At 61.9% G+C, this 54301-nt stretch carries 62 protein-coding genes (2 of these 62 only partly in view); 42 read left to right on the forward strand and 20 right to left on the reverse strand.

Annotation, left to right across the window (positions count from 1 at the left end; all coding sequences use genetic code 11):
* Both C5L10_RS25445 and C5L10_RS25450 read left to right on the forward strand, forming a co-directional pair.
* Positions 1 to 198: the final stretch of a ribonuclease gene (locus C5L10_RS25445; RefSeq protein WP_105431980.1), read on the forward strand. Its footprint begins 468 nt before the window's first position; 198 of the gene's 666 nt are visible here — the last part of the coding sequence; its start codon lies beyond the left edge, outside the window; it ends in the stop codon at positions 196 to 198.
* Positions 199 to 221: 23 nt separating this feature from the next.
* Positions 222 to 818 carry a glutathione S-transferase gene (locus C5L10_RS25450; protein ID WP_105431981.1) on the forward strand — a complete coding sequence of 199 codons (597 nt, stop codon included), beginning with the start codon at positions 222 to 224 and terminating at the stop codon, positions 816 to 818.
* A gap of 57 nt (positions 819 to 875) precedes the next feature.
* Here the strand turns inward: C5L10_RS25450 and C5L10_RS25455 are convergent, their stop codons facing one another.
* Positions 876 to 1511, reverse strand: a complete 636-nt coding sequence (locus tag C5L10_RS25455; RefSeq protein WP_105431937.1) for an outer membrane protein — start codon at positions 1509 to 1511, stop codon at positions 876 to 878.
* 682 nt (positions 1512 to 2193) lie between these two features.
* On the opposite strand from C5L10_RS25455, the gene uvrC reads away from it, so the two are divergent.
* From uvrC to C5L10_RS25475, 4 genes are all read left to right on the forward strand, one after another.
* Positions 2194 to 4233, forward strand: coding sequence for an excinuclease ABC subunit UvrC (gene uvrC / locus C5L10_RS25460; RefSeq protein ID WP_172717169.1), 2040 nt, complete (start codon positions 2194 to 2196; stop codon positions 4231 to 4233).
* A 97-nt stretch (positions 4234 to 4330) separates the two neighbouring features.
* Positions 4331 to 4918: a CDP-diacylglycerol--glycerol-3-phosphate 3-phosphatidyltransferase gene (gene pgsA, locus C5L10_RS25465; protein ID WP_046605600.1), complete on the forward strand. Its 588-nt coding sequence runs from the start codon at positions 4331 to 4333 to the stop codon at positions 4916 to 4918.
* Positions 4915 to 5172 (forward strand): molybdopterin converting factor subunit 1, encoded by a 258-nt coding sequence (gene moaD, locus C5L10_RS25470; RefSeq protein WP_105431938.1) that lies wholly within the window; start codon positions 4915 to 4917, stop codon positions 5170 to 5172. Before pgsA ends, moaD begins: the two co-directional genes overlap by 4 nt.
* Before the next feature lie 70 nt (positions 5173 to 5242).
* Positions 5243 to 5701, forward strand: a complete 459-nt coding sequence (locus C5L10_RS25475; protein WP_105431939.1) for a molybdenum cofactor biosynthesis protein MoaE — start codon at positions 5243 to 5245, stop codon at positions 5699 to 5701.
* A 57-nt stretch (positions 5702 to 5758) separates the two neighbouring features.
* Here the strand turns inward: C5L10_RS25475 and C5L10_RS25480 are convergent, their stop codons facing one another.
* Positions 5759 to 5947: a type II toxin-antitoxin system Phd/YefM family antitoxin gene (locus C5L10_RS25480; protein WP_105431940.1), complete on the reverse strand. Its 189-nt coding sequence runs from the start codon at positions 5945 to 5947 to the stop codon at positions 5759 to 5761.
* A 69-nt stretch (positions 5948 to 6016) separates the two neighbouring features.
* The gene (locus C5L10_RS25485; RefSeq protein WP_105431941.1) at positions 6017 to 6913 is read right to left on the reverse strand and encodes a branched-chain amino acid ABC transporter permease; all 897 of its coding nucleotides are present in this window, start codon (positions 6911 to 6913) and stop codon (positions 6017 to 6019) included.
* Between the two features lie 63 nt (positions 6914 to 6976).
* Here C5L10_RS25485 and C5L10_RS25490 point away from each other — a divergent pair, with 63 nt between their 5' ends.
* Both C5L10_RS25490 and C5L10_RS25495 read left to right on the forward strand, forming a co-directional pair.
* The gene (locus tag C5L10_RS25490; protein ID WP_105431942.1) at positions 6977 to 7525 is read left to right on the forward strand and encodes a CGNR zinc finger domain-containing protein; all 549 of its coding nucleotides are present in this window, start codon (positions 6977 to 6979) and stop codon (positions 7523 to 7525) included.
* A complete protein-coding gene (locus C5L10_RS25495) occupies positions 7525 to 8022 on the forward strand; it encodes a hypothetical protein (RefSeq protein WP_105431983.1) in 498 nt (165 codons plus the stop codon). The genes C5L10_RS25490 and C5L10_RS25495 overlap by 1 nt, the downstream gene beginning before the upstream one ends.
* 86 nt (positions 8023 to 8108) lie before the next feature.
* Here the strand turns inward: C5L10_RS25495 and ndk are convergent, their stop codons facing one another.
* Together ndk and C5L10_RS25505 are read right to left on the reverse strand one after the other, a co-directional pair.
* On the reverse strand, positions 8109 to 8531 hold the full coding sequence (ndk, locus tag C5L10_RS25500) for a nucleoside-diphosphate kinase (RefSeq protein WP_007769585.1): 423 nt from the start codon (positions 8529 to 8531) through the stop codon (positions 8109 to 8111).
* Between the two features lie 96 nt (positions 8532 to 8627).
* Positions 8628 to 9317, reverse strand: a complete 690-nt coding sequence (locus tag C5L10_RS25505) for a glutathione S-transferase family protein (RefSeq protein ID WP_105431984.1) — start codon at positions 9315 to 9317, stop codon at positions 8628 to 8630.
* A 206-nt stretch (positions 9318 to 9523) separates the two neighbouring features.
* Between C5L10_RS25505 and C5L10_RS25510 the strand changes: the two genes are divergently transcribed.
* Positions 9524 to 10558 (forward strand): diguanylate cyclase, encoded by a 1035-nt coding sequence (locus C5L10_RS25510; protein ID WP_105431943.1) that lies wholly within the window; start codon positions 9524 to 9526, stop codon positions 10556 to 10558.
* 130 nt (positions 10559 to 10688) lie between these two features.
* Here the strand turns inward: C5L10_RS25510 and C5L10_RS25515 are convergent, their stop codons facing one another.
* Positions 10689 to 11408, reverse strand: coding sequence for a hypothetical protein (locus tag C5L10_RS25515; RefSeq protein ID WP_046605606.1), 720 nt, complete (start codon positions 11406 to 11408; stop codon positions 10689 to 10691).
* A 219-nt stretch (positions 11409 to 11627) separates the two neighbouring features.
* Between C5L10_RS25515 and C5L10_RS25520 the strand changes: the two genes are divergently transcribed.
* Entirely contained in the window at positions 11628 to 11870 is a 243-nt protein-coding gene (locus C5L10_RS25520; protein ID WP_172717170.1) for a cyclic nucleotide-binding domain-containing protein, read from the forward strand.
* 147 nt (positions 11871 to 12017) lie between these two features.
* On the forward strand, positions 12018 to 12341 hold the full coding sequence (locus C5L10_RS25525) for a Crp/Fnr family transcriptional regulator (protein ID WP_172717171.1): 324 nt from the start codon (positions 12018 to 12020) through the stop codon (positions 12339 to 12341).
* A 76-nt stretch (positions 12342 to 12417) separates the two neighbouring features.
* Here C5L10_RS25525 and C5L10_RS25530 read toward each other — a convergent pair whose 3' ends face one another.
* Positions 12418 to 13302 (reverse strand): hypothetical protein, encoded by an 885-nt coding sequence (locus C5L10_RS25530; RefSeq protein WP_172717172.1) that lies wholly within the window; start codon positions 13300 to 13302, stop codon positions 12418 to 12420.
* 168 nt (positions 13303 to 13470) lie between these two features.
* On the opposite strand from C5L10_RS25530, the gene C5L10_RS25535 reads away from it, so the two are divergent.
* The 5 genes from C5L10_RS25535 to C5L10_RS25555 all read left to right on the forward strand — a co-directional run bounded on the left by C5L10_RS25535 (position 13471) and on the right by C5L10_RS25555 (position 19003).
* Complete coding sequence (locus C5L10_RS25535; protein WP_105431947.1) at positions 13471 to 15354, forward strand: ATP-binding cassette domain-containing protein; 1884 nt, start codon at positions 13471 to 13473, stop codon at positions 15352 to 15354.
* Positions 15355 to 15521: 167 nt separating this feature from the next.
* Entirely contained in the window at positions 15522 to 16880 is a 1359-nt protein-coding gene (locus tag C5L10_RS25540; RefSeq protein ID WP_105431948.1) for a TadE/TadG family type IV pilus assembly protein, read from the forward strand.
* 9 nt (positions 16881 to 16889) lie between these two features.
* Positions 16890 to 17399, forward strand: a complete 510-nt coding sequence (locus C5L10_RS25545) for a TadE/TadG family type IV pilus assembly protein (RefSeq protein WP_172717173.1) — start codon at positions 16890 to 16892, stop codon at positions 17397 to 17399.
* 65 nt (positions 17400 to 17464) lie between these two features.
* A complete protein-coding gene (locus C5L10_RS25550; RefSeq protein ID WP_172717174.1) occupies positions 17465 to 18001 on the forward strand; it encodes a TadE/TadG family type IV pilus assembly protein in 537 nt (178 codons plus the stop codon).
* Between the two features lie 150 nt (positions 18002 to 18151).
* Positions 18152 to 19003: a polysaccharide deacetylase family protein gene (locus C5L10_RS25555; RefSeq protein WP_105431951.1), complete on the forward strand. Its 852-nt coding sequence runs from the start codon at positions 18152 to 18154 to the stop codon at positions 19001 to 19003.
* Between the two features lie 18 nt (positions 19004 to 19021).
* Here C5L10_RS25555 and C5L10_RS25560 read toward each other — a convergent pair whose 3' ends face one another.
* Complete coding sequence (locus tag C5L10_RS25560; RefSeq protein WP_105431952.1) at positions 19022 to 19471, reverse strand: DNA polymerase III subunit chi; 450 nt, start codon at positions 19469 to 19471, stop codon at positions 19022 to 19024.
* A complete protein-coding gene (locus tag C5L10_RS25565) occupies positions 19471 to 20961 on the reverse strand; it encodes a leucyl aminopeptidase (protein WP_105431953.1) in 1491 nt (496 codons plus the stop codon). Before C5L10_RS25565 ends, C5L10_RS25560 begins: the two co-directional genes overlap by 1 nt.
* Before the next feature lie 229 nt (positions 20962 to 21190).
* Between C5L10_RS25565 and C5L10_RS25570 the strand changes: the two genes are divergently transcribed.
* The 7 genes from C5L10_RS25570 (at position 21191) to rsmA (ending at position 29643) form a co-directional block, all read left to right on the forward strand.
* Complete coding sequence (locus C5L10_RS25570; RefSeq protein WP_105431954.1) at positions 21191 to 21982, forward strand: phosphatase PAP2 family protein; 792 nt, start codon at positions 21191 to 21193, stop codon at positions 21980 to 21982.
* A gap of 114 nt (positions 21983 to 22096) precedes the next feature.
* The gene (lptF, locus tag C5L10_RS25575) at positions 22097 to 23272 is read left to right on the forward strand and encodes an LPS export ABC transporter permease LptF (protein WP_105431955.1); all 1176 of its coding nucleotides are present in this window, start codon (positions 22097 to 22099) and stop codon (positions 23270 to 23272) included.
* Entirely contained in the window at positions 23269 to 24357 is a 1089-nt protein-coding gene (gene lptG / locus C5L10_RS25580; protein WP_105431956.1) for an LPS export ABC transporter permease LptG, read from the forward strand. Before lptF ends, lptG begins: the two co-directional genes overlap by 4 nt.
* Entirely contained in the window at positions 24357 to 26684 is a 2328-nt protein-coding gene (locus tag C5L10_RS25585; protein ID WP_105431957.1) for an LPS-assembly protein LptD, read from the forward strand. Before lptG ends, C5L10_RS25585 begins: the two co-directional genes overlap by 1 nt.
* 133 nt (positions 26685 to 26817) lie before the next feature.
* Positions 26818 to 27762, forward strand: a complete 945-nt coding sequence (locus C5L10_RS25590) for a molecular chaperone SurA (RefSeq protein ID WP_105431958.1) — start codon at positions 26818 to 26820, stop codon at positions 27760 to 27762.
* Positions 27763 to 27793: 31 nt separating this feature from the next.
* Positions 27794 to 28810, forward strand: coding sequence for a 4-hydroxythreonine-4-phosphate dehydrogenase PdxA (gene pdxA / locus C5L10_RS25595; RefSeq protein WP_105431959.1), 1017 nt, complete (start codon positions 27794 to 27796; stop codon positions 28808 to 28810).
* A complete protein-coding gene (gene rsmA / locus C5L10_RS25600) occupies positions 28810 to 29643 on the forward strand; it encodes a 16S rRNA (adenine(1518)-N(6)/adenine(1519)-N(6))-dimethyltransferase RsmA (protein ID WP_105431960.1) in 834 nt (277 codons plus the stop codon). Before pdxA ends, rsmA begins: the two co-directional genes overlap by 1 nt.
* A gap of 163 nt (positions 29644 to 29806) precedes the next feature.
* Here rsmA and C5L10_RS25605 read toward each other — a convergent pair whose 3' ends face one another.
* From C5L10_RS25605 to C5L10_RS25635, 7 genes are all read right to left on the reverse strand, one after another.
* Positions 29807 to 30445: a hypothetical protein gene (locus C5L10_RS25605; RefSeq protein WP_172717175.1), complete on the reverse strand. Its 639-nt coding sequence runs from the start codon at positions 30443 to 30445 to the stop codon at positions 29807 to 29809.
* Positions 30446 to 30639: 194 nt separating this feature from the next.
* Positions 30640 to 31032 carry a hypothetical protein gene (locus C5L10_RS25610; RefSeq protein ID WP_172717176.1) on the reverse strand — a complete coding sequence of 131 codons (393 nt, stop codon included), beginning with the start codon at positions 31030 to 31032 and terminating at the stop codon, positions 30640 to 30642.
* Positions 31033 to 31237: 205 nt separating this feature from the next.
* Positions 31238 to 31918, reverse strand: a complete 681-nt coding sequence (gene gmk, locus C5L10_RS25615) for a guanylate kinase (protein WP_046636472.1) — start codon at positions 31916 to 31918, stop codon at positions 31238 to 31240.
* A gap of 3 nt (positions 31919 to 31921) precedes the next feature.
* A complete protein-coding gene (locus C5L10_RS25620) occupies positions 31922 to 32809 on the reverse strand; it encodes a YicC/YloC family endoribonuclease (protein ID WP_105431962.1) in 888 nt (295 codons plus the stop codon).
* A gap of 32 nt (positions 32810 to 32841) precedes the next feature.
* Positions 32842 to 34035: an endolytic transglycosylase MltG gene (mltG, locus tag C5L10_RS25625; protein ID WP_046667866.1), complete on the reverse strand. Its 1194-nt coding sequence runs from the start codon at positions 34033 to 34035 to the stop codon at positions 32842 to 32844.
* Between the two features lie 190 nt (positions 34036 to 34225).
* Positions 34226 to 35488 (reverse strand): beta-ketoacyl-ACP synthase II, encoded by a 1263-nt coding sequence (gene fabF, locus C5L10_RS25630; RefSeq protein WP_046636469.1) that lies wholly within the window; start codon positions 35486 to 35488, stop codon positions 34226 to 34228.
* 129 nt (positions 35489 to 35617) lie between these two features.
* Positions 35618 to 35854 carry an acyl carrier protein gene (locus tag C5L10_RS25635; RefSeq protein WP_003502080.1) on the reverse strand — a complete coding sequence of 79 codons (237 nt, stop codon included), beginning with the start codon at positions 35852 to 35854 and terminating at the stop codon, positions 35618 to 35620.
* Between C5L10_RS25635 and C5L10_RS33810 the strand changes: the two genes are divergently transcribed.
* A complete protein-coding gene (locus C5L10_RS33810) occupies positions 35853 to 36128 on the forward strand; it encodes a hypothetical protein (RefSeq protein ID WP_172717177.1) in 276 nt (91 codons plus the stop codon). The genes C5L10_RS25635 and C5L10_RS33810 overlap by 2 nt on opposite strands.
* A gap of 13 nt (positions 36129 to 36141) precedes the next feature.
* Here the strand turns inward: C5L10_RS33810 and fabG are convergent, their stop codons facing one another.
* Both fabG and fabD read right to left on the reverse strand, forming a co-directional pair.
* Positions 36142 to 36879 (reverse strand): 3-oxoacyl-[acyl-carrier-protein] reductase, encoded by a 738-nt coding sequence (gene fabG / locus C5L10_RS25640; protein WP_046636468.1) that lies wholly within the window; start codon positions 36877 to 36879, stop codon positions 36142 to 36144.
* A 112-nt stretch (positions 36880 to 36991) separates the two neighbouring features.
* Positions 36992 to 37939 carry an ACP S-malonyltransferase gene (gene fabD, locus C5L10_RS25645; protein WP_105431963.1) on the reverse strand — a complete coding sequence of 316 codons (948 nt, stop codon included), beginning with the start codon at positions 37937 to 37939 and terminating at the stop codon, positions 36992 to 36994.
* 164 nt (positions 37940 to 38103) lie between these two features.
* On the opposite strand from fabD, the gene C5L10_RS25650 reads away from it, so the two are divergent.
* Together C5L10_RS25650 and C5L10_RS25655 are read left to right on the forward strand one after the other, a co-directional pair.
* Entirely contained in the window at positions 38104 to 39150 is a 1047-nt protein-coding gene (locus C5L10_RS25650) for an aldo/keto reductase (RefSeq protein ID WP_105431964.1), read from the forward strand.
* 107 nt (positions 39151 to 39257) lie between these two features.
* Complete coding sequence (locus C5L10_RS25655; protein WP_105431965.1) at positions 39258 to 39533, forward strand: helix-turn-helix domain-containing protein; 276 nt, start codon at positions 39258 to 39260, stop codon at positions 39531 to 39533.
* Positions 39534 to 39604: 71 nt separating this feature from the next.
* On the opposite strand, the gene C5L10_RS25660 is transcribed toward C5L10_RS25655, so the two are convergent.
* A complete protein-coding gene (locus C5L10_RS25660) occupies positions 39605 to 41152 on the reverse strand; it encodes a peroxidase family protein (RefSeq protein ID WP_172717178.1) in 1548 nt (515 codons plus the stop codon).
* Positions 41153 to 41630: 478 nt separating this feature from the next.
* Here C5L10_RS25660 and rpsF point away from each other — a divergent pair, with 478 nt between their 5' ends.
* The 15 genes from rpsF (at position 41631) to C5L10_RS25735 (ending at position 53468) form a co-directional block, all read left to right on the forward strand.
* Entirely contained in the window at positions 41631 to 42110 is a 480-nt protein-coding gene (gene rpsF / locus C5L10_RS25665) for a 30S ribosomal protein S6 (RefSeq protein ID WP_046636463.1), read from the forward strand.
* Positions 42111 to 42132: 22 nt separating this feature from the next.
* Positions 42133 to 42387, forward strand: a complete 255-nt coding sequence (rpsR, locus tag C5L10_RS25670) for a 30S ribosomal protein S18 (RefSeq protein WP_007771634.1) — start codon at positions 42133 to 42135, stop codon at positions 42385 to 42387.
* Positions 42388 to 42545: 158 nt separating this feature from the next.
* Positions 42546 to 43535: a DUF2232 domain-containing protein gene (locus C5L10_RS25675; protein WP_105431967.1), complete on the forward strand. Its 990-nt coding sequence runs from the start codon at positions 42546 to 42548 to the stop codon at positions 43533 to 43535.
* Positions 43536 to 43554: 19 nt separating this feature from the next.
* On the forward strand, positions 43555 to 44130 hold the full coding sequence (gene rplI, locus C5L10_RS25680) for a 50S ribosomal protein L9 (RefSeq protein WP_046667873.1): 576 nt from the start codon (positions 43555 to 43557) through the stop codon (positions 44128 to 44130).
* Positions 44131 to 44396: 266 nt separating this feature from the next.
* Positions 44397 to 45893: a replicative DNA helicase gene (locus C5L10_RS25685; protein WP_046667874.1), complete on the forward strand. Its 1497-nt coding sequence runs from the start codon at positions 44397 to 44399 to the stop codon at positions 45891 to 45893.
* Positions 45894 to 45899: 6 nt separating this feature from the next.
* On the forward strand, positions 45900 to 46223 hold the full coding sequence (locus C5L10_RS25690) for a DUF6516 family protein (protein ID WP_371411988.1): 324 nt from the start codon (positions 45900 to 45902) through the stop codon (positions 46221 to 46223).
* Positions 46220 to 46582, forward strand: a complete 363-nt coding sequence (locus C5L10_RS25695; RefSeq protein ID WP_105431968.1) for a transcriptional regulator — start codon at positions 46220 to 46222, stop codon at positions 46580 to 46582. Before C5L10_RS25690 ends, C5L10_RS25695 begins: the two co-directional genes overlap by 4 nt.
* A 112-nt stretch (positions 46583 to 46694) precedes the next feature.
* Positions 46695 to 47861 (forward strand): alanine racemase, encoded by a 1167-nt coding sequence (alr, locus tag C5L10_RS25700; RefSeq protein WP_105431969.1) that lies wholly within the window; start codon positions 46695 to 46697, stop codon positions 47859 to 47861.
* A 65-nt stretch (positions 47862 to 47926) separates the two neighbouring features.
* Positions 47927 to 48232 (forward strand): type II toxin-antitoxin system ParD family antitoxin, encoded by a 306-nt coding sequence (locus tag C5L10_RS25705; RefSeq protein WP_105431970.1) that lies wholly within the window; start codon positions 47927 to 47929, stop codon positions 48230 to 48232.
* Positions 48171 to 48479 carry a type II toxin-antitoxin system RelE/ParE family toxin gene (locus tag C5L10_RS25710; protein ID WP_105431971.1) on the forward strand — a complete coding sequence of 103 codons (309 nt, stop codon included), beginning with the start codon at positions 48171 to 48173 and terminating at the stop codon, positions 48477 to 48479. The genes C5L10_RS25705 and C5L10_RS25710 overlap by 62 nt, the downstream gene beginning before the upstream one ends.
* A 7-nt stretch (positions 48480 to 48486) precedes the next feature.
* Positions 48487 to 49890: a DNA repair protein RadA gene (gene radA / locus C5L10_RS25715; RefSeq protein WP_105426720.1), complete on the forward strand. Its 1404-nt coding sequence runs from the start codon at positions 48487 to 48489 to the stop codon at positions 49888 to 49890.
* A 104-nt stretch (positions 49891 to 49994) separates the two neighbouring features.
* Positions 49995 to 50582 (forward strand): CvpA family protein, encoded by a 588-nt coding sequence (locus C5L10_RS25720; RefSeq protein WP_046636456.1) that lies wholly within the window; start codon positions 49995 to 49997, stop codon positions 50580 to 50582.
* Between the two features lie 154 nt (positions 50583 to 50736).
* Positions 50737 to 52239, forward strand: a complete 1503-nt coding sequence (gene purF / locus C5L10_RS25725) for an amidophosphoribosyltransferase (RefSeq protein WP_105431972.1) — start codon at positions 50737 to 50739, stop codon at positions 52237 to 52239.
* Between the two features lie 238 nt (positions 52240 to 52477).
* Positions 52478 to 53218: an SDR family NAD(P)-dependent oxidoreductase gene (locus C5L10_RS25730; protein WP_105431973.1), complete on the forward strand. Its 741-nt coding sequence runs from the start codon at positions 52478 to 52480 to the stop codon at positions 53216 to 53218.
* Between the two features lie 28 nt (positions 53219 to 53246).
* Complete coding sequence (locus C5L10_RS25735; RefSeq protein ID WP_105431974.1) at positions 53247 to 53468, forward strand: hypothetical protein; 222 nt, start codon at positions 53247 to 53249, stop codon at positions 53466 to 53468.
* Positions 53469 to 53474: 6 nt separating this feature from the next.
* Here the strand turns inward: C5L10_RS25735 and C5L10_RS25740 are convergent, their stop codons facing one another.
* Positions 53475 to 53867 (reverse strand): low affinity iron permease family protein, encoded by a 393-nt coding sequence (locus tag C5L10_RS25740; protein ID WP_105431987.1) that lies wholly within the window; start codon positions 53865 to 53867, stop codon positions 53475 to 53477.
* 168 nt (positions 53868 to 54035) lie between these two features.
* Here C5L10_RS25740 and C5L10_RS25745 point away from each other — a divergent pair, with 168 nt between their 5' ends.
* Positions 54036 to 54301, forward strand: the 5' portion of a protein-coding gene (locus C5L10_RS25745) for a hypothetical protein (protein WP_046667881.1). The gene runs 115 nt beyond the window's last position; only the first 266 of its 381 coding nucleotides appear in the window; the start codon lies at positions 54036 to 54038; its stop codon lies off the right edge, out of view.

Raw genomic sequence — 54301 nt, forward strand, 5'->3', positions numbered from 1 at the left:
TCGGCCGACCAGATCGAAGAGAAGTTCCTCGCCGCCAATCCGGGCATGAGCCGGCGCGGCATTTCGACGAGTTGCGAAGGGCGGCAGCTGGAGGAAGTGCGCATCTGCCTCAGCAAGGACCTGCAATTCCGCGATTGCGCCGAGGTCGATCGCGACGGCTGCCGGATCAGCCAGATCACCCTGCCGCCGGCAAGATGACATCTATCGAGAAGGACAAGACCATGAAGCTGCTGTATTCCCCGGCCTCGCCCTATTCGGCCAAGGTGCGCATGGCGGCGCGCCATCTCGGCATCGAGATCACTGAAGTGAAGACCGACACCACCGCGGCCCCGCCGGAGCTCGTGAGCAACAACCCGCTCGGCAAGATCCCGGTCCTGATCCGTGATGGCGAACCGCCGATCTACGACAGCATCGCGATCATGCACTGGCTCGATCGCCAGTCGGGCGGCAAGCTCTATCCGAAGAAGGACGCGAAGCGCACCGAGGCGGAAGTGCTGGAAGCGCTTTGCGACGGCATGATGGATTGCCTGCTGGCGATCGTCTACGAGCGTCGCTCGCGCGACGAGGACAAGGTCCACCAGCCGTGGATCGACAAACAATGGGCCAAGGTGGTGCGCGGACTCGATCACCTGGAGAACAACCTGCCGAAAACCGGCAAGAAGCTGCATGGCGGCCATTTCGCGCTGGCCGCGTTGATCGGTTACCTCGATCTGCGCTTCAACGGGCAATGGGCCGAAGGCCGGCCGGAGCTCGCCTCCTGGCCGGACGTCTTCACCAAGCGCTTCGCTTCCTATACCGCCATGAAATCGGCTGCCTGAAACAAAAAAGCCCGGGCCGAAGCCCGGGCTTTCCCCAGCCTGTTAAGGCTATCGAAATTAGAACTTCACGCCGATACCTACCTTGACGCTGTGATCGTCGAAGCCCTTCGAAACCGAACCGGAATCGAGCGAGTAGCTGTCCGAACCGAAATCCGTGTAACGGTATTCGACACGAGCGGTGATGTTGTTGGTGACGAAGGCTTCGGCACCCGCACCGACCGTGTAACCGACGGCGGTCTTGTTGTCGGACGAAGTCGCGTCGCGCAGTTCGTTGTCCTGCAGGGCGACACCGGCCGTACCGTAGATCAGGAAGGGGTTGAGGTCGTAACCGACGCGGCCGCGAACCGAGCCGTTCCAGCCGGCCTTGCCTTCAAAGCCGTCATCCGTGGTGCTCTTCGTGCCGTTGTAACCAACGTCTGCTTCGAGACCGTAGACGATCGAACCGCTCTGGAAGTTGTAGCCGGTATAAGCACCGCCGCCGAACTGGCCGTCACGGTCGCCGCTGCCGAAGCGACCCCAGTCATACTGACCATAACCACCGAGATAGAAACCCTGCCAGCTGGCGGCCGGGGCCGGCTCTTCGACTGCAACCGGGGCCTGCGGAACTTGTTCGACGGCATCAGCGGCATTGGCCGCAGAGATGGCGATGAAGCTGGCTGCCGAGGCCATCAGAGTTGCGATGAGAGTACGCATACATTTTCTCCTTTTACTGCTGCGCCGGGAATTCGCCGCGACAACATGGTTGGCGACACATTTGTTCCCTGCCCGCTGAAACCGAATGTGGAGGTCAATTGAGGAATAGAAAGAGCCGAAATGTGAATTGATTGTGGCACACAGAAGGCCAAAATTTGATGTTGCTGTATCGCAACACACGTTTGATTAACCTTAAGCAATGCTTACTTTGAATATAGATACTTTTACATTTATAAATTACTTCTTAAATCCAAAGCACAACTCAGTCAATACACCTACCGGCGCTAACCGGCGCGAGCGCCACTCGCCAAGTTCGACTTGTATTCGCAGCAAAACCGGATCGGGCGCTTGTAGAAACCGAAGTCTGAGCTGAAATACGCACGTATTTCTCCTCTCCGCAGGAAGGCGGCCGGAACCGGCGGCGCCTGCCGCCGGATTTCTGCCTTAAATATTCCACCGCCGGAATGGCCATTTGGGCCTTAGTCAAGAGCACGGGGCGGAATTCTCGCCAGCGCTTTCAAAATCTGCCCCGACACACTATTTCTCCGGCAGCGGCCTTCGTGCAGGGAATCGGGCCGCTTCAGCGCAATATTTTGACAAGCTGCCGGTCTCCGGCACATGTCATGGGCGCACGGTTCGAATCGGTGATGGCCGGATGTCGATATCCGGCGGAGACTATGGAATGAACGGAACGAAGCTGCCCGACGGCGGCGTTCTCTATGACGAGACGGAAGAAGACGACGACGATGTGCTCGTGGCAGAACCGAGCCAAGGCCCCGCTGCGTCGATCGACTGGAACGAGGGCTGGAAGAACGAGACCGGGCTGAAGGGCGCCGACCTGATCGCCGAATTCGTCAAGCACCTGCCGAATGCGCCAGGCGTCTACCGGATGTTCAACGACACGCAGGATGTGCTTTACGTCGGCAAGGCGCGCAGCCTCAAGAAGCGCGTTGGCAATTATGCCCAAGGCCGCGTCCATTCCAACCGCATCGCCAAGATGGTGCGCGAAACCACCCACATGGAATTCGTCACGACGCGGACGGAAACCGAGGCGCTGCTGCTCGAAGCCAATCTCATCAAGCGCCTGCGGCCACGTTTCAACGTTCTTCTGCGCGACGACAAGTCGTTTCCCTATATCATGATCACCGGCGACCACCGGGCTCCGGCGATCTTCAAGCATCGCGGCGCGCGGGCGCGCAAGGGCGATTATTTCGGACCCTTCGCCTCGGCTGCTGCCGTCGGCCGCACCATCAATTCGCTGCAGCGCGCCTTCCTGCTGCGCACCTGCACCGACAGCGTGTTCGAGACCCGCACCCGCCCCTGTCTGCTCTTTCAGATCAAGCGCTGTTCGGGGCCTTGCACCCACGAGATCAGCGACGAGGGTTATGCGGCGCTGGTTGGCGAAGCCAAGGATTTCCTCTCCGGCAAGAGCCAGAACGTCAAGTCGGCGATCGCCCGCCAGATGGCGGAAGCTTCCGAGGACCTCGATTTCGAGCGCGCCGCGGTCTATCGCGACCGCTTGGCGGCGCTCAGCCACGTCCAGAGCCATCAGGGCATCAATCCGGCCGGCGTCGAGGAGGCGGATGTCTTCGCCATCTACAACGAGGGCGGCCTCTCCTGCATCCAGGTGTTCTTCTTCAGGACCGGCCAGAACTGGGGCAACCGGGCCTATTTCCCGAAGGCCGATCCGCAGCTTTCCGGCCCGGAAGTGCTCAACGCCTTCCTGGCGCAGTTCTATGACGACAAGCCGGTGCCGAAGCAGATCCTGCTGTCCGAGACCGTCGAGGAACAGGAATTGCTTGCCCAGGCCTTCTGCGAAAAAGCCGGCCACAAGGTGACGATCTCGGTGCCGCAGCGGGGCGAGAAAAAGGACCTGACGGACCACGTTCTGGCGAACGCCCGCGAGGCGCATGGCCGCCGGCTTGCCGAAACCTCGTCGCAGGCGCGCCTGTTGCAGGGGCTTGCCGAGACTTTCGGGCTTTCCTTCGTACCGCGCCGGATCGAGATCTACGACAACTCGCATATCATGGGCACCAATGCGGTCGGCGGCATGGTCGTCGCCGGGCCGGAAGGTTTCGTGAAGAGCCAGTACCGCAAGTTCAACATCAAATCGACCGACATCACCCCCGGCGACGACTTTGGCATGATGCGCGAGGTGATGACCCGCCGTTTCTCGCGCCTGCTCAAGGAAGAGGGCATTCCGGACCGTACCGCCGCGGCGGCCGCCAGCGCCGAGGATGCGGCCGACGCCGCCTTCCCGGCCTGGCCGGACGTGATCCTGATCGACGGCGGCCAGGGGCAGATGAGCGCGGTACGCGCCATTCTCGACGAACTCGGCATCCGCGACGTGGTGACCGCGATCGGCGTCGCCAAGGGCGTCGACCGCGACGCCGGCCGCGAGCGGTTCTTCGCCGACGGACGGTCAGACTTCTCGCTGCCGCCGCGCGATCCGGTCCTCTACTTCATCCAGCGCATGCGCGACGAGGCCCATCGTTTCGCGATCGGCTCCCACCGGGCGCGGCGCAAGAAGGAGATGGTCAAGAACCCGCTCGACGAGATTTCCGGTATCGGGCCTGGCCGCAAGCGCAAGCTCCTGCAGCATTTCGGCACGGCGAAGGCGGTGTCGCGCGCCGGCCTGACCGACCTCATGGCGGTCGAGGGAATTTCGGAAGCCGTCGCCAAGCAGATCTACAATCATTTTCACGAGAACCGGGCCGGCTAAATCGGCATGACGCCATCGGCTGCAAAAAAGCCGCGAACCCCTGTTGACGCCTTCCTCCTGAGGCATCAACTAGGAGCAAACATCCGGAAGGCTCCCCATGGCGTCGCGCGCATACAATATTCCCAATCTTCTGACCTATGCGCGCATCGTGGCGGTGCCGATCATCGTCGGCTGCTTCTTCATCGAGGGGCAGCTTGAAAGCTCGGATGTCGCGCGCTGGACAGCGCTGGTGCTTTTCGCCGTCGCGTCGATCACAGACTATCTTGACGGTTATCTCGCCCGCATCTGGAACCAGACGTCGAATATCGGCCGAATGCTCGATCCGATCGCCGACAAGCTGCTGGTCGCCGCCGTGCTGCTGTTGCTCGCCGCCGACCAGACGATCGCCGGCTGGTCGCTCTGGGCGGCAATCACCATCCTCTGCCGCGAAATCCTGGTGTCGGGCCTGCGCGAATATCTGGCTGCGCTGAAGGTCTCCGTGCCGGTCACGCGCATCGCCAAATGGAAGACGACGATCCAGATGGTGTCGATCGCCTTCCTGCTTGCCGGGCCTGCCGGCGACAAGATCTTGCCCTACACGACCCAGATGGGCATCGTGCTTCTCTGGCTCGCCGCGATCCTGACCTTCTACTCGGGCTATGATTACTTCAAGGCCGGGGTCAAACATCTGGTGGACGAAGAATGACCGTCAAACTCGTCTATTTCGCCTGGGTGCGTGAACGGATCGGCAAATCCGAGGAGGATCTCGACCTGCCGGCAGACGTCATCACAGTCAATGACCTGCTCGCGCATCTGACGGCGCTCGGCGAGGAATACGAGAACGCGCTGCAGTTCCCCGACGTCATCCGCGTCGCCATCAACCAGGAACATGCCGAACACGACGAACCGATCGCCGGCGCGCGCGAGATCGGCATCTTTCCGCCGATGACCGGAGGGTGATAATGGCTGGGGCCGGCGCCAGTTGCGGAGCACCCCACTCCTCCCCAGCGGGGAGAGGAAGAGGTTGCTCATGACCGCTCCCACCATCCGCGTCCAATCCGCCGACTTCGATCTGCAGGCCGAAATTGCCGCCCTCACCGCCGGCCGCAAGAATATCGGTGCCGTCGTCACCTTCACCGGCCTCTGCCGCGACGAACAGGGTGCATTGTCGGCGCTGGAGCTCGAACATTATCCGGGCATGGCGGAAGCGGAGATGTTTCGCATCGGGGAACTGGCGATCGAGCGCTTCTCGCTGCTCGGCCTCACCGCTATCCACCGGTTCGGCAAGATCATGCCCGGCGAAAACATCGTGCTGGTCATCGCCGCCGCCCCCCACCGTCAGGCGGCCTTCGACGGCGCCAATTTCGTCATGGACTTTTTGAAGACCTCAGCGCCGTTCTGGAAAAAGGAACACGCCGCCGACGGCGCCCAAGGCGACTGGATCGCCGCCAAGGACGCGGACGACACTGCGCGCGACAAGTGGCGGTGATTACGGCGGAGATACCTGCTCGTCACCACAGGCGGGTTAAGCCGGGAACCGTGTCAGCTAGAAGAAATCAGGTCCGCCACCTTCGACCTTGCCCTTCAGCAGCCCGATTGTGAATTTCCGCCGCGGCATCGGAACGATCTTCGCGATCGGCGTATTCCCCTCGACAATCTCGACCTCCTCGCCGGCCCTCGCCAGATCGATGAGCTTCGAAAAATTATTCTTTGCTGCGTCGATCGTGAACTGCATGACGTGCCTCGCGTTGTTCCGCTAGGATACTCCAATTTCTCACGAAGCCCATCCTGTTCGCGTATCCGTTCAAGGCACCGCCCGCTCCCGCCGGCTCATCACCAGCACCACGACCAGCGTTGCGACCACAAAAAGGTCGCGCCAGACGATTGGGCCGTAGCCGCTCCAAAGCGTTTCGGCAAAGCCGATGACGGCCGCGCCCGCGGCGGCACGCAGGGGATTGGAATGACCGCCGGCCGCCGCGATCAGCACGACCTTCAGGCCGAACAGCAGGCCGGCGCCAAAATCCATCGTGCCGTAGTGGGAGGTCGCGAGCACGCCGCAGATGGCGGCGTAGAATGCCGCCGCCGCGTAGGCCGTGACGAAAACCCGTGCGGAATTGGTGCCGGAGAGTTCAGCCGCCAGCGGATCGTCCGAGACCGCCCGCCACACGCGGCCCCAATGGGTGCGCGCCAGCACCAGATAACCCGCGCCGATGATCCCCAGCATGACGGCAACGTTGGCAAGTTGGATCAGCGTCAGGGTCACCGGAAAGCCGTCTGCGTGCCAGAAGACGACCGCGTCATTGAGGAACGGCGGCAGCCAGAGTTCGCGGGTATCGGCGGCGATCCGGGCGCCTTCCATGAGCACCATCAGCGCGCCGAGCGAGGCGACTATCACCGCATTCGGCGAGATCTTTGCAAGCGGGCGCATGACCACCTGCCCGATCGTTACCCCCGCCCCTATGCCGCCGGCGATCCCGGCCGCGGCGCCCAGTCCCAATGCGGCCGGCAGGATCAGCCAGAGCCGGTTCCAGCCGAAATGGGCGGAGAGCAGGTAGAGATGCCCGGAAAAGGCGAAAATCGCCCCATAGGTGATGTCGGCCCGCTTCGTCACGGCAAAGGCGATCGCATATCCGAAGGCAAGCGTTGCGTAGAGCGTCGCCAGCGGAACCGCGTTCGCCAGTTGCTGCAAGAGATAGGCCATGGGCACTCCGATAGCGACGATGAATATAACTGGTCAACCGCATTTTACCAGTTATAATATCGCATGAGCTTTTCCTGGACCCCGCATCGTTTTGCCGGTGGCGCGCTGGCGCTGGATGTCGCCAACAGCGTCATCCTGCGCTTCGATCCCGAGCACAGGATCGACCGGTTCGCCGAGCCGCAGCAAATGCGCGCCTTTCCCAAAGCAGCCGAGAAATTCTCGGCCGAGCGGGCGCTGTTCGGGGATCTCGCACCTGTCCCGGCCGAGAACCACACGCCGTTCATCGCGCTGCGCGAAGCAATAGACCGCTATTTTCGCGCCCGTGTTCGTGGTGACGACGCGCAGACATTGCTTGCCGATTTCCTCGAAGCGACGGCAGCCATCCTGCGCCGTGCCGGGAGGAATTCGCTGGAGGCGGCGACCGCCCATTCGGCGCTCAGGCTGCTTGCCGACGAAGAAATCTCGCGGATGAAGATCTGCGGCAGCTGCGGCTGGCTGTTCATCGACCGAAGCCGCAACCGCAGCCGGACCTGGTGCGACATGGCGGTGTGCGGCAACCGGGTCAAAGCCAGTCGCCATTATCATCGGAGGAAAAAGGAGGCCACGTCATGATGCACCGGTTTATGGTTCTCAGCCTTGCAGCCCTCACCCTTGCCGCATGCCAGCGAGAGGCGGAAAAACTGGTCGAGGTGAGCGGGCATATCTTCGTGTTCAATTACCGGGTCGCCAGCGCCACCTACCTCGTGACGCTCAACAAGACCGGGCCGATACCGGACGGAACGGTGGCAATCGCCAAATTCGACAATCCCGCCGGCGGCGATCCGATCGTCATCCGTGAAAAAATCTTCCCCGCTTGGAACAAGATCACCCTGCAGAGCCCCAATGTCCGCTGCGTGCGCAAGGACAAGCCCTATTCCGTGGATATCCGACTGGTGGATGCGGGCGGCCGGACGCTGCAGGAATTGAAGACCCAGCTCGTTTCCGACGTCGACCAGTCGGTGCTTCCCAGCAAGCCGCTGGTGCTCGGAGCCGGCTACGAGCGGAACCCGGACGTCTTCAAGCCGGACGGGACGGCAGACTACGGGCAGGACGACGACTGCCCTGCCTGAGGCCGTAGACGCCCAAATCCCAAAACGAAAAAACCGGGGCCAAAACCCCGGTTTCATCAAAGTGTTACGTCGAGACGAGGCTTAAATCAGCCGACGATCTCGGTTTCGGAGAACCAGTAGGCGATTTCCTGGGCGGCAGTTTCCGGAGCGTCGGAGCCGTGAACCGAGTTCTCGCCGATCGACAGCGCGAAGGTCTTGCGGATGGTGCCTTCGTCAGCGTTGGCCGGGTTGGTGGCGCCCATGATCTCGCGGTTCTTCAGGATGGCGTTTTCGCCTTCCAGAACCTGAACGATGGTCGGGCCGGAGGTCATGCCTTCAACCAGTTCGCCGAAGAACGGACGTTCCTTGTGAACGGCGTAGAAGCCTTCTGCCTCGCGCTTGCTCATCCAGACGCGCTTGGAAGCGATGACGCGCAGGCCATTGTCTTCAAACACCTTGGTGATGGCGCCCGTGAGGTTACGCTTGGTGGCATCCGGCTTGATCATCGAAAACGTGCGTTCAATCGCCATTGTTCTATCCTTCGTTTCCTGTGGCCCCGTGACTAGGGGGAAAGTGGGCGGTCTTTACCCGCCCCTTTCGCTGGAAACAAGGGGGTTCGGGCAATTTCACGCCGCTGTCACACTGCGTCCGACGCCATTATGCAGGTCGAGGCAGCGCTCGAACCACAACCGGACCGGGTCGTCGTCGGAAAACACCTTGGTGCCGGCAGTGATGCGCATCCACTGCAGCGCGCCGAACAGGATGTAGTCGACGAAAAGCGGGCCGTCGCCGCCGATGAAGTCATGATATTTCAGGGCATGGCGGATCGGCTCCAGCTTCGGCGCGAAACCGTCGATCTCCGCCTGGCGACTCGCTTCCATCTCTTCGAGCGTCCTGCCGAGCCGAGCCTCGCGGCTGGCGCGGAAATAAACCTGGTCGGTCTCTCCGAGCATGTCATGAATGTTCTTGACCGCGATCTTGGTGATCGCGGTATGCACCACCATCTGGGAAAAACCCTCGACGAAACGGGCGAGCGCCTTGCCGGCCGGGCCGCCGAACAGCGTCGGCCGGTCCGGATAGGTCTCCTCCAGATAAAGCGCGATCTCGAAACTGTCGCGGATCAGCTCGTTGCCGTCCCGAAGGATCGGCACCGTCTTCGAAAATCCGCCCTCGAGGCTGGGGATCTCGGTAAACGGCGTCGGTTTCTCGATGAAATCGAGGCCCTTGTGGGCGAGCGCCTGCACGACTTTCCAGCAATGGGGCGAAAACGGGCGGCTCTCGTCGGCGCCGCAGAGCGAATAGAGAATACGGGTCACGGCAGGCTCCTGATCTGAACGTTCGGCCAGCGATATTGAAGGCAAATTTTCGTTTGAATCCAATCAGGAAATTTCATGGGTCGCAGTCGATCGACCATTTCGACAATCCCTTAACCGTAACGACCGGCAATCCGGCCCGTTTTAGCAAATGTTAAAACCGGTCCCGCATGGCTTGTCGCACGATCGAACAATTGTGAGGATGAGACATGGCGGGCGAAGCGAGCAGAACGGGACAGGGTCGCGGCCTGCAGGCTGTCGTCCAGCTCATGGCGAAGCTGGACGTGAGCGGCCTGCCGCGCAATTACGAGCTCTTCCACGAGGCGCTGCTGGGCGGCGACCCCGCCCTTTCGCGCGAAGTCCTGGCGCTTCCCGCCGGTCCTTCCCAGACGGTGCTCGACGAGATGGGGCTGCGCCATCAGCTCTCGGCTTTCGTGGCACTCATGCCCGCCAGGGGTCGCGATCAGGAAATAAAGCTGCTGCTGGAACTCCGCGACAAGATGGCAAGCGGCGTCACCCAAAAGAAGGGCTTCAGCCGGGTTATGGAAACCGTCGCCCGTAGCCTGCGCCAAGACAGCACCGCGGGGCCTGAGGATATTCTGGCCGAGATCGAATATCTGAGCGTCTCGCTCTCCGATGCCGTGGTCGCCGAAACCGAACTGGAAGCCATTCTTCGCGCCGGTGCCGATCGTCTCGTCAAGGCCGAACGCGAGGCATCGGTTGCCCGCTCGGTGACACTGCGCGACCGGCTGACCTCGCTGCCGAACCATGCGGCGCTCGCCGAACGGCTGGAGGCACTCTTCGGTGTCGACGCCGACAGCCGCGATACCGCCCTCTTCCTGGTGACGGTTACCGACTTGCCGCATTTCGCCCGCACCTACGGCGATCCCGCCGTCAACCGGATCGTCAAGAAGGCCGCCTCGATCTTCCGCAAGGCGATCAAGAAGAACGATTTCCTCGCGCGCATCGGCAAGGGTGATTTCGCCTTCGTCTTCCGCGACGTCGGCCGCGACAGCGTGCAACCGATCGCCGAGCGGCTGATCGCCTCGATCACCGACAATCTCGTCTTCGCCGCCTCCGACGGCACCAGCGGGATCGGTCTTTCGGTCGGCGCGGCTCTCACCGCGGAAGCTTTTTCACCGCAGGAACTCCGCCTCCAGGCCGGCACGGCGCTTGAAACAGCCAAGGCCAATCCGCGAATGATCGTCGCGCTTCACGGCGAGGCACCGAAACGGTCGTCCTGAGGCGGCCAGGATTTTTTCCAAAATAGAAGAGGCCACGGTTTCCCGCGGCCTCTATTCTGCGAACGAAGATCGGCGGCCGACAGCGATACGTCCGCGGCCGCCCTCTTGTCCTACCAGGAGGTCGGCGGGATTATGCCGGCACGAACTGGTTCTTCTGCGTGAACCGAACGGAGACATCCGTGACACCGCCAAAGCTCACCTCGTAGGCCGCCGAAGACGTCGCGGTGTCGATCACCTGTCCCTGAACGAAAGAGCCGGCGAGAATGTAATATTTCGGCTTCGGCGTGAACTGGTACAAGAGGCCGGGCTCGAGCTGGACCGCGATCGTCGGCTTGCCGGCCATGGCGATGCCGACATTCAGGTAGACGCTCTTGCTGGCCTGCACGGGCACGGTCGGAATGGTGTCGTCGGCCTGGGCGAGGATAAGGCCTTTCGTCGCGTCGGATGGCCCCGCCGGAAAACCGGGAGCGCCATAGGGGAACGGTCCCTGATAGGTCACCGGCACCTGGTTCTGATTGTTGATCATGACGGCGACCGAACTCGCCGTCTGGAAGGAACGCGGCGAGCCGGGCGTGCCCTGCTGCTGAACGTAGCCAACCGTCACGGAATAGTCGATCGTCCAGTTGAAGGAAGACGTGCTCGGCTGGTCGGGGGTACCCGCAGCGGCGCCGCCGACCATCCAGGCCAGCGACAGGGGGTCGACCGACGGCCCGATAATCTTCGGGATCGTCTGGAACAGGGCAAACTGCTGCCATTTCGCGTTTTCGTTGAGAACCGTGAGGCTGTAGGGCTGGCCCGCTGCCTGCGCGCTGAAGGCTTTGATCGCGTTCTGCCCCATGTAAATGGTCATAATACATCTCCTCATTTGGGTCGCCGCCACGACACCATGCGGTGACGGCATCTGTGCTCACGGCACCGGCTTCCGCGGAGCATCATTTGCACAAACACAACCTAGGATATTTAAATCTGAAAATATGTCACACAGGTAACAACCCTGATTTGCATTTTTGCTAAATATCAACCCTACAGACGGCAGCCATGTTTCCGATTTCAGGGTGGTCACGAGCAGATGAAAACGATGAAGAATCCGACAATTTCGGACGAGATAAGGAAAATGGAATTGTTCGGCGCCGCAGATGACGCCGTTATTTCCATGCTTGCAAAAAAGGTAAATATAAACACATACAGAGATCGGCAAACGCTGTTTCTGAGCGGCGACCCTTGCGATACACTTTACATTATACTTTCGGGCGGCATCTATCTTTATTTTATATCCGAAGAAGGCAACGAAGTGATTTTTTCGGAGCTTTAGGCGGGGGACGCAGTCGGCGAGATCGAGTTCGCCCTCAACTACCGGCACTCCTCGAACGCGGTGATATGCGGGGCGACGCGGCTGCTCGAAATCGATCGGAAAACATTCAACGCGCTCTCGGCAATCCCGCAGGTGTCTTCATACCTGATGCGGACGATCGCCCGAAAGCTCCACCGCACCATCATGTTCGCGGAGGGAATGGCGCTTTACCCGCTGGAGATTCGCCTTGCTCGCCTGCTGCTCAATCTCGGCGCCTCCCACGGGCGGTCGACCAACGACGGCATCCTCATCGAAAAACCGATATCCCAGAGCCGCATGGGCCAGCTCATCAATGCCAGCCGGCCGCGCATCAACGCCCAGCTCCAAGCCTGGAAAAGCGAACGGCTGATCGGCGTGCGGCAGCACCGCATCGTCATTTTCAACAAGAGATCGCTGCAGATCATCTCGCGCCATTCAGACCCGGCAGCCTGAATGACACGGATGCTTGCGAGCGCCGGACCGGTGTGGCGATGCCCGGCGCCCCCGGCGCCCGGCCGGATCCGGCGGCTTACGGGCAGCCGTTCTTGACGATGGCGATCAGGTCAGCGGTATCCTGGGTGAAACTCGGCCCGTAGACGCCGTCCGGCGCGCCGCTGGAGACGACGCTGACCGCCTTATGGACGTTGTTGGCGGTCACGAACCACGCCCCGCCGCTTGCGCCACCTCCATACATGGGATGCGGCCCGGCTTCGTAGGCGGTGCCGGCCTGCACGGCGATGCGGGCCGTTTCCCGATACATGTATTCGCCGCCGTCGAGCCGCCCGGGGTAGCCGGTGATCGTCACATTGTCATCGACATGGGCGCCGTCAATGCCGAGTTCATACTTGCCGACGGCGGACGCCTGGGTGGTGCGCATCACCGAATAATCGAACTGCGAGCGCGCCATGCTCGGCGGGTTGCCCGACACCTCGGTCCAGCGCAACAGCACCGCCACCCGGTCGATTTGGTAGAGAGTCCCGCCACCGCCCGCATAACCTTGATAAAAGCGGATATTGGTGGCTTGGTTGCCGTTGCCCCAGGCGGAATGGGCGGCACCCATGACGATCCGGTCATCCGCGACAAACTGAGCGCTGGCCGTGTAATCCACGCCGCCGAGCGTAAACAGCAGCTTGCCTCCGAACTTATAGGGCGCTTCATTGATCGGCGCTCGCTCCGCATCGGTATCCTTGAGGCTGCGCCGTTGTTCGGAGAGACCACCCTCGCCCCGGCTAATCGTCTCCCCAAACGGAATCGCGTTGGCGATCCGTTCCGCAGTCCAGTAGCCGCCGGCGGCGCCCGCCAACAGAGCGCCGCCAGGGCTCCAGCAGGTAAAGTCCACCGCACCGGCGCTGAGCGGCGTCATCAGTGCGGATGCCGACAGCAGCATCGACCAGATCAATCTCGTTACTCTCATGACATTTGCTCTCCCGATCGAAGTTCGGTCGCACCATCGCGGCCCGCGGCGGCGCCGCCTCAACGATCTACCAGAGCATGCAATTTTCTTCTGTTTCCCTCGGCACAACGGAATGCCGATCCATCGGCGCCCTTGCCAACAAACGGTGTTTCGGCCAAAACCGCCGCCATGATCACGATTACCGAACTTTCCGCCCGCATCGCCGGGCGTCTCCTCCTCGACAATGCCAGCGTGACGCTTCCGGCGGGCACCAAGGCGGGGCTCGTCGGCCGCAACGGCGCCGGCAAATCCACGCTGTTCAAGGTCATCACCGGCGAGCTGGGGTCGGAGACCGGTTCGGTTTCCTATCCAAAGAGCGCCCGTCTCGGCCAGGTGGCGCAGGAAGCGCCGGGCACGGAGGATTCGCTGATCGAAATCGTGCTTTCCGCCGACAAGGAGCGCGCCGCACTTCTGGCTGAGGCGGAAACCGCCACCGATCCGCATCGCATCGCCGACATCCAGATGCGGCTCGTCGACATCGATGCGCATTCGGCAGAGGCGCGCGCGGCCAGCATTCTCGCCGGTCTCGGCTTCTCCCAGGAAGCCCAGGCCCGCCCCGCCTCGTCGTTTTCCGGTGGCTGGAGGATGCGCGTGGCGCTCGCCTCCGTCCTGTTTGCGGAGCCCGACCTGCTGCTGCTCGACGAACCGACCAACTATCTCGATCTCGAAGGCACGTTATGGCTGGAAGACTATATCCGGCGTTATCCGCACACCGTCATCATCATCAGCCATGACCGCGACCTCCTCAACAACGCGGTCAACGCCATCGTGCATCTCGACCAGAAGAAGCTGACCTTCTACCGCGGCGGCTACGACCAGTTCGAGCGGCAGAAGGCCGAGGCCGACGAACTGCAGACCAAGGCGAAGGCCAAGAACGAGGCGGCCCGCAAGCACCTGCAGAGCTTCATCGACCGCTTCAAGGCCAAGGCCACCAAGGCCCGACAGGCGCAGAGCCGCGTCAAGGCGCTGGAGCGCATGGGCACAGTCGCCGCGGTGATCGAGGACCACGTCCAGCCGATCACCTTTCCCGAGCCGGAAAAGCAGCCCGCCTCGCCGATCGTTGCGATCCAGAACGCCGCCGTCGGTTATGAGCCGGGCAAGCCGATCCTCAAGAACATCACGCTGCGCATCGACAACGACGACCGCATCGCCCTGCTCGGCTCGAACGGCAACGGCAAGTCGACCTTCGCCAAGTTCATCGCCAGTCGCCTCAAGGCGGAAAGCGGCGATATCCGCCTGGCGCCGAGCCTGAAGATCGGCTTCTTCGCCCAGCATCAGCTCGACGATCTCGTGCCGGCGGATTCGCCCGTTGCCCATGTGCGCCGGCTGATGCCGGATGCGCCCGAGGCCAAGGTTCGCGCCCGCGTGGCGCAGATGGGGCTTGCGACGGAAAAGATGGCGACGGCCGCAAAAGACCTGTCGGGCGGCGAAAAGGCGCGCCTGCTGATGGGCCTTGCCGCCTTCCACGCGCCAAACCTCCTGATCCTCGATGAACCGACCAACCATCTCGACATCGACAGCCGCCGGGCGCTCATCGAGGCGCTCAACGACTACGAGGGCGCCGTCATCCTGATCAGCCACGATCGTCACCTGATCGAGGCCACCGTCGACCGGCTGTGGCTGGTCAACAACGGCACCGTGTCGAATTTCGAAGGCGACCTGGAGGAATACCGCAACCTGATCGTCAGCTCCGGTAAAAAAAAAGAAGAAAAAGTTGAGCTGATCGAAGATCTCTCCTCTAAGGCGGACCAGCGCAAGGCGAATGCCGAAAAGCGCGCCTCGCTCGCGCCGCTCAAGAAAAAGATCAACGAAGTCGAGGCTGTAACCGCCAAGCTGGAGAAACTAATCAAGGCTCTTGATAAAGAACTTGGCGACCCCGCCCTCTACGAAAAAACTCCAGCCAAGGCCGCCCAGAAGGCCAAGGAACGCGGAGAAGCCGCCGCCAAACTCTCTGCCGCCGAAGAGGAATGGCTGATGCTGTCGTCGGAATACGAAGAGGCGATGGCGGGGTGAGTTTGCTCCAGCGGTGAATATTACCCCCTTGCCGACCAGGCCAGCTATATCCTCGGCGGTGTGGCGGGGGAAATCGCCGAACCCGGCACCCGCAATGCGATTAATCATTAAATTAGGAATGCATTATAATATCGGCCGATTATTCACAGGGATGATTTTCAGGCCTTATGTCCAATCCGCGGCGGCTTCTCGCTATTTCTGGCCTGCTCGCGGATCGCCGCGGCAATATTGCCATCATGTTCTCTCTGCTGCTCGTGCCGCTGATCACCGCCGTCGGCGCCAGCCTCGACTACGTGCGGGCCTATAACGCTCGTTCGAAGATGCAGGCCGATCTCGATTCCGCCTTGCTCGGCGCAGTGAAAAGCGTGGGAACACTGGACAATGCCGCGCTCAAGAAGCGCATCCAGGAGTGGTTCGCTGCCCAGACCGATCTCGGGAGCGGCGGCTACACGCTCGAAGAAATCGACATCGACACATCGAACAATAAGATCACGGCGACAGCCCGCGCGATGGTGCCCACGACGCTACTCAAGATTGCAGGCATAGATGACGTCGGCGTCGCCACCTCCTCGTCGGTCGAAGGCCCCGGCCGCGCCTATCTCGATGTCCATATCGTACTCGACAAATCCGCTTCGATGCTGCTCGCGGCAACGAGTGCTGGTCAGTCCAGCCTGATGTCGTCACCCGCCAAGTGTGCCTTTGCGTGCCATACGCCGGAAGGGGCAACCTTCTCCTACAAGGGCAAGACCTATAACAATGTCTACGACCTGTCGGTGGCGATGAACATCAAGTTGCGGGCCGATGTCTCGGTGGACGCCGCGCGCGAAGTTCTAGACCTCATCGACACGGCAGACGCCGCCCATGAACGCATCCGGGTCGGCCTCTATACTCTTGGCAAAACCGCGACCCAGGTGTTGTCTCCGACCTTCTCGACCTCGGCGGCCCGCACAAAGCTGAACAGTAAAACCAGCGGCATGACGAGCGCCACCTCCGAAGACGCGACATATTTCGACACTTCCCTGACGGCCCTCAAGCCCATGATCGGAACGGCCGGAGACGGAACCACCAAGGATGCGCCGCTGAAACTCGTGTTGATTCTGACGGACGGCGTCCAGTCCGAGCGCAACTGGGTGCTGCAAGACAATTCCGGCATCCGCTTCCCGACAGCAAAAAGCTCGCTGCAGACCGTCGTCACCCCGATCAATTCCAAGTGGTGCAAACAGGTGAAGGACCTCGACGCCACTATCGGCGTTCTTTATACCGAATACCTGCCGATGACCTGGGACTGGGGTTACAATGCGACGCTCGGCAAGACGATGAGCAGCAGCGGCTTCAGCTCGATCTGGGGAGGCACGGTCGCTTCCGGCAAGAGCAGCAGTACTAGGACCGCCTATATCCCCAAAGCGCTCGAAGAATGCGCAACGAGCGGCGATCTTTTCCTGCAGGCGAACTCTGCCGAGGAAATCGAGGAAGGCCTGTCCTCGCTGTTCAAGCAATATCTCTCCAAGGTAAGGCTGACAAACTAGATGACGCTGATGCACCGTTTCAAAGCCCTCTTGCGGAACGAGCAGGGAACGGCCGCGGTCGAGTTTGCACTGCTTGTCCTGCCATTCTTCGTCTTCCTGTTTTGCATTCTCGATATGGCGCTGATGTTCTTCGTCGACAGCGCGCTCGATTCGGCCCTGCATATGGCCGCCCGTTCCGTCCGGGTCGGCACCGCCTATTCGAACGGCTGGGATCTCGCCACCTTCAAGAGCAATGTCTGCGACGGCATGGCACTGGCCTTCAGTTGCGAGGACGAACTGCTGGTCACGACCACCACGATGTCCGATTTCTCGTCGATGAGCTTCACGTCGCCGGTCAGCGGCGGTGTTCTGTCCGTAACCGAGAGCTTTTCTCCGGCCGGGTCGGGGGAATACGTGATGATCCAGGCTTTCCTTCCCTGGGACAGCCTGCTGGCCGCGATCGGCGCAGACGTCAACACGCTCGCCGATGGTACCTATGTGCTCTCCGCTTCCGTGATTTTCAGAAATGAACCCTTTTGAGAAATCGCGCGATGGCACCAAGGCATGATCCCGACCACGGGCAAGGGAACCGGCGCGAAAGAGGCATGCGGGCCCTGCTCGCCGACCGCAAAGGCCAGTCCGGCATCGAGTTCACCCTGCTTGTGCCTGTGATGGCGCTGCTGTTCGCGGGCACCGTCGATCTCGGAGAAGGCCTGATGGTGAAGCGGAAGATCAACCAGATCGCGGAAGTGGCGAGCGACATCGTCTCCCAGGAAACGAGCTGGAGCAACAGCGAGCTCAATACCCTTCTCCAAGGGACCGCCTCCATTCTCATTCCCTTCAACAGCAGCGCACTCGCAATCCAGGTGGCCCTCATAGACTTCGACGCCGCTGGCAACGCGAAGGTCAACTGGTCGTCGGCCTTTCAAGCGAACGCGCAGGTATCCGGGGACCCGCCCGCCTTCGAAATCCCCGCCGACCTGATCGAAAGCAACGTGCAGCTCGTCGTCGTGCAGGTGAATTACGCGATGACGACGCCTTTCACGTCGCTGTTTTCCACCGTCACCGGCTCAGGCGAGTACAGCTTTGTCGGCAAGGCGATCTCCCGCCCGCGGGTCGGCGACAAAATCGCCAAGAAGTAGAGCAGGACCTGCCATGCGGCAGAAGCCGTCCTTGCGGCCCGTGTCGCAAGTTGCCTGCGGCGGACAACCCATCATAACCAGCCATTAACCATAATCGGCGAATGTGACGTCGCTTCAACTCCTTAGTCACTTTTCAGCCGAGTCGCTCCCATGTTTGTCCGCGTCCTTTGTGTCGCCGCCGCCGTCGCGTGCCTTCTTTCCTCCTGCGCCGGTCGCAGCCAGACCGAGGCCGGCTCGCTTGCCACTTCATTTGCACCCGCCAAGGGGCTTTCCTCGTCCAAATCGCCTAAAAAGGCGGAGGCGGATTCGCCGGTGGCGCTGACGCCCGTTGCCTGGGGTCGTTTCAACAAGCCCGGCAGCCTTTCCGGCCGCACCCTCACCGCCTCGTCGCTTTCCGACCTGAAGCTCGCCGACAAGGAGGTCGTGCTGACCTTCGATGACGGCCCGATGCCGAAGAAGACGGAGAAGATCCTCTCCATCCTCGACGAATACGACGTCAAGGCGACCTTCCTGATGGTCGGGCAGATGGCCAAGGCCCATCCGGAGATCGCCCGCAAGGTGGTCAATGCCGGCCACACGATCGGCAGCCATACCTATCGCCATGCCGACCTGCAGAACCTTTCCTTCGATGCGGCCGTGGCCGAAATCGAAAAGGGGCGCGATGCGGTGACCAGCGTCACCCATGAGGATGCCGGCTTCTTCCGCTTCCCCTATCTCGCCGACACCAAGCGCCTGCGCCAGTGGGTCGCCTCGAACAGCATGGTGGTGCTGGACGTCCAGGTCGATTCCAAGGATTATTTCGGCGTCTCGCCGGCCGCCGTCGCAACCCGCACGATGAATTCGCTACGCGCCCACGGCAAGGGCATCATCCTGCTGCACGACATCCATGCCCGCACGGCCGCCATGCTGCCGGCGCTGCTCACCCAGCTGAGCGCAGAAGGCTACAAGGTCGTTCGCCTGCGCCACAGCAATTCGTCGATGATGATGGCCTGGCTGAACTGAGGGAAAGAATACGCGGGGTCAGGCCTTCTTGACCCAGCGCCCCTCTTCCGACTGCTGCCAATAGGTCAGCGCATGCCCCTCGCCCTTCAGCTTCTTCCACTGGGCACGGGCATTGTCGACTTGAACGGTATCGTAGCCGTCGAACATGAAGACGATCCGGTCATAGTTGGCGATCGGCGGCGGCTCGGCACCATCCACCAGAAAACGAACCGTCGCACCGTTGCCGTTTTCGGCAGCGGAGGTCAGCAGCACCGGCTGCGCCTCGGCCATCGGCGAGGCGTCGGTGCCATGAGGCAGGAAACTGTCCTCGCGGAAGGTCCAGAGATGCGCGTCGAGAAAATCCCGACGCACATCGGCGCTCGTCTGCACCGCCACCTTCCAGCCGCGCTCGACGCTCTTTTCGAGCAGCGCCGGCAGCGCCTCCTCGAGCTTCGATTCGGTCAGGTGATAGAACAGGACTTCGGTCATTAGCTCTCGTAATGCGCCCGCACGAGTTCGTCCAGCAGCCGGACACCGTAGCCGGATCCCCAGGACTGGTTGATCTCGCTCGACGGCGAGTTCATCGCGGTGCCGGCGATATCGAGATGCGCCCAGGGGGTTTCACCGACGAAGCGCTTGAGCAGCTGCGCTGCGGTGATCGACCCGGCATGACGCCCGCCGGTATTCTTCATGTCGGCGAATTTCGAATCGATCAGCTTGTCATATTCCTTGCCGAGCGGCATGCGCCACAGGCGCTCGCCGGTGACGTCCCCGACGCCGGCCAACTGGCCGGCCAGCGTGTCGTCGTTGGAGAACAGACCCGCCTGCAGATTGCCGAGCGCCACCAGGATCGCGCCGGTCAGGGTGGCGAGATTGATCATGAAACGCGGCTTGAAACGATCGTTGCAATAGTGAAGCGCATCGGCAAGCACCAACCGGCCTTCCGCATCGGTGTTGATGATCTCGATCGTCTGGCCCGACATGGTGGTGACGATGTCGCCCGGTCGCTGGGCGTTGCCGTCAGGCATGTTCTCGACGAGGCCGAGAATGCCTATCGCGTTGACCTTGGCCTTGCGGGCGCCAAGTGTATGCATGAGGCCGATCACGGCAGCGGCGCCGCCCATGTCGCCCTTCATGTCCTCCATGCCGGCGCCCGGCTTGAGCGAAATGCCGCCGGTATCGAAAACGACGCCCTTGCCGATGAAGGCGACCGGCGCATCCTTCGGCTTGCCGCCCTTCCATTGCATGACGGCGAGCCTCGGCGGCCGGACCGAACCCTGCGCCACGCCGAGAAGCGCGCCCATGCCGAGCTTCTTCATCTCTTTTTCGGTGAGGATTTCCACCTCGACGCCGAGCTTCTCCAGTTCCTTGGCCTTGTCGGCGAATTCGACCGGCCCGAGCACGTTCGGCGGCAGGTTGACGAGTTCGCGGGCCAGCAGCACGCCGCCGGCGATCGCCTCGGATTCGGCAAAAGCCTTCTTGGCGCCCGCAGACTCGGGGGTGACGATCGTCACCTTCACCGTCTTCGGCGCCTTTTCCTCGTCGTCGCCCTTCTTCGTCTTGTAGGTGTCGAAACTGTAGGCCCGCAGCAGCATGCCGAGCGCGAAGCCGGCCAGTTCGGCAGCGCCGACCGCAAGGCCGGGCACATCCGTAAAGATCGCCACCCTAGTCATCGACTTGACCGTGGAAGCGGCAATGCCGCCGGCCTTCAGCCAGTCGTAGGCGGTCAGCGCCTCGGCCTTGCCGAGGCCGAGCACGACCAGCCTGTCGGCGGGAGACCCCTGCGGCGCGATAATGTCCAGCGTCGACATCGACTTGCCGGAAAACTTCGCGATCTCCGCCGCCCGGGTCACGATGCCGGCAGGATCGGCATCGGCAGCTCCCGCTGCCGGCCCGTTGCCGGCAAGCTTGAGCTGGATGGCAAGGCCGCCGTCGATCTTGGCGGACTTGGCGAAGGAGATATCGAATTTCACGGACATTGCGACTCCAGGAGGCTTTCGAAAGAACGCGGCGATCATCGCCGTTTCGGCCGCGAGCGCAAGGGCGAGATGTCACAACCGCGTCAACCCGTTGCAGCCCCCTCTCCGACGCGTCAAAAAGCCCGATTTCGGGAGCGGACATTCCCGGCTATCGGCAGCCGTCCCCTGTTCAAATCCGACGCGTCTTGCTCTAGGGTCGCGCCGCCCGACGACCAACGGATCATTTCGCATGACATCGCCTTCCCCAACCGCCCCCGAATGGCTTGCCGCCACGCGACGATTCTTTGCCAGGCCGAAGGGCTGGTTCATCGTGCTGATGGTGCTCTGGTGGGTGCTGCTGGCGGTCTTCTACCTGGCACCCCAGATCGACCTTGCCGTGGCGCGCGCCTTTTTCGCCCAGGCCGCCTGTGGCGAGGCTATCGAACGAGGCCGGGTCTGCGGCAGTTTTCCCTATGGTGGAGAAACCGTCTTCGTCCTGATCCGGCGCGTCCTCTTCTACCTGCCGGCGCTGGTCGCGATCTACATCCTCTACCGGCTGATCGCCAACCTGCAGCACCACGGCGTGAGCTATAGTCCGCGCAAGACGCGGGATTATTCCATCGCCCTGATTTCCTTCCTGATCGGCCCGTATGTGCTGGTCAACCTGATCCTGAAGCAGGTCTCCAACCGGCCTCGCCCCTACGAGACCAACTTTTTTGGCGGCAAGGACGTGTTCACGCCGGCCGGCGATTTCGGCGGCGCCTGCGTTGGCAACTGCTCCTTCATTTCCGGCGAGGCGGCGGGCGCCGGATGGCTTGCCTGCCTCATCGTTTTGCTGCCGAAACCGCTGCGTCCGGTGCTCGGGCCGCCGCTGATCGCCATCTCGCTGATCTCGCCGGCGCTCAGGACCTCATTCGGCGGCCATTACTTTTCGGACGTGACGCTCGGCTGGTTGTCATCGCTGGTGGTTTATGCAGCGGTGGCTGCGTGTTTCGAAATGTCACAGCGAAGAAGAAAACGGAATTCGCAAACAAATTTGTGACGCAGCCCCTGTCGCAAAGCTGATCTCAATCGCTTAGATAGGCGCGACCGTCATCTCGGGGTAACCAGCTGTCACCATTCCCCGGGTGACGTTGTGCAAGGTATCTAGGCCGGAATGAAGCTTCTCGAAGTCTACATATTGCGCCGGATTTTTCAGATGTTTCTGGTGACGCTCCTGCCGGTGCTCACCATCATCTGGACCATCCAGGTGCTGGGACGCATCAACCTGGTCACCGATACCGGCCAGTCGATGGGCTCGTTCGCGACTCTTGCAACCTTCATCCTGCCGACCATCATCCCCGTCGTGCTGCCCTTCGCGCTCGTCATCGGCATTACCCAGACGCTGACGGCGATGAACAACGATTCGGAGCTGCCCGTCATCGACGCTGCCGGCGCGTCGCGCAGCATCATTTACCGGCCGGTGCTGATGCTCGGGCTCGCGCTTAGTCTCTTCTCGTTCCTGGTGACGAATTTCGTCGAGCCGCCGTCTCGCGTCGCGGCCCGCCAGATGGTCGCCGCCGCTTACGCCGACCTGCTGTCCTCGGTCATCGAGGAAAAAACCTTCCGCAGCATCGAGCCGGGACTCTACGTGCAGATCTCGGAGCGCCATTCCGGCCGGGTGCTCAAGGGCCTGTTTGTCGTCGATTACCGCGACCCGAATTTCGACCTCATCTATTACGCCCGGGAGGGATCGATCGACGAAAGCGGTACCTCGCTCACCATGCGTGACGGCGAGGTCCACCGCAAATCCGCCGACGGACGCATCTCGATCATCAAGTTCGTCTCCTACGCTTTCGATCTGTCGGCGATGACGAAGGCGGAAGGCGGTCTGCCGCAATATTCGACCGACCGCAGCCTCGCCTTCCTTCTGAACCCGGATCCGAACGATCCGGTCTACCAGAAATCGCCGGACGCCTATCGGTCGGAACTGCACAGGCGCTTGTCCGACTGGCTTTTCCCGATCACCTTCGCGCTGATCTCGCTGGTCATTGCCGGCAGCACCCGCTCGCACCGGCAGACCCGGGTCCATCCGATGGTGTTCGCGCTTTTCCTCGCTTTCGGCGTGCGCTGGCTCGGGTTCTCGGCCACCAACATGGTCGAACGCCATCCGCTCTACACGCCGCTTCCCTACGCGGTGCCGATCGTCTTCTCGCTGATTGCGATCTTCATGCTTGCCACCAACCGGCAGTTCTCGGCGCCGCGCTTCATCGCTCGCGGCATGTCGCGCCTCGCCAGTAGCATGCAGCGGCGCATACCAGCCTCGCGGACTTCGGGCGGAGGTACGGCATGATCTTCACGACGCTCGGCCGGTATTTCTTCCGTCGTTATATCATCACAGCTCTCTGGTTCCTGCTCGGCGTGGGCGCCATCATCTTCCTCGCCGACTTCAGCGAAACCAGCCGCCGCATGTCCGGCTTTAGCGGCTACACGGTCTCGGCCGGGCTGGCGATGACCGCCATGCGCGTGCCGCTCATCCTGCAGCAGACCATCCCGACGCTCAGCCTGTTTATCGGCATGACGGTGCTGATCGCACTCAACCGCCGCTACGAACTGGTGGTGACGCGCGCCGCCGGCATTTCCGTCTGGCAGTTCATCTCGCCGTTCGTCATCGGAGCGTTTCTGATCGGGCTCGCAACCTTGCTTGTGATCAATCCGCTCGCCGCCTGGGGGCAGCGCGAATCCGCTTCCATGGAGGCAAGCTGGCGCGAAGCGAGCAACCGCTCCCGGGCATCTGCCTTCGTTCCTTGGATCCGTCAGATCAGCGGCGACGACGATACGATCATCGGCGCCAAAAGCTATCAGGAGAAGGGTACTCTGCTTGTCGACGTGGTGGCTTTCCAGTTCGACAAGGAGGGCCGCGTGATCATGCGGCAGGACGCCAAGACCGCAAAATTGGAAGATGGTTACTGGCTGCTTAACGAGGTTTTGGAAAACCGGCCGGGCGAAATTCCAGTGCGTCGCGAGACAGCACAGGTTCGCACCAAGTTGAAGCAGGAATATATCCAAGAGAGTCTTGCGCAGCCTGATACTGTTGCGTTTTTTGATCTTTCCAGAAAAATCGAGGTCAGCAAATCTTTCGGCATTCCCACAAAGGCGCTCGAGACGCAGTATCACTCGCTGCTCTCCCTGCCGATCCTGCTCGTGGCAATGACTCTCATTGCTGCAACAGTCTCATTAAAATTCAGTCGGTTCGCCCAGTCCCGCTCCGTGATTCTGGGTGGAATAGTTTCTGGCTTCGTGCTTTATGTCGTCACGGTGCTTGTGAAGGCATTCGGAAGCAGTGGGGCAATTCCTCCTTTCGTGGCGGTCTGGATTCCAGTGATCGTCGCGACGGCACTGGGGACGACGATTCTGCTTCATCAGGAGGATGGCTAGTGGCGGTAAGTGACCGCAAACATATAAGACGGCTCGCCGCCGCCCTGCTGACAGGTGTGTCTGTATGCGTATTTGGCGTATCCGCAACGGTTGTGCAGGCTCAGGGTCTGGTGCCTCAGGCAGCGGACGGCGCCAAGATGCTGTTGCGCGCCAATGAGCTCGTCTACAATCAGGACGCCGAGGTGGTCACCGCGACCGGTGGCGTGCAGATCTATTATAACCGCTACAAGATGGTTGCGCAGCGCGTTCAGTACGATCAGAAGAGCGGCCGCGTCATGGCGACCGGCAATATCGAGCTGATCGAGCCGGGCGGCAGCCGCGTCTATGCCGAACAGATGGACGTCACCGACAGCTTCGGCGAAGGTTTCATCAACGCGCTTCGCGTCGAGACCACAGACAATACCCGTCTTGCCGCCGAGAGCGCCGAGCGCCAGCCCGGTGACCTGATGGTGCTCAACAATACCGTCTACACCGCCTGCCTTCCCTGTGCCCAGACGCCGGGCAAGGCTCCACTCTGGCAGGTCAAGGCGCAACGGGTGGTCCGCAATGGCCAGACCCATACGATTCGGCTTGAAAACGCCCAGTTCGAACTGTTCGGCCTGCCGATCGGTCGCCTGCCTTTTGCAATCGAGGTGCCGGACGAAACGGTCGAGCGCAAGTCGGGCCTTCTGTTCCCGCAGTACAGCGCGAGCGACAATCTCGGCTTCGGCGTGACGGTACCCTACTATCACGTGTTCTCACCGAGCATGGATGCGACGCTCAGCCCTACCTATTATTCCAATCAGGGGCTGCTGCTTCAGGGCGAGATCCGCAACAAGTTCGAGACAGGCGAACATACGTTCCGCTTCGCCGGGATCCATCAGAACGATCCGGAAGCCTTCGATCCGAATACCAGCGACCGGGCTGCGGACAACCGCCTCATGGCCGCCTCCAAGGGCGAGTTCAAGATCAACCCGCGCTGGACATTCGGCTGGAACGTCATGACCCAGAGCGACAACAACTTTTCGCGGACCTACAAGCTGACCGGCGTCGGCGGCGGCACGTTCACCAACGACGTCTATCTCACCGGGCTGGGGACGCGGAACCATTTCGACCTGCACAACTATTATTTCAACATCCAGGACGACACCTATAGCAACACGGCCGAGCAGCAGCAGGCGATCGTCTATCCCTCGCTCGACTACACCTACTACGCGCCGGAACCGATCCTCGGCGGCGAGCTTTCGGTCACCTCCAACATTACCAACCTGTCCCGTCGCGAAGACGACTGGTACAGGGAAGGCACGACCAATCGGTTCCCGGGTCTTGAAGGCAGCTACAGCCGCCTGACCGTGGAAGCCGAATGGAAGCGCACCTTCAACACGCTCGACGGCCTGCTGCTGACGCCGATCCTTGCCGCCCGCGGCGACGGCATCCGCCATACCGGTTCCGGCACGCCGGGGCCCTATTTCGGCGATATGGAGTCTGAAGGCGCCAACGGCCGTTACATGCTCACGGCCGGTCTCGAGGCCCGTTATCCGATCCTGCTGACCACCGAAAACAGCAGCCATATCATCGAGCCTATTGCGCAGATCTTCGCGCGTCCCGACGAGCAGATGGCCGGCGGATTGCCGAACGAGGATGCCCAGAGCTTCGTCTTCGACGCCACCAGCCTTTTCGAACGCGACAAGTTCTCGGGCTTCGACCGTGTCGAAGGCGGCACGCGCGCCAATGTCGGCCTCCGTTATACCGGCACGTTCGCCAACGGCATCGGCGTGCGCAGCATTGTCGGCCAGTCCTACCAGATTGCCGGCCAGAACTCGTTCGCGACCGAGGACCTGGTTCAGGCGGGCGCCAATTCCGGGCTCGAAACGCGCCGGTCCGACTATGTCGCGATGGCGGCCGTCGATCTGCCGCTGGGCCTCACGATCGGGGCAAACGCCCGCTTCGACGAGAAGACATTCGCGATCAAGCGCACCGATGCCTCGCTTTCCTACACGACGCCGCGGGTGAGCGGCTCGCTGGTCTACACGCAGGTCGATGCTCAGCCGGAATACGGTTCGGACGACGCGCAAGACGTGCTGAAGCATTCGATGAGCTTCCGGATCAACGAAAACTGGGCGCTTGCCGGCACGGCGACCTGGGATCTCGCGGACAAGGAACTGGTCCGGCGCGGCATCGGCATCAGCTATGCGGACGAGTGCACGATCTTTACGGTTGCCTATTCCGACAAGCCGTCGGACACGGCTGCCAACGACTGGACCGTCAGCGCCCGCCTGAGCTTCCGCACGCTCGGCGATATCAGCGTCGGCTCGACCGAAGGTTTCGATCAGGACTACCGCTACTGACGTCGCGGCTTGTCCGATCGGCTGACCGTCATCGTTTCGCCGCAAGAATTGTGCAAGCGGTCGCAAATAGAGTATGAAATGCGAGGCCGGTCGGGCTCAAGTGCCCACCGGGGCGGGAAAAGGGATTGGTATCATGTTCGCAATGACCGCAACGCGCAAGCTGGTGCTGGCTGCGGCCGCTTTGGCCGCCTCTGTCGTCATCCAGCCCGCCGCCCAGCAGGCGCAGGCCGCCAGCGAAGTTTCAGCAGTCGTCAACCGGACGGCGATCACCAGCACCGACGTCGGCCGGCGCGTCGCCTTCCTGCGCCTTCAGCGCCAGAAGGCAGATGCCAAGACGGCGCGCGAGGTGCTGGTGGATGAAGCGCTGAAGCGCCAGGAAATTTCGCGCGTGAAGATGTCGGTCAGCACCGAGGACGTCGACAAGGCCTTCGAGCGGTTTGCCGCCGGCAACAAGCTGAGCGTGGCGCAGATGAGCCAGATCCTCGAAAAAGCCGGCGTCGGGGTCGAGCATTTCAAGAATTACATCGCCGTGCAGATGAGCTGGCCACGACTGGTCAACGCCCGCTACGGCGGTTCGCGCGGCCGCATGTCGAGCCAGGAACTCGTCAAGCGCATGATGGAGAACAAGGAAAAGCCGGTCACGACCGAATATTTCCTGCAGCAGGTGATTTTTGTCGTGCCGCCGGCCAAGCGCAACGCCATTCTCGCCAAGCGTCAGAAGGAAGCGAACGCCGCGCGCTCCAAATTTCCGGGCTGCGAGCAATCGAAGGATTTCGCCGCGACCATGCTGGACGTGTCTATCCGTGACCTCGGCCGCGTCCTCGCCCCCGAGCTGCCGGCCGATTGGAAGCCGCTGATCGAGAAGACGGCCGATGGCGGCACGACCGGCACCCGCGTCACCGAACGCGGCGTCGAGTTCCTGGCCATCTGCAAACAGCGCCAGGTGTCGGACGATCTCGCGGCGGAAGTCGTCTTCCGCGCCGAGGATCTCGGCAAGGAGAAGAAGGGCGCTCCCGATCCCAACGACAAAAAATATCTCGACGACCTGCGCAGCAAGGCTCAGATCGAGTATCGCTGATCTCGACACTTAAGTCATTTTCGGAGCTGTAATGCCACTCGACCGTCCGCTTGCGTTGACCCAGGGCGATCCTGCCGGCATCGGCCCCGATATCACGCTTGTCGCCTGGGCCTCGCGCCAGGCATACGAGCTGCCGCCTTTCGTCTTCCTCGGCGATCCGGCCGTGCTCAAGGCCCGCGCCGTGATGCTCGGCCTCGACGTGCCGATCCGCGAGGCTGATAGCGAAAGCGCGATGTCGATCTTTGGCGACGCCCTGCCCGTGCTGCCGATCCCGGCCGGCGCGGAAATCGCCGCCGGACAACCGCATGTGGCGACCGCCAAGGGGACGATCCAGGCGATAGAGACCGCCGTTTCGCTCTCCCTCGAAGGCAAGGCCGCCGGCACGGTCACCAACCCGATCGCCAAATCCATTCTCTATCAGGCCGGCTTCGGGTTCCCCGGCCACACGGAGTTCCTGGCCACCCTCGCCGAGCGCGCGACCGGCAAGAAGATTCTGCCGGTGATGATGCTGGCGGGGCCGAAACTCCGGGCCATCCCGGTGACCATCCATATTCCGCTGAAAGACGTGCCCGCGGCGCTGAGCGCGGACCTGATCGCCGAGACCTGCCGCATCGCCCATCACGATCTCAAGACCCGCTTCGGCATCGACAAGCCTCGGCTGGCGGTTGCCGGCCTCAACCCGCATGCGGGCGAGGATGGCGCAATCGGCCGCGAGGACCAGGACGTCATCCATCCGGCGATCTTCAAGCTGCGGGCCGAGGGCCTGCACGTCTTCGGGCCGCTGCCGGCCGACACGATGTTCCATGACGAGGCACGCGCCCGTTACGACGTGGCGATCTGCATGTATCACGACCAGGCGCTGATCCCGGCCAAGGCGCTCGGTTTCGACACGTCCGTCAACGTCACGCTCGGCCTGCCCTTCATTCGCACCTCGCCGGACCACGGCACGGCATTCGGTATCGCAGGCCAGGGCGTGGCCCGCGAAACCAGCCTCGTCGAGGCGATCAAGCTCGCCGGCAATCTCGCTCTCACTTCGAAAGCCGCCTGATGGCCACTCTGGACGGCTTGCCGCCGCTGCGGGACGTGATCCAGCGTCACGGGCTCGACGCCAAAAAGGCGCTCGGCCAGAATTTTCTTCTCGACCTCAATCTCACCCAGAAGATCGCCCGCAGCGCTGGGCCGCTCGGCGATGCGACCATCTTCGAGGTCGGCCCCGGCCCCGGCGGCCTGACCCGGGCAATCCTGTCGCTCGGCGCCCAAAAGGTGATTGCCGTCGAGCGGGACAGCCGCTGCCTGCCGGCACTCGCCGAAATCGGCGAGCATTATCCCGGCCGACTGGAGGTGATCGAAGGCGACGCGCTGAAGACCGATTTTGCGGCGCTCGCGCCTGAAGGCCCGGTCAAGATCATCGCCAACCTGCCCTACAATGTCGGCACCCAGCTTCTCATCAACTGGCTGCTGCCCGCGCCCGACCAATGGCCGCCCTTCTGGGAAAGCCTGACGCTGATGTTCCAGAAGGAAGTCGGCCAGCGGATCGTCGCCGACGAGGACGACGACCACTACGGCCGCCTCGGCGTGCTCGCCGGCTGGCGCACCGACGCCCACATGGTCTTCGACGTGCCGCCGCAGGCGTTCTCGCCGCCGCCGAAGGTGACCTCGACGGTCGTGCACCTGACGCCGTGCCAAAATCCCCTGCCCTGCGACGTCGCCAAACTCGAACGCGTCACCCACGCCGCCTTCGGCCAGCGCCGCAAGATGCTGCGCCAGAGCGTCAAATCGCTTGGCGGCGAAGCGCTATTGGTGAAAGCCGGAATCGACCCGGCGAGGCGGGCGGAGACGCTGTCGGTGGAAGAGTTCGTAAGGTTGGCGAACTGTCTCTGAGCGGCGGCAGTGACCGCTTTTGGCCCAAACCGGTCATTTAGGACCGATCAACTCCATGCCTGAGATGGGGTGGTTCTCGGACAGTCTGGTTTGAAGGATCGTCAACCGATAAGCTGCCGTCCGTCTCACCCTCGAAGCTCGTCGCAGGCATATCGGTACGTCTTCAGACGCCACCTTGCCGATATCTCGGCGGGAGTTCTGCGATGGGCAGATCGTCGGCCTTGAACGGCTTACCGCTGGACCAGGGAAGCATGTTCAGCACTACACCAAAACTCGTGCTGATTGCCCCAAACACGAGTTTGCCAAGCGGCTTTTTCCAACCAGCAGCAAGAGCACCGAGCGGTTTGAAGATCAAAAGTGGGATAAAGACGAACGGTAGGATCAAGAAGGTCAGCACCATCGGGGCCGCCGCCTCCATCATAGGGTCGCCGCCGTATCGAAGGCGGAGACGCGGGTTACGGGCGACTGCAAACGGAATCAGTTCTGCCATGAACCGAACGTAGTCGGCGGATCGATCGAGGCCTGTCTCTCCCTGCCAATCCAGCGAGGACAGCTCCCTTGATGCGAAGAGCGTCCGCAAACGCGCGCTGTGGACTGGAAACCCAGTGGTACCGACCCCACTCGTAACGTGAAGGTGCAGGAAACGAAACGAAGTCCATGGGACGAGTCTGACGGACCGTCCTTGCGTCACCGAAAGGCCTTGGGCGTCGATGACGTAGGCCATCGTGATCCCTGGCGAGCTTTTATGATGTATCTCGACTTTCGCGGTAAAGCGGTAGGTCGGAGCGTCGTCCGTCTGCAATTGAGCTCTCCAATACGGTCCGCCAATGGAAGTGCCGCGTGCCCCGCGGATGACTGCTTACGGGAGACTATAAATCAGCCGCTACCGTCTCCTACAGGTCGAAACATGACCATAATCGACGGGCGGCGCCATGTCTCCTATCGGCGCGAAGCTGCCACCGCGACCAAAATCCTTCAAATTTAAGGCGCGGGGGTTCAGGCCGGCGACTGCCGCCCGAGATTGTTGAGTTCGGGGAACGGGTAGTATTTGAGGCGGCTGTCCTGGCAACGGATATCGTCGAGCGTGTAGCCCAGAATCTTTCCGTCGCGCATGGATACGCCGTAACGGGCGGGATAATTATACTGCCGTCCAAAGCCGGAAACGCAGAAGGCGTAGATATTCTTCTCCGGCTTGAGCAGAACGACGCTGGAAATTTGCGCGCCGTAGATATCCCGGTCGCGGAAACCCATGCGATAGGCAGTTCTCAGCACCTCCCGCTTCACGGAATCCGTCGGCGGCGTCTGCGACGATGCAACGCTTTCCGGCACAGATGTCTGACAGCCCGTCAACAGCAATAAACCCGCGAATGCCGCAAGCAAAAATTTCATGAATAACCCCCGGTCACCTCTAGTAGACAGGGATAATACAGAACCGGATCAAGCGGTCTACTCGCGCCATCATTGTGACGCGAAACACTTGGAGCGTGTGGACATGGTGCAACGCAACGTCATGACCCGAAGGGGTTGCGCGCCCTGCAAATGGCGCAAAACAGCCCCGTCATCCCTCACATTTGGTGCGCAACCCAACAGCCTCCTACAGCTCGGGCTCTTCCGTCAGCAACTCGCTCACAAAATCGAACAGGCCGTGGCGGCGGTCGCGGCGGATGCGTTCGGCGTTGACGATGCAGCTGACATGCCCGAAGGCCTCGTCGAGGTCGTCGTTGACGATGACGTAGTCGTATTCCCGCCAGTGCTCGATCTCGGCGCGCGAGTTCAGGAGGCGCGTGCGGATCACTTCTTCGGAGTCCTCGGCGCGGCGGTGCAGGCGCGACTGCAGTTCGGTCATCGTCGGCGGCAGCACGAAGATCGAGACGACGTCGGCGGCCATCTTTTCCTGCAGCTGGCGTGCGCCCTGCCAGTCGATGTCGAACAGCATGTCGCGGCCTTCGCTCATCGCCAGTTCCACGGGCTCGCGCGGGGTGCCGTAGAAATTGCCGTGCACCTCGGCCCATTCGAGCAGATCGCCGGCGTCGCGCATCTTCTCGAACTGCGGCACGGTGATGAAATGATAGTGCTTGTCGGCGATCTCGCTTGGCCGCTTGGCCCGGGTTGTGACGCTGATCGAGATTTCGAGGCTGCGATCGGCATCCAGGAGATTGCGGGCGATCGTCGACTTGCCGGCACCCGACGGCGAGGAAAGAACCAGCATCAATCCGCGCCGGGCGATCTTCACGGCCGGGGACGCTTTGCCCTGAGACGATGGGGCCGGGCTCATGTCTTACTCCAGATTCTGGACCTGTTCGCGGAACTGGTCGATGACGACTTTCAACTCGATGCCGGCGGACGTGACCGCGGCCGAATTGGACTTCGAACAGATAGTATTCGATTCCCGGTTAAATTCCTGTGCAAGGAAATCGAGCCGGCGACCCACCGGGCCGCCCTTGTCGATAAGCTCGCCCGCGGCCGCCACATGCGCCTTCAGCCGATCGATCTCTTCGCGCAGATCGGCCTTGGTGGCAAGCAGGGCCGCTTCCGCATGCAACCGGTCCCGGTCAAGCGTCGGCGCCTCCTGGAGGAGCGCTGCGAGCTGGAAGGACAGCTTGCGGGCGATCTCTTCCGGCGTGCGGGAAGGGTCGGTCTCGACGACCTGGGCAAGTTCGGCGATACGGGCGACCTGGCCTTTGAGAACGGCTGCAAGCGCAGTGCCCTCACCCTCGCGCATCCGCTGCAGATGGCCGATCGCCTCGTCGAGGCTCGCGAGGATCGCGGTGTCGCGGGCTGCGACCGTATCCTCGTCCTCTTCCGCCTCGCGGATGTCCACAAGCCCGCGAATGCCCATCAGCGTATCGAGCCTCAGCGGCGAAGGATCGACGAGATCGCCCAGTTCGGCGCGCAGCGCCATCACGGCTGCCAGCGCATCGCGGTTCAGCACCGCTTCCACCTTGGTCTCGGCAACGGTGAGGGTAAGGGTCGCCTGCAGATTTCCGCGCGAAAATTTCTCAGAGATCACCCGGCGGACGTCCGGCTCCAGCCGTTCGAGACCCGGCGGCAGGCGCAGCCTTATATCGAGGCCCTTGCCATTCACCGAGCGCAGTTCCCATGCATAACGGTTGCGCCCGCTCGTGCCTTCGCTGCGGGCAAAACCGGTCATGGACTGCAATGTCATCGGTGTCTCCAGATCATGCTTTCGGGAAGCGGTCAGTTGCTCTTCGGCGGCTTTTCCGCTTCGTCGCCGTCCGGCTGGCCGTCCACCACTTCCGGGTTGGCGGCGCGCTCGGACTCCATTCTACGCCAACGACGGACGTTGGCATTGTGTTCCTCGAGCGTCGCGGCGAACACATGTCCGCCGGTGCCGTCGGCCACGAAATAGAGGTCCTTGGTCCGCCAGGGATTGGCGACGGCCTCGAGGGCGGCACGGCCGGGATTGGAGATCGGCGTCGGCGGCAGGCCCTTGATCTGGTAGGTGTTATAGGGCGTCTGCTTGGCAAGGTCCGACTTGAAGATCGGCCGGTCGGAGGGTTTTCCCTCGCCGCCGAAAATGCCGTAGACGATCGTCGGGTCCGATTGCAGGCGCATGCCGCGCTGCAGCCGGTTGATGAAGACGGAGGCCACATGGGCGCGCTCGTCTTCCTTGCCGGTCTCCTTCTCGACGATCGAGGCGAGCACGACGAATTCTTCCTTGGTCTTGATCGGCAGGTCCGGGTCGCGACGCTCCCAGATCTGGTCGACCATCTTCTGCTGCGCAACCCGCATCTGCTGGATGATGTCGGCGCGCTTGCTGCCGCGCGAGAACTTGTAGGTATCGGGTCTCAAGCTTCCCTCGGCCGGCAGTTCTGACGGCAGGTCGCCTTCGAGCACCGCATCTTCGGCGAGACGCAGCATCATCTGGCGCACCGTCAGGCCCTCCGGCATGACGACCGAATAGAGGATCGACTTGCCCGATTCCAGGATGCCCATGATGTCCTTCATGGAGGCGCGCGCCTTGATCTCGTATTCGCCGGCCTTCAGCGTCTCGCCCTTGCGCAGGTAGGTCGCCGTCACGTAGCGGAAGACGCGTGCGTCGGAGATGATGCCGTTGCGTTCGAGATTTGTGGCGATTTCCGCAAGCCCGTTGCCGGGGCGGACCATGAAATGGGTGTTGGCTTCGAGCGGGCCCGGCTGCTGGAAGGCCGAGATCATGTAGTAGAAGCCGGCAACCCCGATCACGCAGAGAACGACGACCATGGTCATCACGAAATTCAGGAAGATGACGACCTGGCTGCGTGCCTTCTTGGAACGGCGGGGCGGTTCCGGAACGCGTTCGGGCTTCAGGGCCTCGTTCGGCGATTTCGGAATAATCGGCCCTCTGCCATTGCCGGGCGGCAATTCACTGACATGATTCGTATCGTTCAACCGCGCCCCCCGGGGTTAACGCCCCCTACAGACTCAAAGACTTGCAACCCGCTGTTTGGCCAACCAATGCGGCGAAAAACAGGTCCAGAAGATGATACGAGCCGGCTCGCGAGTCCAGCCGGCATATGTTTCGATGCCCGAAACAATCGACGCCCTATAAATCCGGCCCCGAAAGATCAGGTCCCAAGGATCAGGCTTCGTAGCGGCGCAGCACGAGAGATGCGTTGGTGCCGCCGAAACCGAAGGAGTTCGACAGCGCGACGTTGATCTCGCGCTTGCGCGCCTTGTGAGGCACGAGGTCGATCGCCGTCTCGACATCGGGATTGTCGAGGTTGAGCGTCGGCGGAGCGATGTTGTCGCGAATGGCGAGCGCCGAGAAGATCGCCTCCACCGCACCGGCAGCACCGAGAAGATGGCCGATCGCCGACTTGGTCGACGACATGGAGATCTTCGAGGCGGCGTTGCCGACCAGACGCTCGACCGCGCCGAGCTCGATCGTGTCGGCCATGGTCGAGGTGCCGTGGGCGTTGATGTAATCGACGTCAGACGCCGCGAGACCCGCACGCTTCAGCGCCGCGGTCATGCAGCGGAACGCACCGTCGCCGTCTTCCGAAGGCGCGGTGATGTGGAAGGCGTCGCCGGACATGCCGTAGCCGACCACTTCCGCATAGATCTTGGCGCCGCGGGCCTTGGCATGTTCCAGCTCTTCCAGAACCACGATGCCGGCGCCCTCGCCCATGACGAAACCGTCGCGGTCGCGGTCATACGGGCGCGAGGCCTTCTGCGGATCGTCGTTGTGCTGGGTCGAAAGCGCCTTGCAGGCGGCGAAGCCGGCCAGCGAAATGCGGCAGATCGGCGATTCCGCACCGCCGGCGACCATCACCTCGGCATCGCCGAAGGCGATCATCCGGGCCGCGTCGCCGATCGCGTGCGCGCCGGTGGAACAGGCCGTGACGACGGCATGGTTCGGACCGCGCAGCTTGTGGCGGATCGACACCTGGCCGGAGACGAGATTGATCAGCCGGCCGGGAATGAAGAAGGGCGAGATGCGGCGCGGACCCTTGTCGCGCAGCGTATAGCCCGCCTCGACAATGCCTTCGAGGCCGCCGATGCCCGAACCGATCAGCACGCCGGTGGCGATCTGGTCCTCGTCGGTTTTCGGATGCCAGCCGGCATCTTCGAGCGCCATTTCGGCGGCGGCCACGCCGTAGATGATGAAGGGATCGACCTTGCGCTGTTCCTTCGGCTCCATCCACTGGTCCACGTTGAACGTGCCATCGGAACCGTCGCCGACAGGAATGCGGCAGGCGATCTTTGCGGGAAGGTCTTCGACCTCGAATTCGGTGACGACGCGGGCGGAGTTCTCGCCGGCCAGCAAGCGCGACCAGCTGACTTCCGTTCCGCATCCGAGAGGAGATACCATGCCGGTACCGGTGATAACGACCCGTCTCATCGCCAGTGCCCTACCCTATAGCTTTTTCTCGATTTTCAGGGGCCTAAACCCCAATTGCTGAAACGGCCCGAACAAGCGGGCCGTTTTCGGGACCTGCCTTGCGGCGTCATCCCCACTATGTCGGGTTGATCAGGCCTGGGCCTTCTCGATGAACTTCACAGCGTCGCCGACGGTCAGGATGGAATCGGCAGCGTCGTCAGGGATCTCAACGCCGAATTCTTCCTCGAAAGCCATGACCAGTTCGACGGTGTCGAGCGAGTCCGCACCGAGATCGTCGATGAAGCTTGCGCCTTCGACGACTTTGTCGGCGTCGACGCCGAGGTGGTCAATAACAATTTTCTTAACGCGTTCTGCGATATCGCTCATGTCGGTTTCCTCGACCTTTGTCTTTATCGAATGCCCGATCGGCATCCGCACCCTGTTAAAAACCTGCGACCGCCGCTTGTTCAGCGCCGATGCGGGCAAACCCGTTCTCCCCGTTTCAGGTTCCGATCCTATTGCACTCACGCAATATGACGGCCTGCATTTCAGGGTGACCATTCACAGTCATGGCCCGCTTAACATGGTTTCCGTGTTCAGCAAAGCCAGAATTTGTTCCATTGCACAGCCGCCAACAACCGATTGTAACGTGTTTTCCTGAAGGCGGCACTCAATCAGATCATCGCCATGCCGCCGTTGACATGCAGGGTCTGGCCGGTGACGTAGCCAGCCTCGCTGGAGGCGAGATAAAGGACCGCGGACGCGATGTCCGATCCGGCGCCCATGCGCTTCATCGGAATGGCGCCGAGGATCGCCTCTTTCTGCTTGTCGTTGAGCTTGCCGGTCATCGCGCTGTCGATGAAGCCCGGCGCGACGCAGTTGACCGTCACGTTGCGGGTGGCGATCTCCGCCGCCAGCGATTTGGAAAACCCGATCATACCAGCCTTGGAGGCGCAGTAGTTGGTCTGGCCCGGATTGCCGGTGACGCCGACCACCGACGTGATGTTGATGATGCGGCCGTAACGGCGGCGCATCATCGGATGGGTGAGTTCGCGGGTCAGGCGGAAGACCGCGGTAAGATTGACTTCCAGAACAGCATCCCAGTCCTCGTCGCTCATGCGCACGAACAGGCCGTCCTTGGTGATGCCGGCATTGTTGACCAGAATGTCGACGCCTTCGAGTTCGGCCTCGGCCTTTTCGCCGAGCGCCTTCACTTCGGCACGGTCCGAGAGGTTGGCCGGGAAGATCTTGACCCGGTCGCCGAGTTCGGAGGCAAGCGCCTCGAGCTTCTCGACGCGCGTGCCGTGCAGGCCGACGGTGGCACCCCGGCTGTGCAGCATCCGGGCGATCTCTTCGCCGAGCCCGCCGGTTGCGCCCGTCACCAATGCCTTGCGGCCGGTCAAATCAAACATGATCGTGTTCCTTTTTTAGAGTGATTAGTGATTAGTGAGTAGTGGTTAGTGAGCCGTGGGCAGCAAGGAACTGAACTACTCACTACACACCATTCACTACTCACTGATCAAATCAGCCGAGAATGGCTGTGAGCGCGGCTTCGATATCGGCCGGCGTGTTGACGGCAATGCCGGAGATATTCTTGTCGATGCGGCGGGCAAGGCCGGTCAGCACTTTTCCCGAGCCGATCTCGTAAAGGGTCGTCACGCCGTTGGCGCCGAACCATTCCACCGTCTCGCGCCAACGGACCTGGCCGGTGACCTGAGTGACCAGCAGCTTGGCGATCTCGTCGGCATCATAGACCGGCACGGCGCGTACATTGGCGATAACCGGCACGACCGGATTGTTCTTCGCCACCTTGTCGAGCGCGTGGCGCATGGCGTCGGCCGCCGGCGCCATCAGGTCGCTGTGGAAGGGTGCGGAGACGGGCAGCATGATGGCACGCTTGGCGCCCTTTTCGGTTGCCAGTGCCGCGGCCTTTTCGACCGCCGCCTTGGAGCCGGAGATGACGAGCTGGCCGCCGCCATTGTCGTTGGCAATCTGGCAGACGCCAGCCTCGCGCGCTTCGGCGCAGATCGTGTCGACATCGCCGTGCTCAAGGCCGATGATCGCCGCCATGGCGCCCTGCCCGACGGGAACCGCCGACTGCATGGCATCGCCACGGATGCGCAGCAGGCGTGCCGTATCGGCCAGCGAAAAGGTGCCGGCGGCGCAAAGAGCAGAATATTCTCCGAGCGAATGGCCGGCGACGAACGCCACCTTGTCGGCGAACTTCAGGCCGCGCGCTTCCATCACCCGGATCGCGGCGACCGAGACGGCCATCAGCGCCGGCTGCGCATTGGCGGTCAGCGTCAGTGTTTCTTCCGGACCGTTCCACATGATGTCGGAGAGCTTCTGGCCGAGCGCCTCGTCGACTTCATCGAAGACGGCGCGGGCTTCGGGAAAAGCCTCCGCCAGATCCTTGCCCATGCCGACAGCCTGGCTGCCCTGGCCGGGAAACGTGAATGCGATCGTGCTCATGGGGATGATTTCCTTCCCTTATGTTTTGCCTTTCCATTCACATTCCGGCCCGGAGAGTCAAGGGCGGCGCGGTTTTCGGGGCCTTTTACGGCCCGTTGTCCCCTTGCGCTTCGTCAAATCGCGCTTAGAGTGCCGCCGACTTTTTAAGTACGGGATCTGTCGGCATGAAATACAAGAAACTTGGGCGCACGGACCTCTCCGTGTCGGAAATCTGCCTCGGCACGATGACCTGGGGCACCCAGAATTCGGAAACCGAAGCCCATGAACAGATGGACTACGCCTTCGAGAACGGCGTCAACTTCTTCGACACCGCCGAACTCTATCCGACCACGCCGGTCAGTCCCGCCACCTATGGCCGCACCGAGGAATATATCGGCACCTGGCTGAAGAAGAATGCGGCCAAGCGCAAGGACCTGGTCCTTGCCACGAAGATCGCCGGCAGCGGCCGCCCGCATATCCGCGACGGACGCGACATCGAATCCGCCACCATCCGCCAGGCCGTCAACGCCAGCCTGACCCGCCTGCAGACCGACTATCTCGACCTCTACCAGATCCACTGGCCGAACCGCGGCACCTTCCATTTCCGCAATTCCTGGACCTTCGACGTTACCCAGCAGGACCGCGACAAGGCCGCCTCCGAAATCGCCGAAATCCTCGAAACGCTCGGCGAGCTTGTGAAGGAAGGCAAGCTGCGGGCCGCTGGCCTTTCCAACGAAAGCGCCTGGGGCGCGATGAAATACCTGCGCCTGTCGGAGAAAAAGGCCCTGCCGCGCATCGCCTCGCTGCAGAACGAATACAATCTCCTCTACCGGCATTTCGATCTCGACCTCGCCGAGGTCGCGCACCACGAGGATGTCGGGCTGATGGCCTATTCGCCGCTCGCCGCCGGCCTCCTCACCGGCAAGTACCAGAACGGCGCAAGGCCGGAAGGCTCTCGGGCGACGATCAACACGGATCTCGGCGGCCGCCTGACACCGTACCAGGAGCCGGCCGTGAAGGCCTATCTCGAGGTCGCCGAAAAGCACCGCCTCGACCTCGCCCAGATGGCGCTCGCCTTCTGCCTGTCGCGCCCCTTCATGGCCGCAGCCATCATCGGCGCGACGTCGATGGCCCAGCTGAAGCACGACATGGCGGCTGCGGACGTGACACTGTCGGACGAGGTGTTCGCGGACATCGCCAAGGTTCATCGGCAGTATCCGATGCCGCTGTAACAATCGGCCACGGCTCGAGTACATCTACCTCGAATGGGCGACTTGCTCCGGCCCCCGAAAAGACCGCTAATCAGTGCCCTCCATATCCGGAGCGGCACGCCGAAATCATGCAGTCAATTCCGACACGACGCGAGTTCATCCGACGTCGAAAGCAGCTCAAACTGACGCAGAAGGAACTCGCGGTGGAATTGGGTCTGCCGTCGGACGAACTGCGGAAGCTGGAAAAAGGTGACCAGCCTGTGCGCAAGCTTCACCTCCTGGCTCTCGATCAGCTCAGACTTGAGGCCGCCATCCAGGATTCCAGCCTCGTTACGGCCACCATGCTTTTGAATGCCGAACAGCTTCTAGAAAGCGTCGGCTACAGGATTACTCGAAATCAATGACGAAGCTGGGGCTGGGATGAAGAGGATATCGCCGGTCCTGCCGGCGATATCCGATGATCATTCCCGGTCGTTCATTCCGTCGGGGGTGCCGCGGGCTCGACGACGGGCTCGGGAACGGGGATCGGCACCGGCCGGAACGGTGCGGCATCGACCGGCAGGCCCGACAGGCGGATGATGGTCGGCAGCCCCCATTTGCGGCCGTTGACCTGTTCATCGGCATTGAGGCCGGGCTTGCCGGCGGCGATCAGGTCCGCCTCGACGCTGTCGAGCAGCTCGTCCTTGTCGGGCGTCCATCCGGGCTCCAGATTGAAGAACGACAGCGAATCGCCTTTCAGGAGGCCTGCGAACGTGGCCGCGACGATGATCGAGCCGAGCGTTCCCAGGCGATCGCCGGCGCCGCCGACGGTCAGCGTCGAGCCCTCGACCTGGGGATCGAACTCGGCCTCCCGCAGGATGTAGTACCAGAGGGCTTCCCGCTCATCCTCGTTGATCTTGATGATCGGGATATCCAGGAGCTTGGCGATTTCGATGGCCGACGGCAGCTGCATCCTGACGCCACGCACCAGATTGCGGGCCGCAAGCACGTTGAGGATCCTGGTGTTGTCGCCAGGCTTGTCGGGATCCTCCGCCAGCTCGCGCAGCGCATTCGCCAGCATGCTGTCGAACTTGCGGGCAACCTGCGGGAATGTCGGCCGCACGGAGGAGGACATTCTGAGGAACCAGTCCCACTGCACGACCCGGTCCGGGTGTAGCACGCGAAAACCTCTGAGGTCCTCGGCATTGAACTTGAAGGTCGGCGTGAAGACGCCGACGCCCTTGGCGAAATTCGTCTGGTAGCCGTTGCGGACCAGCGAATGCCCGAACCGGTAGGCGGCGACCGAAAACTCCAGCGGCATGAACGGATTGTTCTTCCAGTCGTAAACGTCTTCGTAACCGAGCTCCCAGAAGGTGCGCCCATTGCCGGCGTCGCGATCCTTGCGAAGCGCCCGCTTGTGGACGGAGGGATCGCAGATGCGGGCCATGTAGTCATGCCAGATAATCCACTGGTAGAGCCGCTGCAGCGTCTTCCGCGCCGCCTCGAAGGCCTTCCTGGACGACATGCCCTTCTTGACCGCCGCCTTGACGAGCGTGTTATGGGCCAGAAGGAAGGCCAGGTGCAGCTGGGAGACAATGGCATTTTCGTCATTGCGCGGGTCGCCGATCAGAGCGGTATCCTGGCCTGCGGCGCGCGGCAGATCCTTGAACGGCGTGCCGGCGACCTCGCCGATCCGGAAACAGCCCGGTGCGGTCTTGTCGTAGAGATAGGGCTGCGCATCCGGCCCCTGCCCGTAGATGCAATCGAGATCGAGCCGCGGCGTCCGGAAGTTATGAAGCCGGTTCGGATCGAGTTCCGCCTCGCTGAGCGGCGTCGTGTCCAGCGTCAGGTCATGGTCGATGAACTGACCGAAATAGACGTAACCGGACGGAAGTTTGGAGTCGCCCGCGGGCGGCGCCGTCGTATCGACCATCTTGGTCGCGACGAAATTCATGATATAGGCCTCGAGTGCCGCAGCACTACCTATCCCTGCACCTGTAAAACCGGCTGTATCCGGCTCCCAGCCCGGAAGTTCAGGAAACAACCGTCCGAAACCTCCCTGGTAAAATCGAGAACGTGGTGCGGTTACTTCAAAATTCTTCTCTCCATGATGCATAACAAATTCCCCTCCACTTTGGTTGAATACCCTCCAGCACTTTTCCCGCGGCGAACTATACTCCGATCACTCGGGTTTTCAACCTGTAGCTCTGTTAACTCTACCTTAAGTATAATTTAGATATCGCTAATTGATTACATTCGATGAACCGCCCTTGCCTTCTCTTCAAAAATCCGTATAAGCGCGCTGTTCGCAATACCCGGTCTTCTGGCTGGTGGCTGAACGGAGGGCAGGCTTTCTCGAAAAAGGAAGCCGCAGGGACCATAGGGTCCAAGCCTCCCGTGTCTCCGCTCTCGACCGTCTCGATACAACACTTTTCTTGCCTGGGTTTTTCCCGTTCAGGAGCAGTCGTTGAGGCTTAGCCGCCGAGGTCCGGGTAGACAACCGCAAGAAAAGGCAAAGCTACATGGCTCTTTACGAACACGTATTCCTTGCCCGGCAGGATATGTCCGCTCAGCAGGTTGATGCCCTCGTCGAACAGTACAAGGGCGTCATCGAAGCTAACGGCGGCAAAGTCGGGCGCATTGAAAACTGGGGCCTCAAGTCCCTCACCTACCGCATCAACAAGAACCGCAAGGCTCATTACGCCCTGATGGACATCGACGCACCGGCTCCGGCCGTGCACGAGATGGAACGCCAGATGCGCATCAACGAAGACATTCTTCGCTACATGACGATCGCCGTCGAGAAGCATGAAGAAGGTCCGTCGGCGATGATGCAGAAGCGCGACCGTGACGACCGCCCGCGCCGTGATGGCGACGACCGTGGTCCGCGCCGCGAATTCGGCGACCGTCCGCCGCGCCGCGAAGGCGGCTTCGGCGACCGTCCGGACCGTGGTCCGCGTGAAGGCGGCTTCGAGCGCCGTCCGCGCGAAGACCGTGCGTAATAGAGGCTAAGGAGAAAAGACCATGGCTGACGTATCATCATCCTCCTCCCAGGCACGCCGTCCGTTCCATCGCCGCCGCAAGACCTGCCCGTTCTCGGGTGCCAATGCGCCGAAGATCGACTACAAGGACGTACGCCTTCTGCAGCGCTACATTTCCGAGCGCGGCAAGATCGTTCCGTCGCGCATCACCGCCGTTTCCCAGAAGAAGCAGCGCGAACTCGCCCAGGCGATCAAGCGCGCCCGCTTCCTCGGCCTGCTGCCTTACGTCGTAGCGTAATTACGAATAGCGGACCCGCTGATGAAGAGTCAGCGGGTTCATCCCTTCCGCGATGGGCGCGGATCGGAATTTCCAAATCCCATGTTGGGGATGAAGTACCTGAGAGATAGATTCAGGTGTGATCCCCTAACTGCTTCAAAAAGCAGGACAGCGAGACCGTGACGAACAAGATACAGACAGTGCTGCCCACCGGCATTCTTGCCGGCATTGCCGCCACCCTGCTCGTGCTGGGTGCGAATGCGCAGCTGTCCTTTGCGTCCGTGCTCTACGCCGCCTCCTCGCTTCCGATCTTCATCGCCGGCCTCGGCTGGGGCAATCGCGCCGCCGTCATCGGCATCGTCACCGCCGGCATCCTTGGCGCCGTCCTCGTGTCGCCGATGTTTGCGGTCGCCATGGCAGTGTTCACGCTGATCCCGGCAGGCTGGCTGTCACATCTCGCCAACCTTGCGCGTCCCGCCTCCGAACTCGGCGGCCCGGACAACCTGATGGCCTGGTACCCGATCTCGGATATCCTCCTGCATCTCTGCGGACTGGTGACGATCGCCGTCATCGCGCTCGGAGTTGCAATCGGCTACGGCCCGGAACTTACCGACCGGATGGTCGATGCGATGATCGCGGCTCTGCAGGCCCAGGAACCTGCCTTCACGCCGGAACCGGCGGGCATGGCGCAGACCAAGTCGCTGCTGGTGCTGATGCTGCCGCTCGTCCAGGGCGGCGTCTGGGTAACGCTGCTGTTTGCCGCCTTCTACATCGCCGTTCGCATCGTGTCGCGCTCCGGCCGGGCGCTGCGTCCGCGCGAAGACATGCCCTCGGCACTCCGGATGAACCGGCACGCGATCTTCATCTTCCTCGGCGGCATCGTGCTCGCTTTCCTCGGCGGCGTTCCGGCGATGATCGGCGCGACGATCTGCGGCACGTTCGGCGCCGGCTTCCTGATGGCGGGTTTCGCCTCCTTGCACTTCCGCAGCCTCGGCAAGGACTGGCGCATCCCGGTCCTCGTCCTCTGCTATCTCTCTTCCATGCTTGTCCTGCCGGCGATCGCGATCCTCATCCTGGGGCTTACCGATACAAGGCGGACGATCGCGCTGACCCCGCTCAAAGCAGGCGCCAGCCCCGACAACAAGACTACCGAAAACAAGATTGACTGATCGAAAGGAAACCTGAACCATGCAAGTCATTCTGCTTGAACGCGTACCGAAGCTTGGCCAGATGGGCGAAACCGTCAAGGTCCGCGACGGCTTTGCCCGTAACTACCTTCTGCCGCTCGGCAAGGCTCTCCGCTCCAACGAAGCCAACAAGAAGCGCTTCGAATCCGAGCGCGCCACGCTCGAAGCCCGCAACCTCGAGCGCAAGGGCGAAGCCGCCAAGGTCGCCGAAGTTCTCGACGGCAAGTCCTTCGTCGTCGTGCGCGCCGCCGGCGAAACCGGCCAGCTCTACGGCTCCGTCGCTGCCCGCGACATCGTCGACGCGCTGGCTGCCGAAGGCTTCACCATCGGCCGCAACCAGGTCGACCTCAACACGCCGATCAAGGAAATCGGCCTGCACAAGGTCTCGCTGCACCTGCATGCGGAAGTCGAAGTTTCGGTTGAACTGAACGTTGCCCGCTCCGCTGAAGAAGCCAGCCGCCAGTCCCAGGGCGAAAGCCTCACCTCGGCCGACGCGATCTACGGCGTCGACGAAGATGCGCTGCGTCCTGAAGACTTCTTCGATCCGGAAGCCGACGGCGCCGGCGACGACGAATAAGCTTCGTTCCAAAGACTGTTCAAAGAGCGCCCGGGCCGACAAGGTCCGGGCGTTTTTTTGTCTTTTTCGGGCTATAAAAGAGGGTGAGTACCCCGAGTCGATTCGCTCCGGGAACACAGTCAAACAGATTTACGGTTTCCGACCGTTTTTTGCTTCGCAGCGCCGTTTTGCCTGTGAACTACTGTGGGAATCAATATTGCCGTTTCGTGACAGGCCAGACACCTCTAAGGGTACTGCCGGGGTACAGGGACAGAACGGAAAACACCATGAACGACGCAGTACGCAAGCTCGCCAACATCCAGCCGGCAGAGCCGCATTACCGCGAAGCCCCGAACAATATCGAGGCCGAACAGGCGCTTCTCGGCGCGATCCTGGTCAATAACGACGCCTATTACCGCGTCTCCGATTTCCTGAAGCCCGTCCATCTCTACGAGCCGCTGCACCGCAAGATCTTCGAGGTCGCCGGCGACATCATCCGCATGGGCAAGACCGCCAATCCGGTGACGATCAAGACCTTCCTGCCCGCCGACGACAAGGTCGGCGATCTGACGGTGGCGCAATATCTCGCGCGCCTCGCCTCCGAAGCCGTGTCGATCATCAATGCAGAGGACTACGGCCGGGCGATCTACGACCTGGCGCTCCGCCGCGCGCTGATCACCATCGGCGAGGACATGGTCAACATCGCCTACGACGCGCCGCTCGACATGCCGCCGCAGACGCAGATCGAGGATACCGAACGCCGGCTGTTCGAGCTCGCCGAAAACGGCCGCTACGACGGCGGCTTCCAGTCGTTCAACGATGCGGTGGCGCTAGCCATCGACATGGCCGGCCAGGCCTTCGAGCGCGACGGCCATCTTTCCGGTGTCTCGACCGGCATCATGTCGCTCGACAGCAAGATGGGCGGGTTGCAGCGTTCCGACTTGATCGTGCTTGCAGGACGCCCCGGCATGGGCAAGACCTCGCTCGCCACCAACATCGCCTATAACATTGCCGCCTCCTACGAACCGGAAGTCCAGCCGGACGGTTCGTTCAAAGCCAAGAACGGCGGCGTCGTCGGCTTCTATTCGCTCGAAATGTCGGCCGAACAGCTTGCCACCCGCATCATCTCCGAACAGACGGAAGTCTCCTCGTCAAAGATCCGCCGCGGCGACATTACCGAGGCGGATTTCGAAAAGCTCGTCGCCTGCTCCCAGATGATGCAGAAAGTGCCGCTGTTCATCGACCAGACCGGCGGTATCTCGATCGCCCAGCTTTCCGCCCGCGCCCGCCGCCTAAAGCGCCAGCGCGGCCTCGACTGCCTGGTGGTCGACTATATCCAGCTGATGACCGGCTCGGGCAAATCGGGCGAGAACCGCGTCCAGGAAATCACCCAGATCACTACGGGTCTGAAAGCGCTCGGCAAGGAGCTGAACGTGCCGATCATCGCGCTCTCGCAGCTCTCGCGCCAGGTGGAAAGCCGCGACGACAAACGCCCACAGCTCTCCGACCTCCGCGAATCGGGCTCGATCGAGCAGGACGCCGACGTGGTGCTCTTCGTGTTTCGCGAGGAATATTACGTGAAGAACATGGAACCCCGAGACATCGCCGACCCGAAATATCCCGAATGGGAAGTGCTGATGGACAAGGTCAAGGGCACGGCGGACGTGATCATCGCCAAGCAGCGCCACGGACCGACCGGCACCGTCAAGCTCGCCTTCCAGTCCGAATACACCCGCTTCGCCGATCTGGCCGACCCGAGCTTTACGCAATACGAAGAGCATTGAGCTGATTTGACAGACCGCCTTCGTGTTGGCATTATCGCCAACATGAAGGCGGAACTGCTTTACCGCTCAAAGAACGTCCTCTCGGACGGGGCTATCGTCGAGATGGTCATCTGGAAGCTTCGGCATTCCGTGGTCGGGAGCCAGCACGACTACAAATATCGCCTGTTCTACGGTTATGAAGGACAGCGGATTGTCGGCTACGACAACGAAAGAGGCAAAGGCGACCACAGGCATATCGATGGCCGCGAGGAGAACTACAAATTCACGACGGTCGATGCCCTGATCCGTGATTTTCTCGCTGACGTCCATTCAAGGAGAGAGCGCCGATGACAACCGCAACAATCCGAATTCAGCGGGGTGACGAAGCTGCACTTCAAGACGCCGCGGGCGGCTTTCTCAACGCCTGGAAAACCGGCAAAGCTCAGGAGCACGTCTTCAGCTTCTCCTCCCCCGAACAGCTTTTTACGGTCCTGACGCCGAAGCGCTGGACATTGATCGAGGCGCTGCAGAGCCTTGGCCCCTCGACCTACCGCGCCTTGGCCACAGCCCTTTCTCGCGATGTGAAGCGCGTGCATGAGGATACGGCAGTCCTGATCGAATGGGGCCTTGTCGAGGTAAACGAAGGCGGTCGGATCTACGTGCCCTACGACGTCATTCATGCGGATTTCGATCTGCGCAGCGTCGCCTGACGTGTAGCCCCCAAAAGATTGTGCAGCGCGAAAGATTTTGCGGGCGTGGTCTTTTTCCTGCCTTCGAAACCGGTAGGATTGCTGCAACCATCCTCATGCCCTACGAGCCGACATGACCGATTTCGACAGCGAGCTTTCCTATCCCGACGATTTCGATATCGCGCCCGTCCGGCTGACGGTCGATCTGGGTGCGCTTGCCGACAATTGGCGGGAGATGGCGCGGCGTTCGGGAACGGCGCGGACGGCGGCAGTCGTCAAGGCTGATGCCTACGGGCTAGGGCTCGAGGATTGCGGCATCACGCTTTACGAGGCAGGCGCCCGGGATTTCTTCGTGGCGGTGGCGCGAGAAGGCGTGACGCTGCGCGCCTATGCACCCGACGCCCGCATCTATGTTCTATCCGGGATCTGGCCCGGCCAGGAGGCGATGTTCTTCGAACACGATCTGGTGCCGGTTCTGGCGTCGGAAGAACAACTCGCCTTCTGGATGTCGGTGACGTCGGAGTATGGCGACCACCCCTGTGCGCTGCAGGTGGACACCGGCTTCAACCGTCTCGGCCTGCCGCTTGAGGATGCGATCGCCTTTGCCGACGACGTGTCGCGTCCGGCAAGCTTCTCGCCGGTCCTGGTGCTGTCCCATCTCCATAGCGGCGACACACCCTCCTCGCCCCTCAACCAGAAACAGCTTTCGGCTTTCCAGAAGGTCGCGGAGGCTTTCGAAGGCATCGAGACGAGCCTTTCGGCTTCCGCCGGGATCTTTCTGGGGCCGGACTATCATTTCGATCTCACCCGCCCCGGCATCGCGCTTTATGGCGGCGAGGCGGTCGTTGGGGTGCCGAACCCGATGAAGCCGGTCGCCAAGGCGGAAGCGCGCATCATCCAGATCCGCGACGGGAAAAAGGGCGAGACGGTGAGCTACGGCGGCACCTACCAGCTCTCCCGCGACAGCCGGCTGGCGATCGTCTCCGCGGGGTATGCGGACGGCTACAGCCGAGCGCTCTCCGGCTCCGGCGTGCCGCTTCGCCAGACGGTCGCCCAGGGCGGTTTCGGCTTCGTCGCCGGCCGCAGGGTTCCGGTCATCGGCCGCATCACCATGGACCTGACGATCTTCGACGTCACCGACATCCCGGCATCGGAGATCCAGGCCGGCGACTATGTCGAGCTGTTCGGCCCGAACATAGATCTCGACGACGTCGCCCGCGCCGCCGGCACGATCGGCTACGAACTGCTGACCAGCCTCGGCCTACGCTACGAGCGGCGGTATATCTATCCCGACGACTGATCGCGTTCACTTGCCTCTTGGAAGCGGAAATCCCTCGTGTTATACAAGAACAAAAGGAGATCGAAATGACCGAGATCCATCTGAGCGAGAAACAGCGGGCGTTTGTCGACGCCCAAGTCGAGGCCGGAGTCTACAAGGATGCCAACGAGGTTGTTGCGGCCGGTTTGCGCCAGCTTCAAGAAAAAACGGAAACGCTGAAGCGATTGATCCAGGAAGGGCTGGACGATGTCGAAGCGGGCCGAGTGATGAGTTTTGAAAACGGCGAGGAATTGACGGCGCACATTCTCAAGATGGCAGAGGAACGGAAGAATGCAAGCGCGCCGTCTCAACGTGTCCCAACGCGCGCTGACCGATCTTCTGGAAGATTATGAGTACACCTCGCAATTCAATCCGATAGCCGCAAGACGCCTACTGGACGACCTCAATGCCAAGATGGCCTCGTTAGCGGAACTCGGCCTTACCGGCAGTTCCCGAGAATTCGTTCCTGGATTGCGGGCCTTCCCCTTTCGCGGCAGGTGCATCTATTTCGTGATCGACGAAACGACGATGCATGTCCTGCGCGTTCTTCACGGACATCAGGACGTTTCTGCCGACAACTTCCCAACCGACGAAACCTGAATTCCCCATGGCAAAATCCAAAACCCAATTCGTGTGCCAGAACTGCGGCACGGTGCATAACCGCTGGGCCGGCAAGTGTGACGGCTGCGGCGAGTGGAACACCATTATCGAAGACGACCAGATGGGCGGCATCGGTGGAGGCCCCGGCAAGGTGCCGAAGAAGGGCCGTGCCGTGGCGCTCACCACATTGTCGGGCGAGACCGAGGAAGCGCCGCGCATCTTCACCGGTATCTCCGAGCTCGACCGGGCGACCGGCGGCGGGTTCGTGCGCGGTTCGGCGGTGCTAGTCGGGGGCGATCCGGGCATCGGCAAGTCGACGCTGCTGATGCAGGCGGCGGCCGCCCTTTCCCGTCGCGGCCACCGGATCATCTATGTCTCGGGCGAAGAGGCGGTGGCGCAGGTGCGGCTGCGTGCCCAGCGGCTGGATGCCGCCGATACAGAAGTGCTGCTCGCGGCCGAAACCAATGTCGAGGACATCCTCGCCACGATCGGCGAAGGCAAGCGTCCCGACCTCGTCATCATCGATTCGATCCAGACGTTATGGAGCGATACCGCCGATTCGGCGCCGGGCACCGTCACCCAGGTGCGCACCGGCGTGCAGGCGATGATCCGGTTTGCCAAGCAGACCGGGGCCGCCATGGTTCTCGTCGGCCACGTCACCAAGGAAGGCCAGATCGCCGGCCCGCGCGTCGTCGAGCACATGGTCGATGCAGTCCTCTATTTCGAAGGCGACCGTGGCCACCACTACCGCATCCTGCGCACCGTCAAGAACCGATTTGGGCCGACCGACGAGATCGGCGTCTTCGAAATGTCCGACAAGGGGCTTCGCGAAGTCACCAACCCGTCCGAACTTTTCCTCGGCGAGCGCAACTCGAAATCGCCAGGTGCCGCGGTCTTTGCCGGCATGGAGGGCACACGGCCGGTTCTGGTCGAGGTGCAGGCGCTGGTCGCGCCGACCTCGCTCGGTACGCCCAGGCGCGCCGTGGTCGGCTGGGATTCGTCGCGCCTGTCGATGATTCTCGCGGTCCTAGAGGCCCATTGCGGCGTCAAGCTCGGACAGCACGACGTGTATCTCAACGTCGCGGGCGGTTATCGCATTACCGAGCCTGCGGCCGACCTCGCGGTCGCGTCCGCACTGGTATCCTCGCTTGCCGGTCTTGCTCTGCCGGCCGATTGCGTCTATTTCGGCGAAATCAGCCTCTCGGGCGCGGTGCGGCCGGTTTCGCAGACTGCGCAACGCCTTAAGGAAGCTGAGAAACTTGGTTTTGCAGGAGCGATGCTGCCGGCCACGTCCGCGGAGGTGCCGAAGGGCGCGAACGGACGCTGGGTGACGATCGAGGACCTGCCGGATCTGGTATCCCGCATCGCGGGTTCCGCCGCCAAGCTGAGACAAACGCCGGAAGATGATTGATCTTCCGTTAACAAGCCCGCTGATGTATGACGGCTGCGGTAAGGCGGGGCGCCGGGCTTGAAGCCGGCAAGTCTTGAAGTCGGCAAGTCTGGAGTAGATCATATATGCCCATCACGATTTTCGATGGTATCGTCATCGCTGTGACGCTGTTTTCCGCCGTTCTCGCCATGGTTCGCGGTTTTTCGCGAGAGGTGCTGTCGATCGCAAGCTGGGCTGGCTCAGTCGCCGCCGCCTATTACCTCTACCCCCTGGTTCTGCCCTATGTGAAGCCGCACCTGAGTGACGAGCGCATCGCGATCGCCGCGTCCGCCGGTGCCATCTTCCTGATCGCGTTGATCATCATCTCGTTCATCACCACAAGGATCGCCGATTTCATCATCGACAGCCGCATCGGCGCGCTCGACCGGACGCTCGGTTTCCTGTTCGGCGCCGCCCGCGGCATCCTGCTGCTCGTCGTGGCCGTCGCATTCTGGAACTGGCTGGTGGCCGCCAATGCCCAGCCGACCTGGGTAACGCAGGCGAAATCGAAGCCGTTCCTCGACACGCTCGTCGCCCGCCTCGAAGCCGTGCTGCCCGCCGATATCGAGCCGCAGATCCGCGCCCGCATCCTCGGCCGCGGGGCAGCGCCAACCGATGGCGCTCCGGCTCAGGATCAACCGACGGCAGATGACGCGCCTGCGACAAATAATTGACGCGATCTTGCGCTTGATGCAGCGCAAAACGTCACCATTTGTGGTATCATTCGCATTCAAGTGAAAAACAGGCTGGTTTCCGGGGAGGTTCTCCCCGGCCGGCCTTTCCATTTTTCCGACAGGGACAGGTTGTCCACAGGGATAAGGGGCCAAGATGAATCAGGCGGTTTCCGAGACGTTCGCCGAAGACAGGGTCAACGAGTGGGATGGCGATACGCTGCATGAAGAATGCGGCGTGTTCGGCATTCTCGGCCATCCCGAGGCTGCGACGCTGACGGCGCTCGGGCTGCACGCCCTGCAGCATCGCGGTCAGGAAGCGGCCGGTATCGTCTCCTTCGACGGCTTGCGCTTCCATTCGGAACGCCGCATGGGCCTCGTCGGCGACCATTATACCGATCCCGTCACTCTTGCCCGCCTGCCCGGCAATATCGCGATCGGCCACAACCGCTATTCGACCACCGGCGAAGTGGCGCTGCGCAACGTCCAGCCGCTGTTTGCCGAACTCGAAGTCGGCGGCATCGCAGTTGCCCATAACGGCAATTTCACCAATGGTCTGACCCTGCGCCGGCAGCTGATCGCCGGCGGTGCCATCTGTCAGTCGACCTCCGATACCGAAGTCGTCCTGCATCTCATCGCCCGCTCCCGGTATTCGTCGACCGCCGACCGGTTCATCGACGCGATCCGGCAGATGGAAGGCGGCTATTCGATGCTCGCCGTCACCCGCACCAAGCTGATCGCCGCGCGCGACCCCACCGGCATCCGCCCGCTCGTCATGGGCGAACTCGACGGCAAGCCGATCTTCGCGTCGGAGACCTGCGCGCTCGACATCATCGGCGCCAAGTTCGTCCGCGACGTGGAGAACGGCGAAGTCATCATCTGCGAAATCCAGGCGGACGGTTCTATCTCGATCGACGCCCGCAAGGCCGGCAACGGCCAAGCTGAACGGCTCTGCCTGTTCGAATACGTCTATTTCGCCCGTCCCGATTCCGTCGTCGGCGGCCGCAGCGTCTATGTGGCGCGCAAGAACATGGGCATCAACCTCGCCAAGGAAGCGCCGGTCGAAGCCGACGTCGTCGTGCCCGTGCCGGATGGCGGCACGCCGGCTGCTCTCGGCTACGCCCAGGAAAGCGGCATTCCGTTCGAATACGGCATCATCCGCAACCACTATGTCGGCCGCACCTTCATCGAGCCGACCCAGCAGATCCGCGCCTTCGGGGTCAAGCTCAAGCATTCCGCCAATCGGGCGATGATCGAGGGCAAGCGCGTCGTGCTGGTCGACGATTCGGTGGTGCGCGGCACGACGTCACTGAAGATCGTCCGGATGATCCGCGATGCCGGCGCCAAGGAAGTGCATCTGCGTGTCGCCAGCCCGATGATCTATTACCCTGACTTCTACGGCATCGACACGCCGGACCGCGACAAGCTGCTCGCCAACCAGTACGACAGCCTGGAAGCCATGTGCCAATATATCGGCGCGGATTCGCTGGAATTCCTGTCGATCAACGGCCTCTACCGTGCCGTCGGCGGCGAAGACCGCAACAACGCCCGCCCGCAATTCACCGACCATTATTTCACCGGCGATTACCCCACCCGCCTGCTCGACAAGGATGGCGAGACGATGGGCCGCAAGGTTTCGGTACTGGCCAGCAACGGCTGAGACGAGCTTCCTTCCTGAAGCTGAAATTAAACGCCGGGCCAGTTCGCCGCACCCACATCGGGAGCCGTGAAAGCCTCTCCCGCGCGCAAGGACTTGCGCGCACCGGATCGCTGTGACAAGCACAGGGCAACGGAGAGCGAGGCCAGGCTCCTGCGACAAGCAGCTGTTGCCTCCTCCACCAACATCCATCGGCGACTGTAACGACCGTTGCGCGCATTGCATTTGAGGGCGGAAAATCATGAATATCGATCTGAAGGGCAGGATCGCGCTGGTGACCGGCGCATCGCGGGGCATCGGCTATTTCACGGCGCTGGCACTCGCGAAAGCCGGCGCGCATGTGATCGCCACCGCGCGCACCGTCGGCGGCCTCGAGGATCTTGACGATGCGATCAAGGCGGCCGGCGGCACCGCCACGCTGGTTCCCTTCGACATCACCGACATGGCAGCGATCGACAAGCTCGGCGCCTCGATCTTCGAGCGCTGGGGCAAGCTCGACATCCTCGTGGCGAATGCCGGCATCCTCGGCGTCATCTCGCCGCTCGGCCATATCGAGGCAAAAGTGTTCGAAAAGGTCATGCTGACCAACGTCACCGCCACCTGGCGGCTGATCCGTTCGGTCGAGCCGCTGCTGACCAAGTCCGATGCCGGCCGCGCGCTGATCCTGTCGTCCGGCGTCGCCTCCAAGGCGCCGGCTTTCTGGGGGGCCTATTCGATCTCCAAGGCGGCGGTCGAGAACATGGCCCGCATCTGGGCTGCCGAGACCGCCCACACGCCGCTCAAGGTCAACATCGTCAATCCCGGCGCCACCCGCACCGCAATGCGCGCCCAGGCCATGCCCGGCGAAGACCCGGAAACCCTGCCGCATCCGTCGGAAGTCGCCCAAAAGATCCTCTTCCTCGCCTCCCCCGATCTTCAGGATACCGGTCGCCTGTTCGTCGTGCGCGACAACAAGTTCGTGGATTTTCGCGCGCCGGAATAGAGGCGACCGCTCGCCGCAAGAAGCCTGGATGATGCAACCGCACCTTACCGACGAGCAAAGAGAGCAAGCGACGGCGACCGACAATCTCGTCGCCGCGGCGATGGCCCTCCTTCACCGCGAACATGGGGACGCCGCCGTGATGGAGGCGATGCGATTGATCAGCTCCGCCATGACCGACGACGCGCGGCGCAGATCCATCGCCCAGGCCCTGCTCGACAACAGCAACCCGCCGACCGAAAAAGGCCGCTAAGGCGACCTAAACGTTCTCCGCCTCCTGATCCAGCGTCTTGGCGCGGCGCTGCAGATTTTCGCTGAGCTTGCGAAGCTGTTTCTCGTCCAGTTTTTCGATGCCGATGAACTCGTTGGCAGCCTGGCTGGACAGGATCAGCTCGTCGAGCTTCGCCTGGACCGCCTCGCCGTCCCTGTTTTGGGAATTTTGCAGGACGAAGACCATCAGGAAGGTGATGATCGTCGTTCCGGTGTTGACCACGAGCTGCCAGGTTTCCGAGAATCCGAAGAACGGTCCGGTGACGCCCCAGATGACGATCAGGACAACCGCCGCAACGAACGTGGCCGGCTTTCCCGACCAGGAAGAGATGGCGCTCGAGAAGATGTCGAAAACGTTGCGGTGTCTATCCTGGCTGGCCATTTCGGTATCCATCCGATTGCTGGAATGCGTGCCCATCAACGTGCAAAGCGCATGTTTTGATCCCGGCGGCGCCCCTGGGAGATACCCCATGTATGAAAATCCGATTTTCTGCTATGCTGCAGGTCCTGCGATAGGGCGCAGGAACTTCATATTTCGGGGGAATATCTGATGAGAAACATCGCCTTCTATTTCTTCGGCGCGGCTGTACTCTGTGTCACCGTCGGCATGTTCTGGGGCATTCAGATGGCCATCTCCGGCGACCATCTGATGGCGCCGGCGCATGCGCATCTGAACCTGGTCGGCTGGACGACGATGGGGATTTTCGGTCTCTACTACACGGTGACCCCGACGGCAGCCGATTCAGTGCTGTCGAAGGTCCATCTCGGCTTTGCGGTTCTCGGCGTGCTCTGTATCGTGCCGGGCATCGCGATGGC

It is taken from the genome of Neorhizobium sp. T6_25, assembly GCF_002968555.1.
Lineage (GTDB): Bacteria > Pseudomonadota > Alphaproteobacteria > Rhizobiales > Rhizobiaceae > Neorhizobium.

Bases quoted from the DNA above. Each gene is read 5' to 3' on its own strand.
- C5L10_RS25450 (WP_105431981.1), top strand. From the start codon at position 222: ATGAAGCTGCTGTATTCCCCGGCCTCGCCCTATTCGGCCAAGGTGCGC.
- C5L10_RS25455 (WP_105431937.1), bottom strand. From the start codon at position 1,511: ATGCGTACTCTCATCGCAACTCTGATGGCCTCGGCAGCCAGCTTCATC.
- uvrC (WP_172717169.1), top strand. From the start codon at position 2,194: ATGAACGGAACGAAGCTGCCCGACGGCGGCGTTCTCTATGACGAGACG.
- pgsA (WP_046605600.1), top strand. From the start codon at position 4,331: ATGGCGTCGCGCGCATACAATATTCCCAATCTTCTGACCTATGCGCGC.
- moaD (WP_105431938.1), top strand. From the start codon at position 4,915: ATGACCGTCAAACTCGTCTATTTCGCCTGGGTGCGTGAACGGATCGGC.
- C5L10_RS25475 (WP_105431939.1), top strand. From the start codon at position 5,243: ATGACCGCTCCCACCATCCGCGTCCAATCCGCCGACTTCGATCTGCAG.
- C5L10_RS25480 (WP_105431940.1), bottom strand. From the start codon at position 5,947: ATGCAGTTCACGATCGACGCAGCAAAGAATAATTTTTCGAAGCTCATC.
- C5L10_RS25485 (WP_105431941.1), bottom strand. From the start codon at position 6,913: ATGGCCTATCTCTTGCAGCAACTGGCGAACGCGGTTCCGCTGGCGACG.
- C5L10_RS25490 (WP_105431942.1), top strand. From the start codon at position 6,977: ATGAGCTTTTCCTGGACCCCGCATCGTTTTGCCGGTGGCGCGCTGGCG.
- C5L10_RS25495 (WP_105431983.1), top strand. From the start codon at position 7,525: ATGCACCGGTTTATGGTTCTCAGCCTTGCAGCCCTCACCCTTGCCGCA.
- ndk (WP_007769585.1), bottom strand. From the start codon at position 8,531: ATGGCGATTGAACGCACGTTTTCGATGATCAAGCCGGATGCCACCAAG.
- C5L10_RS25510 (WP_105431943.1), top strand. From the start codon at position 9,524: ATGGCGGGCGAAGCGAGCAGAACGGGACAGGGTCGCGGCCTGCAGGCT.
- C5L10_RS25515 (WP_046605606.1), bottom strand. From the start codon at position 11,408: ATGACCATTTACATGGGGCAGAACGCGATCAAAGCCTTCAGCGCGCAG.
- C5L10_RS25520 (WP_172717170.1), top strand. From the start codon at position 11,628: ATGAAAACGATGAAGAATCCGACAATTTCGGACGAGATAAGGAAAATG.
- C5L10_RS25525 (WP_172717171.1), top strand. From the start codon at position 12,018: ATGCGGACGATCGCCCGAAAGCTCCACCGCACCATCATGTTCGCGGAG.
- C5L10_RS25530 (WP_172717172.1), bottom strand. From the start codon at position 13,302: ATGAGAGTAACGAGATTGATCTGGTCGATGCTGCTGTCGGCATCCGCA.
- C5L10_RS25535 (WP_105431947.1), top strand. From the start codon at position 13,471: ATGATCACGATTACCGAACTTTCCGCCCGCATCGCCGGGCGTCTCCTC.
- C5L10_RS25540 (WP_105431948.1), top strand. From the start codon at position 15,522: ATGTCCAATCCGCGGCGGCTTCTCGCTATTTCTGGCCTGCTCGCGGAT.
- C5L10_RS25545 (WP_172717173.1), top strand. From the start codon at position 16,890: ATGCACCGTTTCAAAGCCCTCTTGCGGAACGAGCAGGGAACGGCCGCG.
- C5L10_RS25550 (WP_172717174.1), top strand. From the start codon at position 17,465: ATGCGGGCCCTGCTCGCCGACCGCAAAGGCCAGTCCGGCATCGAGTTC.
- C5L10_RS25555 (WP_105431951.1), top strand. From the start codon at position 18,152: ATGTTTGTCCGCGTCCTTTGTGTCGCCGCCGCCGTCGCGTGCCTTCTT.
- C5L10_RS25560 (WP_105431952.1), bottom strand. From the start codon at position 19,471: ATGACCGAAGTCCTGTTCTATCACCTGACCGAATCGAAGCTCGAGGAG.
- C5L10_RS25565 (WP_105431953.1), bottom strand. From the start codon at position 20,961: ATGTCCGTGAAATTCGATATCTCCTTCGCCAAGTCCGCCAAGATCGAC.
- C5L10_RS25570 (WP_105431954.1), top strand. From the start codon at position 21,191: ATGACATCGCCTTCCCCAACCGCCCCCGAATGGCTTGCCGCCACGCGA.
- lptF (WP_105431955.1), top strand. From the start codon at position 22,097: ATGAAGCTTCTCGAAGTCTACATATTGCGCCGGATTTTTCAGATGTTT.
- lptG (WP_105431956.1), top strand. From the start codon at position 23,269: ATGATCTTCACGACGCTCGGCCGGTATTTCTTCCGTCGTTATATCATC.
- C5L10_RS25590 (WP_105431958.1), top strand. From the start codon at position 26,818: ATGTTCGCAATGACCGCAACGCGCAAGCTGGTGCTGGCTGCGGCCGCT.
- pdxA (WP_105431959.1), top strand. From the start codon at position 27,794: ATGCCACTCGACCGTCCGCTTGCGTTGACCCAGGGCGATCCTGCCGGC.
- rsmA (WP_105431960.1), top strand. From the start codon at position 28,810: ATGGCCACTCTGGACGGCTTGCCGCCGCTGCGGGACGTGATCCAGCGT.
- C5L10_RS25610 (WP_172717176.1), bottom strand. From the start codon at position 31,032: ATGAAATTTTTGCTTGCGGCATTCGCGGGTTTATTGCTGTTGACGGGC.
- gmk (WP_046636472.1), bottom strand. From the start codon at position 31,918: ATGAGCCCGGCCCCATCGTCTCAGGGCAAAGCGTCCCCGGCCGTGAAG.
- C5L10_RS25620 (WP_105431962.1), bottom strand. From the start codon at position 32,809: ATGACATTGCAGTCCATGACCGGTTTTGCCCGCAGCGAAGGCACGAGC.
- fabF (WP_046636469.1), bottom strand. From the start codon at position 35,488: ATGAGACGGGTCGTTATCACCGGTACCGGCATGGTATCTCCTCTCGGA.
- C5L10_RS33810 (WP_172717177.1), top strand. From the start codon at position 35,853: ATGTCGGTTTCCTCGACCTTTGTCTTTATCGAATGCCCGATCGGCATC.
- C5L10_RS25635 (WP_003502080.1), bottom strand. From the start codon at position 35,854: ATGAGCGATATCGCAGAACGCGTTAAGAAAATTGTTATTGACCACCTC.
- fabG (WP_046636468.1), bottom strand. From the start codon at position 36,879: ATGTTTGATTTGACCGGCCGCAAGGCATTGGTGACGGGCGCAACCGGC.
- fabD (WP_105431963.1), bottom strand. From the start codon at position 37,939: ATGAGCACGATCGCATTCACGTTTCCCGGCCAGGGCAGCCAGGCTGTC.
- C5L10_RS25650 (WP_105431964.1), top strand. From the start codon at position 38,104: ATGAAATACAAGAAACTTGGGCGCACGGACCTCTCCGTGTCGGAAATC.
- C5L10_RS25655 (WP_105431965.1), top strand. From the start codon at position 39,258: ATGCAGTCAATTCCGACACGACGCGAGTTCATCCGACGTCGAAAGCAG.
- rpsF (WP_046636463.1), top strand. From the start codon at position 41,631: ATGGCTCTTTACGAACACGTATTCCTTGCCCGGCAGGATATGTCCGCT.
- rpsR (WP_007771634.1), top strand. From the start codon at position 42,133: ATGGCTGACGTATCATCATCCTCCTCCCAGGCACGCCGTCCGTTCCAT.
- rplI (WP_046667873.1), top strand. From the start codon at position 43,555: ATGCAAGTCATTCTGCTTGAACGCGTACCGAAGCTTGGCCAGATGGGC.
- C5L10_RS25685 (WP_046667874.1), top strand. From the start codon at position 44,397: ATGAACGACGCAGTACGCAAGCTCGCCAACATCCAGCCGGCAGAGCCG.
- C5L10_RS25695 (WP_105431968.1), top strand. From the start codon at position 46,220: ATGACAACCGCAACAATCCGAATTCAGCGGGGTGACGAAGCTGCACTT.
- alr (WP_105431969.1), top strand. From the start codon at position 46,695: ATGACCGATTTCGACAGCGAGCTTTCCTATCCCGACGATTTCGATATC.
- C5L10_RS25705 (WP_105431970.1), top strand. From the start codon at position 47,927: ATGACCGAGATCCATCTGAGCGAGAAACAGCGGGCGTTTGTCGACGCC.
- C5L10_RS25710 (WP_105431971.1), top strand. From the start codon at position 48,171: ATGCAAGCGCGCCGTCTCAACGTGTCCCAACGCGCGCTGACCGATCTT.
- radA (WP_105426720.1), top strand. From the start codon at position 48,487: ATGGCAAAATCCAAAACCCAATTCGTGTGCCAGAACTGCGGCACGGTG.
- C5L10_RS25720 (WP_046636456.1), top strand. From the start codon at position 49,995: ATGCCCATCACGATTTTCGATGGTATCGTCATCGCTGTGACGCTGTTT.
- purF (WP_105431972.1), top strand. From the start codon at position 50,737: ATGAATCAGGCGGTTTCCGAGACGTTCGCCGAAGACAGGGTCAACGAG.
- C5L10_RS25730 (WP_105431973.1), top strand. From the start codon at position 52,478: ATGAATATCGATCTGAAGGGCAGGATCGCGCTGGTGACCGGCGCATCG.
- C5L10_RS25735 (WP_105431974.1), top strand. From the start codon at position 53,247: ATGATGCAACCGCACCTTACCGACGAGCAAAGAGAGCAAGCGACGGCG.
- C5L10_RS25740 (WP_105431987.1), bottom strand. From the start codon at position 53,867: ATGGCCAGCCAGGATAGACACCGCAACGTTTTCGACATCTTCTCGAGC.